Origin of the sequence: Streptomyces caatingaensis, from assembly GCF_001187435.1 — a bacterium.
Classification (GTDB): Bacteria; Actinomycetota; Actinomycetes; order Streptomycetales; family Streptomycetaceae; genus Streptomyces; species Streptomyces caatingaensis.
Map to the genome: position 1 here is coordinate 1 of NZ_LFXA01000017.1, position 57,671 is coordinate 57,671.

The following is a 57,671-nucleotide window of genomic DNA, read 5'->3' on the forward strand; positions in this document are numbered from 1 at the left end:
AGAGTTCGGTAGGGGAGATCGGAATTCCTGGTGTAGCGGTGAAATGCGCAGATATCAGGAGGAACACCGGTGGCGAAGGCGGATCTCTGGGCCGATACTGACGCTGAGGAGCGAAAGCGTGGGGAGCGAACAGGATTAGATACCCTGGTAGTCCACGCCGTAAACGTTGGGCACTAGGTGTGGGCGACATTCCACGTCGTCCGTGCCGCAGCTAACGCATTAAGTGCCCCGCCTGGGGAGTACGGCCGCAAGGCTAAAACTCAAAGGAATTGACGGGGGCCCGCACAAGCAGCGGAGCATGTGGCTTAATTCGACGCAACGCGAAGAACCTTACCAAGGCTTGACATACATCGGAAACGGCCAGAGATGGTCGCCCCCTTGTGGTCCGGTGTACAGGTGGTGCATGGCTGTCGTCAGCTCGTGTCGTGAGATGTTGGGTTAAGTCCCGCAACGAGCGCAACCCTTGTTCTGTGTTGCCAGCATGCCTTTCGGGGTGATGGGGACTCACAGGAGACTGCCGGGGTCAACTCGGAGGAAGGTGGGGACGACGTCAAGTCATCATGCCCCTTATGTCTTGGGCTGCACACGTGCTACAATGGCCGGTACAATGAGCTGCGATGCCGTGAGGTGGAGCGAATCTCAAAAAGCCGGTCTCAGTTCGGATTGGGGTCTGCAACTCGACCCCATGAAGTTGGAGTTGCTAGTAATCGCAGATCAGCATTGCTGCGGTGAATACGTTCCCGGGCCTTGTACACACCGCCCGTCACGTCACGAAAGTCGGTAACACCCGAAGCCGGTGGCCCAACCCTTGTGGAGGGAGCCGTCGAAGGTGGGACTGGCGATTGGGACGAAGTCGTAACAAGGTAGCCGTACCGGAAGGTGCGGCTGGATCACCTCCTTTCTAAGAGCACATAGCCGACTACGGACGAACGATCCGTACGGTTGCTCATGGGTGGAACGTTGACTACTCGGCACTTTCCTGAAGGGATCACTAGTACTGCTTCGGCGTGGAACGTGGGTCTGGAGGGTGGGTGTCGGGCACGCTGTTGGGTGTCTGAGGGTACGGCTGTATGGCTGTCCTTCGGTGCCGGCCCCAGTGAACTCGATGCTTTGGTGTCGGGGTGGTGGGTGGCTGGTCGTTGTTTGAGAACTGCACAGTGGACGCGAGCATCTGTGGCCAAGTTTTTAAGGGCGCACGGTGGATGCCTTGGCACCAGGAACCGATGAAGGACGTGGGAGGCCGCGATAGGCCCCGGGGAGCTGTCAACCGAGCTGTGATCCGGGGGTGTCCGAATGGGGAAACCCGGCAGTCGTCATGGGCTGTCACCCGCTGCTGAACACATAGGCAGTGTGGAGGGAACGCGGGGAAGTGAAACATCTCCAGTACCCGCAGGAAGAGAAAACAACCGTGATTCCGGGAGTAGTGGCGAGCGAAACTGGATGAGGCCAAACCGTATGCGTGTGATACCCGGCAGGGGTTGCGTATGCGGGGTTGTGGGATCTCTCTTCTGTCGTCTGCCGGCGGCAGGACGAGTCAGAAACCGTTGATGTAGGCGAAGGACATGCGAAAGGTCCGGCGTAGAGGGTAAGACCCCCGTAGTCGAAACGTCAGCGGCTCGTTTGAGAGACACCCAAGTAGCACGGGGCCCGAGAAATCCCGTGTGAATCTGGCGGGACCACCCGTTAAGCCTAAATATTCCCTGGTGACCGATAGCGGATAGTACCGTGAGGGAATGGTGAAAAGTACCGCGGGAGCGGAGTGAAATAGTACCTGAAACCGTGTGCCTACAAGCCGTGGGAGCGTCGCATCGAGTGCTTGCACTTGGTGTCGTGACTGCGTGCCTTTTGAAGAATGAGCCTGCGAGTTTGCGGTGTGTTGCGAGGTTAACCCGTGTGGGGAAGCCGTAGCGAAAGCGAGTCCGAAGAGGGCGACCTAGTAGCGCGCCCAAGACCCGAAGCGGGGTGATCTAGCCATGGGCAGGTTGAAGCGGAGGTAAGACTTCGTGGAGGACCGAACCCACCAGGGTTGAAAACCTGGGGGATGACCTGTGGTTAGGGGTGAAAGGCCAATCAAACTCCGTGATAGCTGGTTCTCCCCGAAATGCATTTAGGTGCAGCGTCGTGTGTTTCTTGCCGGAGGTAGAGCACTGGATAGGCGATGGGCCCTACCGGGTTACTGACCTTAGCCAAACTCCGAATGCCGGTAAGTGAGAGCGCGGCAGTGAGACTGTGGGGGATAAGCTCCATGGTCGAGAGGGAAACAGCCCAGAGCATCGACTAAGGCCCCTAAGCGTACGCTAAGTGGGAAAGGATGTGGAGTCGCAGAGACAACCAGGAGGTTGGCTTAGAAGCAGCCACCCTTGAAAGAGTGCGTAATAGCTCACTGGTCAAGTGATTCCGCGCCGACAATGTAGCGGGGCTCAAGCGTACCGCCGAAGTCGTGTCACTGCAGCATGAGACCTAACGGTTGTTGTGGTGGGTAGGGGAGCGTCGTGTGCCGGGTGAAGCAGCGCCGGAAGGTAGTTGTGGACGGTTCACGAGTGAGAATGCAGGCATGAGTAGCGATACACACGTGGGAAACGTGTGCGCCGATTGACTAAGGGTTCCTGGGTCAAGCTGATCTGCCCAGGGTAAGTCGGGACCTAAGGCGAGGCCGACAGGCGTAGTCGATGGACAACCGGTTGATATTCCGGTACCCGCTTTGAAGCGCCAAACATCGAATCCTCTGATGCTAAGCCCGTGAAGCCGCCCTGAGCTCTTCGGAGTGTAGGGGAGTGGTGGAGCCGGTGACCCGAGGTGGTAGTAGGTGAGTGATGGGGTGACGCAGGAAGGTAGTCCAGCCCGGGCGGTGGTTGTCCCGGGGTAAGGGTGTAGGGCGTCACGTAGGCAAATCCGCGTGACATATAGTCTGAGACCTGATGCCGAGCCGATTGTGGCGAAGTGGATGATCCTATGCTGTCGAGAAAAGCCTCTAGCGAGTTTCATGGCGGCCCGTACCCTAAACCGACTCAGGTGGTCAGGTAGAGAATACCGAGGCGTTCGGGTGAACTATGGTTAAGGAACTCGGCAAAATGCCCCCGTAACTTCGGGAGAAGGGGGGCCATTCCTGGTGATGAGTTTTGCACTTGGAGCTGGGGGTGGCCGCAGAGACCAGCGAGAAGCGACTGTTTACTAAAAACACAGGTCCGTGCGAAGCCGTAAGGCGATGTATACGGACTGACGCCTGCCCGGTGCTGGAACGTTAAGGGGACCGGTTAGCTCCATTTCGGTGGGGCGAAGCTGAGAACTTAAGCGCCAGTAAACGGCGGTGGTAACTATAACCATCCTAAGGTAGCGAAATTCCTTGTCGGGTAAGTTCCGACCTGCACGAATGGCGTAACGACTTCTCGACTGTCTCAACCATAGGCCCGGTGAAATTGCACTACGAGTAAAGATGCTCGTTTCGCGCAGCAGGACGGAAAGACCCCGGGACCTTTACTACAGCTTGATATTGGTGTTCGGTTCGGCTTGTGTAGGATAGGTGGGAGACTGTGAAGCATGCACGCCAGTGTGTGTGGAGTCGTCGTTGAAATACCACTCTGGTCGTGCTGGATGTCTAACCTGGGTCCGTGATCCGGATCAGGGACAGTGTCTGGTGGGTAGTTTAACTGGGGCGGTTGCCTCCTAAAGGGTAACGGAGGCGCCCAAAGGTTCCCTCAGCCTGGTTGGCAATCAGGTGTTGAGTGTAAGTGCACAAGGGAGCTTGACTGTGAGACCGACGGGTCGAGCAGGGACGAAAGTCGGGACTAGTGATCCGGCGGTGGCTTGTGGAAGCGCCGTCGCTCAACGGATAAAAGGTACCCCGGGGATAACAGGCTGATCTTCCCCAAGAGTCCATATCGACGGGATGGTTTGGCACCTCGATGTCGGCTCGTCGCATCCTGGGGCTGGAGTCGGTCCCAAGGGTTGGGCTGTTCGCCCATTAAAGCGGTACGCGAGCTGGGTTTAGAACGTCGTGAGACAGTTCGGTCCCTATCCGCTGTGCGCGTAGGAGTCTTGAGAAGGGCTGTCCCTAGTACGAGAGGACCGGGACGGACGAACCTCTGGTGTGCCAGTTGTTCTGCCAAGGGCATGGCTGGTTGGCTACGTTCGGGAGGGATAACCGCTGAAAGCATCTAAGCGGGAAGCCTGCTTCGAGATGAGGACTCCCACCCACTTGATGGGGTAAGGCTCCCAGTAGACGACTGGGTTGATAGGCCAGATATGGAAGCCGGGTGACCGGTGGAGTTGACTGGTACTAATAGGCCGAGGGCTTGTCCTCAGTTGCTCGCGTCCACTGTGTAAGTTCTGAGGCAACGAACAGTTGCCGGCTTTGAGCAGAACCACTTAATTGAAGAGTGTGCTTGTTCGCTCGAAACCGATAGGGTTTCGGTGGTCATAGCGTTAGGGAAACGCCCGGTTACATTCCGAACCCGGAAGCTAAGCCTTTCAGCGCCGATGGTACTGCATGGGGGACCGTGTGGGAGAGTAGGACGCCGCCGAACAATATTTCATGGACCCTTGGTCCCAGCGTTCACGCTGGGACCAAGGGTCCATTTGTTTTTTGTAGAAACGCAGCATTTTTGTCGAAGCGCAGATGCCGGGCACCTGCGCGAGAATGGCTGCGGTACCTCAAGACAGGAGTCACGTCGATGTCCACCAACTCTCCCGACGGCCGATCGGGCGGCGACCGTCACGGCGGTTCGCGGGGCGGCTTCCGCCGTGACCAAGACCGTGGCGGCTTCCGTGGCGGCCGTGACGACCGTGGTGGCCGCAGCGGCGGTGGCTACGGCCGGCGCGACGACGATCGTGGTGGCTTCCGCCGGGACGACCGCCGTGACGACCGTCCGTCCTTCCGGCGTGATGAGCGGCGCGATGACCGGCGTGATGAGCGTGGGCCGCGTCGGGACGACGACCGTGGCGGCTTCCGTCGCGACGACCGGCGGGACGACCGCGGTGGGTTCCGTCGTGACGACCGTGGCGGGCGGCCCGGTGGTGGTGGCTACGGCCGGCGTGACGACGATCGTGGTGGTTTCCGCCGCGATGAGCGTCGGGATGACCGTCCGTCGTTCCGGCGTGACGAGCGACGGGACGACCGGCGCGACGACCGGCGCGACGACCGGGGCGACGACCGGGGCGGGTTCCGTCGGGACGACCGGCCCTCGTTCCGTCGTGACGACCGTGGCGGGTTCCGTCGCGATGACCGTCCGTCCTTCCGTCGTGACGACCGGCGTGATGAGCGGCGCGATGACCGGCGTGATGAGCGTGGGCCGCGTCGGGACGACGACCGTGGTGGCTTCCGTCGCGACGACCGGCGGGACGACCGTCCGTCCTTCCGGCGCGACGACCGCCGTGACGAGCGCGGTGGTTTCCGTCGGGACGAGCGTCGGGATGACCGTCCGTCGTTCCGTCGGGATGACCGGCGTGACGATCGGCGCGACGACCGGGGTGGGTTCCGGCGTGAGGACCGGCCCTCGTTCCGTCGTGACGACCGTCGTGATGAGCGGCGTGATGAGCGTGGGCCGCGTCGGGACGACGACCGTGGCGGCTTCCGTCGCGACGACCGGCGGGACGACCGCGGTGGGTTCCGGCGCGACGACCGTGGCGGGCGGGCCGGCGGTGGTGGGTACGGCCGGCGTGACGACCGGGAGCGTCAGGGCGGTGGCTACCGGGGGCGGGACGACCGTTCCCGTGGGTACGGGCGCCGTGACGACCGGGACCGTGACCGGGACCGGGACCGCGGTGACCGCGAGCCCGTGAAGCGTCTGCCGATTCCGGACGACGTGACCGGTGACGAGATCGACAAGGACGTCAAGCAGGAGCTGATGAGCCTGCCGAGAACCCTTGCCGAGGACGTCGCCCGCAACCTCGTCATGGTCGCCAAGCTGCTCGACGAGGAGCCGGAGCAGGCGTACGCGTACTCCCGCATCGCCCTCCGCCTGGCCTCGCGCGTGGCCGCCGTCCGTGAGGCGGCCGGCTTCGCGTCGTACGCGACCGGCAAGTACGCCGAGGCGCTGGCCGAGTTCCGGGCGGCCCGGCGGATGACCGGTTCGGTCGAGCTGTGGCCCGTCATGGCGGACTGCGAGCGCGGCATGGGCCGTCCCGAGCGGGCGCTGGCCATGGCCGGTGAGCCGGAGGTGCAGAAGCTGGACAAGGCCGGCCAGGTGGAGATGCGCCTGGTGGCGGCCGGGGCCCGCAAGGACATGGGCCAGGCCGAGGCCGCCGTCGTCACGCTGCAGAGCCCGGAGCTGGCCTCCCACTCCGTCCAGCCGTGGACCGCGCGGCTGCGCTACGCGTACGCCGACGCGCTGCTCGACGTCGGCCGGGAGGCCGAGGCGCGCGAGTGGTTCGCCAAGGCTCTGGAGGCCGACCAGGGCGGCACGACGAACGCCTCCGACCGGCTCGCCGAGCTGGACGGCGTGGAGTTCACCGACGTCCTGTCCGAGATCGAGGAGGTCGAGGACGCCAAGGACACGGAGGACGCCGTGACCGAGGAGAAGGCCGAGGAGGACGCCGAGGCGGGGGCCGGGGCCGGGGCCGGAGAGGTCCAGGACGAGGGCGCCGACGCCGAGGGCGGCGAGCGGAAGTGAGCGGAGAGGGCGGAACCCCACGGGGTTCCGCCCTCTTGCTTCGCTCAGTTCAGGGCCAGGCTCCGGAGGACGAGGCCGGTCGCCGGCTTCGGGCCGAAGGAGGTGGACTTGCGGGGCATGGTCACGCCCTGTTCCGCGAGCTCCCGCACCACGTCCTCGTGGACCGGGTGCATGAGGACGGCGGTGCCGCCGTGCCGTTCCGCCTGGTGGACGGCGGCGGCCGTCTCGTGGATGTAGCCGATGTGCTCGGGGTCGTCCTGGACCCGCCACACGTGCTCCAGCAGCGTGGAGTGGAGGACGGTCGCGTCCAGCTCGCGCCAGGCGCGCGGGCGGTCGGCCGGGACGGTGCGGGCCAGCAGCTCCGGGTCCGGGCGGTCCACGAGGTGGAAGCGGCCGTCGCCGGCGAGCAGATAGGCGTTGCCGTGCTCGTCCGCCTTCGACGCCTCGGCGAGGGCGTCGAGCGCGGCGGGCAGCTCCGCGCCGAGGGTGCGGACGCGGAACGAGCCGGCGAGCGCGGCCAGGGCGTCGGCGACCGGCAGCCTGTGCAGGAGCCGGTGGATGGCGCGGACGCGCAGCGGGTAGCGGGCGGTGTCCACGAGCAGGACGAGGCCGAAGTCCCAGGGGCCGGGCGCCGGTTGCTCGGCGCGCAGCCGCTGGTAGGTCGCCCAGCGGTGGTGGCCGTCGGCGATCAGGGCGTGCTGTCCGGAGAGGTCGCCGGCGATGCGGGCCAGGTCGTCCGGGTCGGTCACGGACCACAGGCGGTGGGCGAAGCCGTCCTCGGTGGTCGTGGAGAGCAGCGGCGTCGTGCGGATGACGCGTTCGATGACGGCGGCGGCGCCGGTCGCGGAGCCGTCGCCCCGGTAGGAGAAGAGCAGGGGCTCCAGGTTGGCGCCGGTGTCGCGCATCAGGGCGGCGCGGTCCTCGACGATGTGCGGCATCACGTCCTCGTGGGGGAGGACGACGCCCTCCTCGGGGGGCGTCACCCGCAGCGCGCCGATCAGGCCGCGCTGGAGGATGCCGTCGCCGCGCTGCTCGTAGACGTAGAGCGCCGGTACCGGGTCCGCGGCGAGGATGCCCTCCTCCTGCCAGCGGCGCAGGGTGTCGGCGGCCTGGCGGTGCCGGTCGGCGGCGGTGGCTGCCTGCGGGAGGATGAGCCGGACGATGTTGTGCGGGTCCGCGGTCTCGAGGTGGCGCAGGCCGTCGGGCCGGACGACGACGTCGTACGGTGGCGAGGTCACGGCGGCGAGGCTGCCCACCCGTTCGGGGACGTAGCGCAGCCCTCGGAAGGGGGCGAGCCGGAGACCCTGCCCTGTGCGGAGACCTTGCCCTGCGTGGTCCGGAGTGCTCATTCCGAAATTGTTATGGCCTGCGGCCGGATGAGCAATGATCGAAAACAGAGACGAACAGCACAGATGAACGGCACGAGGAGCGAATCCTTTATGAACGAGAGCGTGCGGACCCGGCCGGAGGGCTGCGAGCGGCCGCTGAGCGCGGCGTACGACACGGCGCTGCTCGATCTCGACGGCGTCGTGTACGCGGGCGGGGCGGCGATTCCGCACGCGGTGCGTTCGCTGGAGCTGGCCCGTGAGGGCGGGATGCACCTCGCCTACGTGACGAACAACGCGGCCCGGACGCCGGAGACCGTCGCCGGTCATCTGACCGAGCTGGGGATTCCGGCGGCGCCGGAGGACGTGATCAACTCGGCGCAGGCGGTGGCCCGGCTGATAGCCGACGAGCTGCCGGGCGGTTCGCGGGTGCTGGTGATCGGGGCGGAAGGGCTGCGGGTCGCGCTGCGGGAGCGCGGGCTGGTGCCGGTGGAGTCGCTGGACGACGGGCCGGTGGCGGTGGCGCAGGGGTACGGCGGGCCGGAGATGCCGTGGTCGCGGCTGATGGAGGCGTCGTACGCGGTGGCGCGGGGGTTGCCGTGGTTCGCCTCCAACACGGATCTGACCATTCCGACCGGGCGGGGGATCGCGCCGGGGAACGGGTCGGCGGTGGAGGTGGTGAAGATCGCGACGGGGCGGTCGCCGCGGGTGGCGGGGAAGCCGCAGCCCCCCATGCACCGGGAGACGGTGCTGCGGACGGGGGCCCGTCGGCCCCTGGTCGTCGGGGACCGGCTCGACACGGATATCGAGGGGGCGTGGGTCGGGGGCGTCGACTCGTTGCTGGTGCTGACGGGGGTGACGACGGCGGCGGAGCTGCTGGCCGCCCGGCCGGAGCACCGGGCCACGTATGTGGCGGAGGATCTGCGGGGGTTGCTGGAGGCGCAGCCGGCTGTGGTGGAGGCGGCGGAGGGCTTCCGGTGCGGGGGGTGGACGGCGTCCGTCCGGGACGGGGAGTTCGTCCTCGACGGTGAGGGGGCTGCTGCCGACGGGCTCCGGGCGTTGTGCGGGGCGGCGTGGAGCGCGGCGGGGGACGGGGCGTGTGACGCCGACCCGGGGAAGGTACTGGGGCGGTTGGGCTGGTAGGCGGGGGCCTGCCGTGGGGCGGGCGGGGCGGGGGGTTTCGCCCCCGGCCCGGCCCCTGCTCCCCGGCCCCTGCTCCCCCGGCCCCTTGTCGGGGCTCCGCCCCGGGGCCGTGCCGTACGGGGACGGAGGCTGAGCGGTCAGCTCAGTTCCGCCAGAAGCTCTTCCTCCGTCTTTCCCTTGCGCCAGTAGCCGGTGAAGGTGATGCGGGTGCGGTCGACGGCGCGGTCGTTCACCAGGTGGCGGCGGAGGGTGCGGATGGTGCCGGCCTCGCCGGCTATCCAGGCGTAGGGGGTGCCGTCGGGGAGGGACGCGGTGCGGACGGCGTCCACGACCGTAGGGTCCTTGCCGCGGATCAGCCAGGTGATGTCGGCGTCGGCGGCGGTGGGCAGGGGGGTGACGTCGTCCTCGTGCGGGACCTCGATCCAGACCTTGGCCGGCATCCCCGGGGGGAGCCAGGAGAGGATGCCCGCCACGGCGGGGAGGGCCGATTCGTCGGCGGTCAGGAGGGTCCAGCCGGTGTCCGCGGGGGGCTGGTAGTCGACGCCGCCGTTGTCCTCGACGACGGGGGCGAGGAGGGCGGCGCGGTCGCCGGGGCGGGCGGTGCGGGACCAGTGGGAGGCGGGCCCGGCCTCGGGGCCCGCGCCGTGCTGGACGAAGTCGACGTCCAACTCGTCGGGATCGCGGCGCAGTTCGCGCACGGTGTAGGTGCGCATGACGGACCGTACGGCCGGGTCCTGGGCGCGCCACTCCGCGTACCAGCGCTCGTCCCGTACGTCCGGCAGCACCGGCGCGTCCTGGCCGGGGCGCGGCAGGAAGAGCTTGAAGCGCTGGTCGCGGCCGCCTGTGACCAGTTCGCGCAGGCGGTCGCCGGTGAGGGTGACGCGGATGAGGGAGGGGCTGACGTGCCGCGTGCGGACGACGTGGACGTCGAAGAAGCGGTAGGTGGGCGTCGTCATCGGAGCTTCTTCGCCTTCTCCAGGGCGGCGGTGAGGTTGTCCAGGAGGGGGGCGCTGCCGGCCCAGGAGAAGCGGGGCTCGCTGAGCCAGGGGCTGACCTGGCCGGCCTCGACGGCGGGGAGCTTGGCCCACGTGGGCTTGGCGGCCAGGTCCTTGGGCTGGAGGGTGGAGGTCCGGCTGTCCAGGATGATCAGGTCGGCCTCGTACTTGTTGGCGTTCTCCCAGCTGAGGCTCTCGAAGTAGCCGCCCTTGTCGAGCTTCTGCGGGACGACGAAGTCGACGCCGAGCTCGCGGAAGTACATGAGGTCGGCGTTGACGGCCGGGTTGGAGACGTAGAAGAGGTCGGCGCTGCCGGAGGCGGCCATGACCTTGAGGCGGCGGGACTTGGCGGTCTTCCGCAGGGTCTCGGCGGCCTTCTCGAACCGGGCCTTGGCGTCGGTGACCTTCTTCGCCCGGAGGTCGGCGCCGAGGGAGGCGGCCAGGTCGGCGTGGCGCTCGATGATCCGGGGGAGGGGGACGCGGGCGGAGGTGAGGGCGACGCTGGGGGCGAGGCCGAGGATCTTGTCCTTGCTCTCGTCCGGGACGTACCAGAGCGCGCCGGGGTCGAACATGGTGGTGACGAGGAGTTCGGGGTCGAGGGCCGCGTACTTCTCGACGGCGAACTCGCCCCAGGTGTTGCCGATGATCTTCACCTTGTCGACGTCGATGTCGCCGGCCTGCGGGTCGGGCTTGCCGTTCTTGAGCTTCGTCGGGCCGAAGACGCCGACGCACTCGACACCGAGGTCGTGGAGGGCGGCGGCGGTGCCGGTGAAGGCGACGATGCGGCGGGGGGTGCTGCCGGCCTTCACCGTCGTGCCGCGGTCGTCCTTGAAGGTCCACGGGCCGCCGCCGGAACCGCCCGTGTTTCCCGAGGACTTGGAGGAACCGCCCCCGCAGGCGGTGAGGAGGGCGCCGGCGCCGAGGGCGCCACCCGCCGCGAGGAGGCCGCGGCGGGACAGTACTGTGGTGCGGGGGGTGCTCATGGGGTGGTGCTTCTCTCCGTGGGGGACGGTGCGATGAGGGTAGGCTAACCTAACTCAAGTGTTGGCTGTCGCTTCCCCCCAAGCCCCGCCGGGCGCCGCCCCCGAGGCCGTGCCCCGCCGGAACGTCCGGCGCGTCGTGGGACTGTTCGTCTCCGCCGGGCTCCTGCTGCTCGTCGTGGCCGCCTCGTTCGCGGTCGGCGCCAAGCAGGTTCCCCTGGACCAGGTCTGGCACGGCCTCTTCCACTACTCCGGCAAGGAGACCGACGTCGTCGTCCGGGACGTCCGCGTCCCCCGCACCCTGCTGGGGCTGCTGGCCGGTGCGGCGCTGGGGCTCGCGGGGACCGTGATGCAGGCCCTCACCCGCAACCCCCTCGCCGATCCCGGTCTGTTCGGCATCAGCGCCGGTGCCGCGGCCGCCGTCGTCTCCGGCATCAGCTTCCTCGGCGTCACCTCGCTGGACGGGTACGTCTGGTTCGCCTTCGCCGGCGCGGCCGTCGTCTCGGCGGTCGTCTACGTGCTCGGCGGCGGCCGGGGCGCCTCGCCCGTGCGCCTCGCCCTGGCGGGCACCGCCGTCACCGCCGCCCTCAACGGCTACGTCTTCGCCGTCGAACTCACCGACTCCGCCGCGCTGGACCGCATGCGCTTCTGGACGGTCGGCTCGCTGGCCTCCGCGAACGCGACGGTCGTCGGGCAGGTGGCGCCCTTCGTCGGTGCCGGCGTCGTCCTCGCCCTGGCGCTCGCCCGGCCGCTCAACGCGATGGCCCTCGGCGACGACCAGGCGCGGGCGCTGGGCACGCGGCCGACGCCCACCCGGGTCCTGGGCCTGGCCGCCGTCACCCTGCTGTGCGGCGCGGCGACCGCCGCCTGCGGGCCCGTCGTCTTCGTCGGCCTGATGGTGCCGCACGCCGTCCGTTCCTTCACCGGCCCGGACCTGCGCTGGGTCCTGCCGTACGCGGCGGTCCTCGCGCCGGTCCTGCTGCTCGGCACGGACATCCTCGGCCGGGCCGTCGCCCGGCCCTCCGAGCTCCAGGTCGGCGTCGTCACGGCGCTGGTCGGCGGGCCGGTCTTCATCCACCTCGTCCGGCGCCGAAGGATGGCCAGGCTGTGAGTGTCCTCCGGAGCCGCGTCCTGCGGACGCAGGGGCTGTCCGTACGGGTCGAGGTGCGGGCCGTGCTCGTCGTCCTCCTGCTGGTGGCCGTCGCGCTGGCCGTCTCCGTCGTGCTCGTCGGCACCGGCGACTATCCGCTCTCGCCGGCGGAGGTGGTGCGGACGCTGACCGGCGGCGGCACGGCCGCCCAGGAGTTCGTCGTCAACGAGCTGCGGCTGCCGCGGGTGCTGGTCGCCCTCCTGGTGGGTGCCGCGCTCGCGCTCTCCGGCGCCGTCTTCCAGTCCGTCTCCCGCAATCCGCTGGGCAGTCCGGACGTGCTCGGGCTCGGGCAGGGCTCCACGGTCGGGGCGCTCCTCGTCATCGTCCTCCTCAAGGGCGACCCGGCGGCCGTCGCGGCGGGGGCGCTGGCGGGCGGGCTGCTGACCGGCGCCGCGATCTACCTGCTGGCATGGCAGAAGGGCGTGCACGGGCACCGGTTCGTCCTCGTCGGCATCGCCACGTCCGCGATCCTCGTCTCCGTCATCGGCTACCTGCTGACCAAGGCCGACCTCACGGACGCGGCACGCGCCACGCTGTGGATGGTCGGCTCGCTCAACGGCCGTGACTGGAGCCAGGTGTGGCCGCTGCTGTGCGTCTGCGCCGTGCTCGTCCCCGTCCTCCTCGGGCAGGCGCGCGGCCTGCGCATGCTGGAGATGGGCGAGGACGCGGCCCACGCGCTCGGTGTGCGGGTCGGGCGGACCCGGCTGACCGCGCTGACCTGCGCGGTGCTCCTCGCCGCCGGCGCGACGGCCGCGGCCGGGCCGATCGCCTTCGTCGCCCTCTCCGCGCCGCAGATCGCCCGGCGGCTGACCCGGTCGCCCGGCCCCTGCCTGGTGGCGGCCGCCTGCACCGGCGCGACCCTGCTGGTCACCGCGGACTGGGCCGCGCAGCGGCTCTTCGGGGCGGACCGGCTGCCCGTGGGGGTGCTCACCGGCATGCTGGGCGGTTGCTATCTGCTGTGGCTGCTGTATGCGGAGCGCAAGGGCGGGCGGGTGTGAGGGGGTTGACGGGTGGTGTGGTGAGCGCCGTCGTGAGCGCCGTCATGGGTGCTGTTGTGGTGGTGGACGTTGTGGTGATGGATGTGGTGGTGGATACGACCGTGATGACCGGAATGACTAAGGAGACCCCAGCATGAGCCGCTTGAAGGCCGACTCCGTCACCCTCGCCTACGACCGGCGGGTCATCGCGGAGGACCTCTCGGTGGAGATCCCCGACAACTCCTTCACCGTCATCGTCGGGCCCAACGCCTGCGGCAAGTCCACGCTGCTGCGGGCGCTTTCGCGGATGCTCAAGCCGGAGGCGGGTTCCGTGCTGCTGGACGGGCAGGCGATCGGGTCGTACCCGGCGAAGAAGGTGGCGCGCATGCTGGGGCTGCTGCCGCAGTCGTCCGTGGCGCCGGACGGGATCACCGTCGCCGACCTCGTCGCACGCGGGCGCTACCCGCACCAGGGGCTCCTGCGGCAGTGGTCGCCGGAGGACGAGCAGGTCGTGCGCGAGTCGATGGAGTCGACCGGGGTCGCGGCGCTCGCCGACCGGTACGTCGACGAGCTGTCGGGCGGGCAGCGGCAGCGGGTGTGGATCGCGATGGCCCTCGCCCAGCGGACGCCGCTGCTGCTCCTGGACGAGCCGACGACCTACCTCGACATCCAGCACCAGATCGAGGTCCTCGACCTGTGCGCCGAGCTGCACGAGGAGCAGGGGCGGACGCTGGTCGCCGTCCTCCACGACCTGAACCACGCCGCTCGGTACGCGACGCATCTGATCGCGATGCGGGACGGGAAGGTGGTGGCGGAGGGAGCGCCGGCGGAGGTGGTGACCTCGGAGCTGGTGGAGCGGGTGTTCGGGCTGCGGTGCGAGATCATCGACGATCCGCAGACGGGGACGCCGTTGGTGGTGCCGGCGGCGCGGAAGGTGCGGGCGTCGGCGGGGGCGGCGGCAGGGGCGGCGGCGGTGGCCGCAGCGGGGTGAGGGTGGCAGCGGGGTGAGGATGCCCCCGCCCCGCCCTGATCCGTTTTCGCAGGGGCTCCGCCCCTGCGGCACCCCGACGCGCGCGTGCCGCGCGACGGCGGGGGCTGCGCCCCCTGCGCCCCGGCTCGCGCTGCCGCGCGGTGGCGCGGGCTGCGCCCGCGAGCCGCGGGTGGGCGGGGCTTCGCCCCGGCATCCCACCGGGGGCTTCGCCCCCCGCCCCCCTGACCGGGGCTGCGCCCCGCGCCCCGGGCTCCGAAGTGCCAGGGGGCGCCCCCATCTCTCAGGCACCGGGCGGGGGGCTGATTCAGCCCCCCCGCCCGGCCGTCCGGCCCGCCCGCCCGGCCCGCCCAGCCCTCCGGCCCTTGCGGACCACACGGCGGAGCCGCACCGCAGGAGGGGCGGCGCGGCCGGCGCAGGCCGGGGGCCGGTGCTCGCCCGGAGGAAACGGCGAAAGGGCGGGGTGGGGGAAGGAACCCCTACCCGGCGCTACAGGATCGCGCGGAGCCGGAGGACGTCGCGCAGGGACGCTTTCAGGCGGATGCGGCCGGTGGCCCAGGCGCGGGGGAAATCGAGGTGGCCGTCGACCAGGGCGATCAGGTCGTCGCCGGTCATCTCCAGCGCGATCTCCGCCTGCCGCTCGGGCACACCGGGGACCGAGCGGAGTTCCCGGATGTGCCCCTCCCGCAGGTGGCCCACGAAGGTCACGTCCAGGTCCGTCACGTGGCAGCTGAGCGAGCGGTCCGGCATGGCCGCGCCGCGGAGGCCCGCGTCGGCACCCGCGAGGTTCTCCGCCAGTCTGTCGAGTGCCGCGCGGCACTCCTCGGTCGTCGCCATCGCACTGGACGGTACCCGAGCGGGAGGCGAACACGGGGTAGCGTCGAGGGCATGACCGACATCGACCGGGCCCCCACGGGGCACCCCGAGGTGGACGCCCACCTCGCACGGCTCGCGGACGCCGACCACCTCGACGCGGACGGTCACCTCGCGGTGTACGAGGATGTACACCGAGGACTGAAGGACGTCCTCGCCTCACTCGACAACAGGAGCTGAACCGCACGTGGCCGTGACCCGCCGACGACTCGACGCTGAGCTGGTGCGCCGGAAGCTGGCCCGTTCCCGCGAGCACGCGAGCCAGCTGATCGCCGCGGGCCGGGTGACCGTCGGCGGCACCACGGCGACCAAGGCCGCCACCCAGGTGGAGACCGGCGCCGCGCTCGTCGTCGCCCAGGACGACAGCGACCCCGACTACGTCTCCCGCGGCGGGCACAAGCTCGCCGGCGCGCTCGCCGCGTTCGTCCCGAAGGGGCTGCGGGTCGAGGGCCGGCGGGCGCTCGACGCCGGCGCCTCGACCGGCGGCTTCACCGACGTCCTGCTGCGCGCCGGCGCCGCGCACGTCGTCGCCGTCGACGTCGGCTACGGACAGCTCGCCTGGTCGTTGCAGAGCGACGACCGCGTCACCGTCAAGGACCGCACCAACGTCCGCGAGCTGACGCTGGAGCAGATCGACGGGAAGCCCGTCGACCTCGTCGTCGGCGACCTGTCCTTCATCCCGCTCGGCCTCGTCCTGCCCGCGCTCGTGGCCTGCACCGCCCCCGGCGCCGACCTCGTGATGATGGTCAAGCCGCAGTTCGAGGTCGGCAAGGAACGGCTCGGCAGCGGCGGCGTCGTCCGCAGCCCCGAGCTGCGCGCCGAGGCCGTCAAGGGCGTCGCCCGCCGCGCCGCCGGGCTCGGCCTCGGCGTCCTCGGGGTCACCGCCAGCCCGCTGCCGGGCCCCTCCGGCAACGTCGAGTACTTTCTGTGGCTGCGCGCCGGTGCGCCCGAACTGGACCCGGCGGACGTTGACCGTGCTGTGGCGGAGGGGCCTCGTTGACCACGACAGAAGTGACAGCGACACAGAGACGCACCGTCTTCCTGCTCGCGCACACCGGCCGCCCGGCGGCCGTGCGCAGCGCCGAACTCGTCGTGCAGGGCCTGCTGCGCTGCGGCATCGGCGTCCGCGTGCTGGCCGAGGAGGCCGCCGACCTGCCGCTGCCGTCCACCGTCGAACGCGTGGAGACCGGCCCGGACCACCCGGACGTGCTGGAGGGCTGCGAGCTGCTCGTCGTCCTGGGGGGTGACGGGACGCTGCTGCGCGGCGCGGAGTTCGCCCGGGTCTCCGGGGTGCCGATGCTCGGGGTCAACCTCGGCCGCGTCGGCTTCCTCGCGGAGGCGGAGCGCGACGACCTCGACAAGGTCGTGGACCGGGTGGTCACCCGTGCGTACGAGGTCGAGGAGCGCATGACCCTCGACGTCCTCGTCCGTACCGACGGGCACGTCGTCCACACGGACTGGGCGCTCAACGAGGCGTCGGTGGAGAAGGCGGCGCGGGAGCGGGTGCTGGAGGTCGTCACCGAGGTCGACGGGCGGCCCGTCTCGCGCTTCGGCGGCGACGGCGTGGTGTGCGCGACGCCGACCGGCTCGACGGCGTACGCCTTCTCCGCCGGCGGGCCGGTGGTGTGGCCGGAGGTGGAGGCGTTGCTGATGGTGCCCATCAGCGCCCACGCGCTCTTCGCCAAGCCGCTGGTGACGGCGCCGGATTCGGTGCTCGCGGTGGAGGTGCAGCCGCAGACGCCCAACGGCGTGCTGTGGTGCGACGGACGGCGGAGTGTGGAGCTGCCGGCGGGGGCGCGGGTGGAGGTGCGGCGGGGGGCGGTGCCGGTGCGCCTGGCGCGGCTGCATCACGCCTCGTTCACCGACCGGCTGGTCGCGAAGTTCGCCCTGCCGGTGGCGGGGTGGCGGGGGGCGCCGCACTAGGCGGCCCGGCACCGCCCGCCGTGGGGGCGCGCCCGGCCGCGAGGAGGCCGGCGGCGTGCGGACGTGTGGGTTCCGGGCCTGGCGGGCGGGGGTGCCCGCGTGTCCGGCGGTGGCCGGCCGGGCCGGCGGCGGGGGTCTCGCCGGGGCGCTCCCGGGGCGGCCGGGGCGGGGGAGGCCGTCGCGAGGGGGGCCCGGAACCTCGTATGGTCGTATCCGTGTTGGAGGAGATGCGGATCCGGTCCTTGGGCGTCATCGATGACGCGGTGGTCGAGCTGTCACCCGGTTTCACCGCGGTGACCGGCGAGACCGGTGCCGGCAAGACCATGGTTGTCACCAGCCTCGGGCTGCTGCTCGGCGGCCGGGCCGACCCCGCCCTGGTGCGCGCCGGCGCCAAGGCGGCGGTGGTCGAGGGGCGGATCGCCGTCGACCGCCGGTCGCCCGCGGCCGTGCGGGCCGAGGAGGCGGGCGCCGAGCTCGACGACGGCACGCTGCTCGTCAGCCGCACGCTCTCCGCGGAGGGGCGCTCCCGCGCCCACCTCGGCGGCCGGAGCGTGCCCGTCGGGCTGCTGGGCGAGCTCGCCGACGACCTCGTCGCGGTGCACGGCCAGACCGACCAGCAGGGGCTGCTGCGGCCGGCCCGGCAGCGCGAGGCCCTCGACCGGTACGCGGGGGACGCGGTGGCCGTGCCGCTCGCCAAGTACGCCGACGCCTACCGCCGGCTGCGGTCCGTCGCCGCCGCGCTGGACGAGCTGACCACCCGCGCCCGTGAGCGCGCCCAGGAGGCGGACCTGCTGCGGTTCGGCCTGGACGAGGTCGCCGCCACCGAGCCGCTGCCCGGCGAGGACGCCGAACTGGCCGCCGAGGCCGAGCGGCTGGGCCACGCCGAGGCCCTGGCCTCCGCCGCCACGGCCGCCCACGCGGCGCTGGCCGGCGACCCCGAGGACCCGGCCGGCGTCGAGGCGTCCTCCCTGGTCGCCGGGGCGCACCGGGCGCTGGAGGCGGTGCGCTCGCACGACCCGGCGCTCGCCGCGCTCGCGGACCGGATCGGCGAGATCGGCATCCTGCTGGCCGACGTGGCCGGCGAACTCGCCGGGTACGCCGCCGGCCTGGACGCCGACCCGCGCCGGCTGGCCGCCGTGGAGGAGCGGCGCGCGGCGCTGGCCCACCTGACGCGCAAGTACGGCGAGGACATCACCGCCGTCCTCGCCTGGGCCGAGCGGAGCGCCGAGCGCCTCGGCGAGCTGGAGGGCGACGACGAGCGGATCGCGGAGCTCACCGCCGAGCGGGACGCGCTGCGGGCCGAACTCGGCGCGCTGGCACAGGAGCTGAGCGACGCCCGCGCCGAGGCGGCCGGGCGGTTCGCCGAGGCGGTCACGGCGGAGCTGGCGGAGCTGGCGATGCCGCACGCGCGCGTCTCGTTCGCGATCGGGCAGAACCCGGTGGACGACGAGGAGTCGGGCATCGAGGTCGGCGGGCGGGCCGTCGCCTTCGGGCCGCACGGCGCCGACGACGTCGAGCTGCTGCTCGCCCCGCACCCCGGCGCCCGGCCGCGGCCCATCGCCAAGGGGGCCTCCGGCGGTGAGCTCTCGCGCGTCATGCTGGCCGTGGAGGTGGTGTTCGCGGGCTCCGACCCGGTGCCGACGTACCTCTTCGACGAGGTCGACGCGGGCGTCGGCGGGCGGGCCGCCGTCGAGGTGGGCCGCCGGCTGGCGCGGCTGGCGCGGACGGCGCAGGTCGTGGTCGTCACGCACCTGCCGCAGGTGGCCGCGTTCGCCGACCGGCACCTCGTCGTGGAGAAGACCCACGAGGGGTCGGTGACCCGCAGCGGGGTCAAGGTCATGGAGGGCGAGGACCGGGTGCGCGAGCTGTCCCGGATGCTGGCGGGCCAGGAGGACTCCCAACTGGCCCGCGCGCACGCCGAGGAGCTGCTGGCGGCGGCGCGCGCCGGGCGGTGACACGGCGGGACGGAGAGGCGGCCGGGACGGAGAGGCGGTCGGGGTGGTGATGCGGCCGGGTCGTGACGCGGCCGTGCGGTGACGTAACGGACCGCCGGGCCGTAAAGGGTCGTCATCCCCAAACCGGGTGAATCCGCTGAAGTGCGGGCGAGACAGGGCGGGCCGTGCGCGGAGCGGTGGTGCGTGGATGCCGGTGGCGGCTGGCATCCTGGGCTCGGCACCGCCGCCGTTGCGGTCTCCCCCCTCCTCGCAGCCGACCCAGCCGACCCAGGAGCCACTCCCGCGTGAGCAGCACACCCGGCACGTCCCACGGGCGGCCGCCCCTGCACGCCGTCCAGGTCCTGGGCGGCGGGAGCGGGGGCACCGGCGCCCATGTGCGGTCGCTGGCGGCCGGGCTGGCCGCGCGCGGGCTGCGGGTGACGGTCTGCGCGGCCGGGTGCGCGGAGGCGCGGTACGGGTTCACCGAGGCCGGTGCCGCGTTCGAGGCCCTGCCCGCCGGGACGGACGCGCTGCTCGTCGCCGGGATCCGCGCCGCGAGCGCGGACGCGGACGTCGTCCACGCGCACGGGCTGCGCTGGGGCGTCCTCGCCGCCCTCGCGCTGCGCGGGCGCGCCACGCCGCTGGTCGTCACCTGGCACCGGCGGGTGTGCGCCGCGGGCGCCCGTGCCCACGTCGTCCGGCTCATGGAGCGCCGGGCCGCGCGCGGCGCGGCGGTCGTCCTCGCGCCCTCCCCCGACCTCGTCGACCAGGCGCGGCTGCGGGGCGCGCGGGACGCGCGGCTGACGGCCGTCGCCCTGCCCGGGCCCCGGCCGCCGGCCACCGGTCCGGAGGAGGACCTTCCGCGGGACAAGGTGCTGGCCGAACTCGGCGTGCTGGGACGGCCGTTGCTCCTCGCCGTCGGGCGGCTGGAGGAGGGGCAGGGGTACGGGCCGCTGCTGGACGCGGCCCGCTCCTGGCGCGGTCTCGACCCCGAGCCGCTGCTCGTCGTCGCGGGGGAGGGGCCCGAACGGGGCGCTCTGCAGCGGCGGATCGAGGGCGAGGGGCTGCCCGTCCGGCTCGTCGGGCGGCGCGACGACGTCCCCCAGCTGCTGGCCGCCGCCGACGTCGCGATCCTGCCCAGCCGCTGGGAGGCGCGCTCCCTGCTGGCGCAGGAGGCCTTCCAGGCCGGGGTGCCGCTCGTCGCGACGTCGGTGGGCGGGGTGCCCGATCTCGTGGGGGACGCGGCGGAGTTGGTGCCGTACGGGGACGCGGGCGCCCTGGCGGGCGCCGTCTCCGGGCTGCTGGAGGATCCGCTGCGGCGGGAGCGGCTGGTGGCGGCGGGCCGGGAGCGGCTGGGGGAGTGGCCTTCGGAGGACGACGCGGTGGCCCATGTGCTGAGCGTCTACGACGAGTTGAGCGGGTGGGGGTAGCCGGCCGCCGTGCGCGGACCGGGGCTCATCCGTCCGGCAGGCGGCGGTGGCGCGCCCGCAGGGCCAGGGACAGCGACAGGCGCGTGTCCGGGTCGTCCAGGTCGGCGCCGAGGAGGGCGGAGATGCGGGCGAGGCGGTCGTAGAGCGTCTGGCGGTTGACGTGCAGAGCACGGGCCGCCTCCGCCTTGCGCCCCGCGCGCCGCAGGTACGCGTCCAGCGTGGCGAGCAGCGCGTCGTGGGCGAGGAGGGGCCCGAGCGCCCGGTCCACGAAGGCGGAGAGGTCGGAGGGGCGCAGGCGCCACAGCAGGAGGTCGACGTCCAGCGAACGGACGTCGTACCAGGGGCGCTCGGGAAGGCCGGACGCCGCCTCCGCCGCCTCCGAGACGTGCCGCAGCCCCGCCCCGGCCGAGGCCCAGTCGCACGGCGTGCCCACGACCACCACGGCGGGAACCCGCACCCGCCGGGCCCCCGCCCGCAGCGCCGCCGCCAGCCGGTCGGCGACCGCGGTCCGGTCGGCGGCGGAGCGCGGGGCGGCCAGCAGCGGCATGCGCCCCTCCGGCAGCCGCACCCCCAGCAGCACCGGCACCCCGACGCCGGGCAGCTCCGACTGGACGGCGGAGGTCAGTGCCGCCCAATCCGCGTCCGGACAGGGCGACTTCAGGACGGCCGGCAGCAGCGGGCCGGGGCCCGGGCGGAAGCCCAGCACCCGGGCCAGGGCCGGGGCGTCGGCCGCCTCCAGCCGGCCCTCGGCGAGGTCGGTGAGGAAGTCGCCGCGCCCCCGCGCCGCGAGCTCCTCCTCCTGGCGGGCCTGGAGGAGGACGACGGCCAGCAGCGCCGCCGTGCGGTCGGCGGCGATCCGGTGCACGGGCACCGACGGCCCGTTCACCGGCAGGACGACCAGCCGGGCGCGGTCCGGACCCGGACCGCGCCCGGGTATCGGGGACTCGACCCGGTCCGGCGGCGGGGCCGTGCGCAGCCCCTCCCACACCTGGAGCGGCCCGGCCGCGCCCGGCGGCGCGGGATCGGGCCCGGCCGCGTGGAGGAGGCGCCCGTCGGCGGCCACCAGGAAGACGGGGTTGCCGGTGAAGCCGGCGAGCAGCCGCAGCACCTTCGGCACCCCGCCGCCGTCCAGCAGCGCCCGCGTGCACCGGTCGTGGAGCTCGTCCGCCCGCCGCAGCACCGCGTAGTGCTCGTTGACGAGCTCCGTGTGGATCTCCTCGGTCACCGCGACGAACGGCACCTCGCGGTGCAGCTGCACCAGCGGCAGGCCGCACGAGCGCGCGGTCTCCACGACCGCGGCCGGCAGCGTGCGGAAGCACGCCCCCAGCTCCACCACCAGGGCCGCTATGCCCCGTTCTGCCAGCCCGCGGACGAACGCGCGCTGCTCCGCGGGGCGCGAGCCCACGCCCAGGCCGGTGGTGAGGAGCAGTTCGCCGCCCTTGAGGAGGGCGGCGATGTGGGGCGCCTCGCCGGCGTGCACCCAGCGCACGGGGCGGTGCAGCCCGTCGGCGGCGGCGAGCACCTCGGGCAGTCCCCGCCGCAGGGCGGGGAGTTCGAGGGCACGGGCGACGGTGACGGTGCCGTGGGGTTCCATGGGAAGAACCTAGACCGGGCCCCGGCCGCCGCCCCGGGCGGTCAGCCCCCGAAGGCGCTCGACGCCGTCAGCCGCAGCGCCGTGTCGATCAGCGGGACGTGGCTGAACGCCTGCGGGAAGTTGCCCACCTGCCGCTTGAGATGCGGATCCCACTCCTCCGCGAGCAGCCCCAGGTCGTTGCGGAGGGCCAGCAGCTTCTCGAAGAGCTGGCGCGCCTCGTCCACCCGCCCGATCATCGCCAGGTCGTCCGCGAGCCAGAACGAGCAGGCCAGGAAGGCCCCTTCGTCGCCCTCCAGTCCGTCCACGCCCGCCTCGTCGCCGGCCGTCGGGTAGCGCAGGACGAAGCCGTCGGGGGTGGACAGTTCGCGCTGGATCGCCTCGATGGTGCCGATCACGCGCTTGTCGTCCGGCGGCAGGAAGCCCATCTGCGGGATCAGCAGCAGCGAGGCGTCCAGCTCCTTGGAGCCGTAGGACTGGGTGAAGGTGTTGCGCTCCTTGTCGTAGCCCTTCTCGCAGACGTCGCGGTGGATGTCGTCGCGCAGCTCGCGCCAGCGCTCCAACGGGCCGTCCACGTCGCCCGATTCGATGAGCTTGATGGTGCGGTCCACCGCGACCCAGGCCATCACCTTGGAGTGGACGAAGTGGCGGCGCGGGCCGCGCACCTCCCAGATGCCCTCGTCCGGCTCGTTCCAGTGGTCCTCGAGGTAGCTGATCAGGCGGAGTTGGAGGAGCGAGGCGTAGTCGTTGCGGGCCAGGCCCGTCATGTGCGCCAGGTGCAGGGCCTCGATCATCTCGCCGTACACGTCGAGCTGGAGCTGGCCGGCGGCGCCGTTGCCGACGCGGACGGGCTGCGAGTTCTCGTAGCCCGGCAGCCAGGGCAGCTCGGCCTCGCTGAGCTCGCGCTCGCCCGCGATGCCGTACATGATCTGGAGGTTCTCGGGGTCGCCGGCGACGGCCCGCAGCAGCCACTCGCGCCAGGCGCGGGCCTCCTCGCGGTAGCCGGTGCGCAGCAGCGACGAGAGGGTGATCGCGGCGTCCCGCAGCCAGGTGAAGCGGTAGTCCCAGTTCCGGACGCCGCCGATCTCCTCGGGCAGCGAGGTCGTCGGCGCGGCGACGATGCCGCCGGTGGGCGCGTACGTCAGGGCCTTGAGCGTGATCAGCGAGCGGACCACGGCGTCCCGGTAGGGGCCGTGGTACGTACAGTGCTCGACCCACTCGCGCCAGAACTCCTCGGTGGCCTCCAGCGACCCCTCCGGGTCCGGCAGGGCCGGCGGGCCGCCGTGCGAGGGCTGCCAGCTGATGGTGAACGCGACGCGCTCGCCGGGGGAGACGGTGAAGTCGGAGTAGGTGGTGAGGTCCTTGCCGAAGGTCTCGGCGGTGGTGTCCAGCCACACCGAGTCGGGCCCGGCCACGGCCACGGTGCGCTCGCCCACCTTGTGCACCCAGGGCACCACGCGCCCGTAGGAGAAGCGCATCCGCAGCGCGGAGCGCATCGGCACCCGGCCGCTGACGCCCTCGACGATGCGGATCAGCTGGGGGGCGCCGTCGCGCGGCGGCATGAAGTCGATGATGCGGACGGTGCCGCGGGCGGTGTCCCACTCGGACTCCAGGACCAGGGAGTCCCCCCGGTAGCGGCGGCGGTCGGCGCGCGGCGGCGCGGCCCCCGACGGGTGCGCGGGGCCGATCCGCCAGTAGCCGTGCTCCTCCGTGCCCAGCAGCCCGGCGAACGCCGCATGGGAATCGAACCGCGGTAGGCACAGCCAGTCGGCCGTGCCGTCCCGGCAGACCAGCGCGGCGGTCTGCATGTCGCCGATGAGTGCGTAATCCTCGATACGCCCGGCCACGTCATCTCCAGTCGAACGGCATCGTGACCCCGCGAAGGGGGCCTCTGGCGGTCAAGCGAAGCGATCTGTAGACGAGCCTGTGGTTCCGGAAGGGGGGTCCCGCCCCTGGTGGGAAGAAGCCCCCGGTGGTGCCTGGGGGAGGTGGCTGGAGGAGGGCGGGATGGTGCCGTGCCGGCCGGCTCGCTGCGTGTGTCCGAGCAGGATACGACGCCGAGTTGGGGGATGCGCGACGGTTGGCCGGGGAATCCTGTGCCGAATGGGTGGCCTGTGACGCAGGGGTCGTACGGTCGTCGCGCCGCGTCACCGGAGGCGACCGCTCTGGGGCGCTGATACCCTGGTACCCCGTGGACCGGTGGGCGCAAGACCCCTCGACCGCAGCGACGGCACCCCCGCAAAGACGCCGGGTGAGCGCCGGTACGCACCTCACCAAGCGACCACGGGAGACCCCCTTTGGCCATTGCCGCTAAGCCCACGACGACCAAGCACCTCTTCGTCACCGGGGGTGTCGCCTCCTCGCTCGGCAAGGGGCTGACCGCCTCCAGCCTGGGCGCGCTGCTCAAGGCCCGGGGCCTGCGGGTGACGATGCAGAAGCTCGACCCGTACCTCAACGTCGACCCGGGCACGATGAACCCGTTCCAGCACGGTGAGGTGTTCGTCACCAACGACGGCGCCGAGACCGACCTGGACATCGGCCACTACGAGCGCTTCCTCGACGTCGACCTCGACGGCAGTGCCAACGTCACCACCGGCCAGGTCTACTCCTCCGTGATCGCCAAGGAGCGGCGGGGCGAGTACCTGGGCGACACCGTGCAGGTCATCCCGCACATCACCAACGAGATCAAGCACCGCATCCGGCGCATGGCGACCGAGGACGTCGACGTCGTCATCACCGAGGTCGGCGGCACGGTCGGCGACATCGAGTCGCTGCCGTTCCTGGAGACCGTCCGCCAGGTCCGCCACGAGGTCGGCCGCGACAACGTCTTCGTCGTGCACATCTCGCTGCTGCCCTACATCGGCCCCTCCGGCGAGCTGAAGACCAAGCCGACCCAGCACTCCGTCGCCGCCCTGCGCAACATCGGCATCCAGCCCGACGCGATCGTGCTGCGCGCCGACCGCGAGGTCCCGACCGCCATCAAGCGCAAGATCTCGCTGATGTGCGACGTCGACGAGGACGCGGTGGTCGCCGCCATCGACGCCAAGTCGATCTACGACATCCCCAAGGTGCTGCACGCCGAGGGCCTGGACGCCTATGTCGTCCGCAAGCTGGACCTGCCCTTCCGCGACGTCGACTGGGCGCAGTGGGACGACCTGCTGGACCGCGTCCACAAGCCGGACCACGAGGTCACCGTCGCGCTCGTCGGCAAGTACATCGACCTGCCGGACGCCTACCTCTCGGTCACCGAGGCCATCCGTGCGGGTGGCTTCGCCAACCGCGCCCGGGTGAAGATCAAGTGGGTGACGTCGGACGACTGCGTCACCCCTGCCGGTGCCAAGAAGCAGCTGTCCGACGTTGACGCGATCTGCGTCCCCGGCGGTTTCGGCGACCGCGGCGTCAACGGCAAGGTCGGCGCGATCACCTACGCCCGTGAGAACAAGATCCCGCTGCTGGGCCTCTGCCTCGGTCTCCAGTGCGTGGTCATCGAGGCCGCGCGCAACCTGGCCGGCATTGCCGACGCCAACTCCACCGAGTTCGAGCCCGGCACCGCGCACCCGGTGATCTCCACCATGGCCGAGCAGATGGACATCGTCGCCGGCGAGGGCGACATGGGCGGAACGATGCGCCTGGGCATGTACCCGGCCAAGCTCGCCGAGGGCTCCATCGTGCGCGAGGTCTACGGCGACGAGCCGTACATCGAGGAGCGCCACCGCCACCGGTACGAGGTCAACAACGCGTACCGCGCCGAGCTGGAGAAGAAGGCGGGCATCGTCTTCTCCGGCACCTCCCCGGACAACAAGCTCGTCGAGTTCGTCGAGTACCCGCGCGAGGTGCACCCGTACCTGGTGGCCACCCAGGCCCACCCGGAGCTGCGGTCCCGGCCGACCCGTCCGCACCCCCTCTTCGCCGGACTGGTGAAGGCGGCCGTCGAGCGCCAGAAGGGCTGACCTCCGGCGTCTTATACGGTGGGCCGGGGTGAGCGCCTCCTCCTCGTGAGGGGGGCTCGCCCCGGTTCCGCTTTTCTGGAGGACGCAATGCGCACTATCAAGGACACCGCCGAGTCGTGGCGGGTCACCGCCAGTGAGACCCCGTTCACCGGCAACAAGACCGCCGCCCGGACGGATGTGGTGGTCATGCCCGACGGGTCCACGGCCAAGCGCGACTACCAGGTGCACCCCGGGTCGGTGGCCGTCCTCGCGATCGACGGGCAGGACCGGGTGCTGGTGATCAACCAGTACCGGCACCCCGTGCGGCACCGGCTCTGGGAGATCCCGGCCGGGCTGCTGGACGTCCCCGGCGAGAACCCGCTGCACGCCGCGCAGCGCGAGCTCTACGAGGAGGCGCACGTCAAGGCCGAGGACTGGCGGGTCCTGACGGACGTCTTCACCTCCCCCGGCGGCTGCGACGAGGCGCTGCGCATCTTCCTCGCCCGCGATCTGTCGGACGTGGAGGGCGAGCGCTTCGAGGTCTCCGAGGAGGAGGCCGACATGGAGCTGGCGCGGGTGCCGCTGGGGGAGCTGGTGCGCGGGGTGCTGGCGGGTGAGCTGCACAACACCTGCCTGGCGGTGGGGGTGTTGGCGCTCGCCGCGGCGCGGGCGGGCGAGGGCGTCGACGCCCTCCGCCCCGCCACCGCCCCCTGGCCGGCCCGCCCCTTCGAGGCGTAGGCCCCAGCCCCGCCCTAATCCGTTTTCGCAGGGGGTGCCCCTGCGGTACCCCGGCGGGGGGCGGGTGCGCTCCGGGCGGGGTGCGTTCCGCGTGGGGGTGTGTTCTGCGTGGGGGTGCGTTCTGCGTGGGGCGGGGCTTCGCCCCTGCGCCCCACCGGGGGCTGTGCCGCTTGGTCCCCGCTTCGGGGTTCGTCCCGTGCGCGCCGGCGGGCTCCGGGCGGGGTGCGTTCCGTGCAGGGGCGAGGTTTCACGCCTGCGCCCCCCGGGGGCTGTGCCCCCTGGTCCCCGCTTCGGGGTTCGAGCATGCCGGCGGGCTTCGGCGGGGGTGCGTTCCGCGCGGGGCGGGGCTTCGCCCCTGCGCCCTACCGGGGGCTGTGCCCCCTGGTCCCCGCTTCGGGGTTCGTCCCGTGCGCGCCGGCGGGCTCCGCCCCTGGCTCCCTGCCAGGGGCTGCGCTCTGCGTTCCTCCCACCGGGGCTGCCTCCCGCCCCCGCCCATCGGGGCTGCCCCTGTCCTACGCCGAGCGGGGCTTCGCCCCCTGTCCCCTGTGCGGGGCCTCGCCCCGTATCCGCTTCGGGGCTCCGCCCGGGCCCCTTCGGGGCTCCGCCTCGCACCCGCCTCGGGGGGCTCCGCCCCGCACCCCGTTACCGCGCCCTGCGCGGTTCGTCCCCCAGCTCCCAGGGGGCTCCAGCCCGGGCCGAACCCCCGTGGCCGGCGCGGAAACCAGCCCGTCCTGCGGCCCTCTCAGCAGCTTGAGGACGAAGGCGGCGTGGTCGCCGCGCTGCCGGGCGCGGGGGCGAGCCCCGCGCCGGGGGGTCAGGGGGCGCAGCCCCGGAGAAACGGTGAAAGGGCGGGGTGGGGGAGGGAAAGACAAACCGAAGAGGTGATGGTACGAAGAGCCGCGACGCGGCTCACCCGCCCCGCCGCGCCGGTGAACTACGCTCGGCCCGTGGAGACCGACGAACTGGCCGTGGCGACCGGCGCACGCCCGCGCCGGTCGGGAGCGGCCGTCCCCGGCCGAGCGCCCAGCGGCGCGGCCGCCCCGTTCACCGGACGCGACCGGGAGCTCAAGGAGCTGCGGGCCGACATCGCCCGCACCGGACTCGACACCCTTTCCGGGCGCAAACGCCCGCGCTGCCGCGTCCTGCTCGTCGCCGGACGCCCCGGCTCCGGCCGCACCGCGCTCGCCGAGGAGCTGGCCCGCCGGCTGGAGCGGGACTACCCGGACGGGGTACTCCGCGCCCGCCTCACGGACGCCGACGGCACCCCCGTCCCCACCGACCGCACCGCCCGCGCCCTCCTCGCCGACCTCGGCGCCACGGCCACGGCCCCCGCCGGGGCGGACGAGGACGAGCTGACCGCCGCGCTGCGCGGCGCCCTGACGGGCCGTCGGGTGCTGATGCTGCTGGACGACGCCCCGGGCGCGGAGCACGTGGAACCGCTGCTGCCGGACGAACCGGAGTGCCTGGTCGTCGCCGTCGCCCGCGGCCCGCTCACCGGCGTCCCCGACGTCCGCCCGTGCACGCTGGGCGGGCTGGAGACGGCCCCGGCCGTCGATCTCCTGGAGTGGTACGCGGGCCCCACCCGCATCACCGTCGACCCGACGGCCGCGGCCGCCGTCGTCCAGGAGTGCGCGGGCCAGCCCGCGGCACTCGTGCTGGTGGGCGGCTGGCTGGCGGCCCACCCGAAGATGTCGGTGGCCGACGCGGCCCGCCGGCTGCGCGAACTGCCCGTCCCCGACGGGCAGGAGGGCACGGGCCGCCCCCTGGCCCGCGCCCTGCGGCTGGCCTACGAGGCGCTGCCGCCGCTCGACGCCCGGATACTGCGGCTGCTGGCGCTCGCCCCGGCCGGTCCGGCCGACGCGCACACCGCCTCGGCGCTGGCCGGGTGTTCGTTCGCCGCCGCCCAGGCCGCGCTGGAGGGCTTCGTCGCCCGCGGGCTGTTGCGCACCGTCCCGGTCGACGGCGTCCCGGGCGCACCGGGCGCGCTGCCGCCGCAGTACCAGGTGCCGGGCGCGCTCGCCCCGCTGCTGCGGGCCCTGCTGGAGGCCACGGACCGGCCCGCCGAGGTGGAGCTGGCGCGGGCCCGGATGCTGGAGCGGGTCGTCCGGCAGCTGCACTCGTGCCGGGCCGCCGCGGGGCTCACGGACCCGTCCGTCCGCCGCCGCGTCGCCGAACTCCCGCGCCCGCTGCGGTTCCCGTCGGCGCGGGTGGCGGAGGAGTGGCTGCGCTCGCGGCTGCCCGCGCTGCTGGCGGCCGCCCGGCTGGCGGTGGAGGACGGCGGGCTGGACACCCTCGCCCGCCGCCTGGTCTCCGCGCTGACCCGGGCGCTCGGCGCCCACCTGCCGCCGGAGGAGGCCGGCCCCGAGCAGTACGGGCTGCACCGGCTCGTCCTCGACGTCGCGGGCCGCCGCTCGATGCCGCTGGAGAAGTCGGCGGCCCTGCTCAACCTGGGCGACCTGGACGCCCGGGCCGGGCGCACCCGGATGGCGCTCGGCCGCTACCGCGAGGCGCTCCAGTCGGCGCGCGAGGCCGGCGACCCGTACGCGACGAGCCGCTCGGTGGAGTCGGTCGCCGCCGCGTACCGGGAGCTGGAGGACTGGGAGCGCGCGGCCGACTGGTACCGGCGGGGCCTGGAGCTGCGGCTGACCCGCGGCGAACTGGCCGACGAGGCGCGGCTGTACGCGCGGCTGGGCGAGGTGCACGGGCACGCCGGCGAGTGGGGCGAGGCGCTGCGCAGCTGGCGGGCCGCGGCCGCCGCCTGCCGCCGGCTGGGCGATCCGCCGGGCCAGGTCCGGGCGCTGGCCGAGGCGGCCGCCGCCCAGGAGCGGCTGGGGCGCGGGCAGGAGGCGGTGCGCACGGGGGCCGAGGCGGTGGAGTGCGCGCGCCGGTCGGGCGACGGGCGGCTGGAGGCCGTCGCCCGGCTGCGGCTGGCCGGGGCGCTGGAGCGGCTGGGGGACGCGGCCGGGGCGCTGGAGCAGCGGAAGGCGGCCGGGGCCCTGGACGTGACGGTGGGCGCTTAGCGCTGCACACCCCGGGGTACATCCAGGGGCAACCTACGAATTCGGTAGCAGGATCCGCAAAGATTGGTGCTTTGTAAGGCTAGACAGCTCGGCCTCCTTCATTAGACTGGTTGCGCCGCGATCGACGCGGTCTGCTCTGGTGTGTCCCCGCACATCCGGATTAGCCTGAAAACCTCTGATTCAAGGACCGTGATCGACGTGAAGGTCGGCATCCCCCGCGAGGTCAAGAACAACGAGTTCCGCGTGGCCATCACCCCCGCCGGTGTCCACGAGCTGGTGCGCCACGGCCACCAGGTCGTCCTGGAGAAGGGGGCCGGCCTCGGCTCCTCCATCACGGACGCGGAGTACGTCGCGGCCGGCGCGTCCATCCTGGACACGGCCGACGAGGTGTGGGCCACCGCCGACCTGCTGCTGAAGGTCAAGGAGCCGATCGCGGAGGAGTACCACCGCCTCCGCAAGGGCCAGACCCTCTTCACCTACCTGCACCTGGCCGCCTCCCGCGCGTGCACGGACGCCCTGCTGGAGTCCGGCACCACCGCCATCGCCTACGAGACCGTCGAGCTGGCCAACCGCGGCCTGCCGCTGCTCGCCCCGATGTCCGAGGTCGCGGGCCGGCTGGCCCCGCAGGTCGGCGCCTACCACCTGATGCGCTCCGCCGGCGGCCGCGGCGTGCTGCCGGGCGGCGTCCCAGGCACCCACGCGGGCAAGGCCGTCGTCATCGGCGCCGGCGTCTCCGGCTGGAACGCCGCGCAGATCGCCGTGGGCATGGGCTTCCACGTCACCCTGCTCGACAAGGACATCAACAAGCTGCGCGAGGCCGACAAGGTCTTCGGCACCAAGGTGCAGACGATCGTCTCCAACGCCTACGAGCTGGAGAAGGCCGTCGTCGAGGCCGACCTCGTCATCGGCGCCGTCCTCATCCCGGGCGCCAAGGCCCCCAAGCTGGTCACCAACGAGCTCGTCGCCAAGATGAAGCCCGGAAGTGTACTTGTCGACATTGCGATCGACCAGGGCGGCTGCTTCGAGGACTCGAAGCCGACCACCCACGCGGAGCCGACCTTCACCGTCCACGACTCCGTCTTCTACTGCGTCGCCAACATGCCGGGCGCGGTGCCCAACACCTCCACCTACGCGCTGACCAACGCCACGCTGCCCTACATCGTGGAGCTGGCCAACCGCGGCTGGCAGGAGGCGCTGCGCCGGGACGCCGCGCTCGCCAAGGGCCTCAACGTCCATGAGGGACAGGTCGTTTACGGTCCGGTCGCCGAGGCGCACGGCCTTCCGTCCGTCGAACTGAGCACGCTCGTCGGCTGAGGCGTGGGCGCGCCCACAGCGGGAATGCACAACCGGCAGGGTCTTGCGCGCAAGGCCCTGCCGGGGTGTTTTCGGCACGATTTCCCCCGGTGACGCACACCGGGAAAATGTGCGGGTGACGCGCTGAACACCCTTGACAGAAGGGCGTTCGATTGCCGACACATCGTGCCGTCTCCGGCGGATTGTGTTGCTGCGGACCGCCGACACGCCATAGAGTCGCCAACCGTCGGCATGGTGCCACGCTGACCTATCTAGATGTTTCCTGGTCACCAAGGAGGTAGGACGACTTGTGAATGAGTCGACATTTGCTCCCGGGGGTGGTCAACCAGGAATGCCTGCGCAGGGCCAGAGTCCCGCGGGACTCCACGCCGTCGGCTCCGTCGCTGTCCACACCTTCGCAAGCCAGCAGGACATCCAGAGCATGACGACAGCCCACCAGAGCATGGACGGTCAACACGTGAACGCCATGGCCGGCGGCGGTGATCCCGCCCGTCTCGCCGACTACGAGGAAGTGCCCGACGGGCACTTCTACGACCCGGACGCGGAGTACGAGCCCGACCCCGAGTACGCGGCCACCCTGGCCCCGGACGCCGCCCGCCAGCGCCGCGAGCGCATCGGCCCGACCGGCCGTCCGCTGCCGTACTTCCCGATCCCGGGCCCGCTGACCGACCACGGCCCCGCCAAGATCATCGCGATGTGCAACCAGAAGGGCGGGGTCGGCAAGACCACCTCGACCATCAACCTGGGTGCCGCGCTGGCCGAGTACGGCCGCCGGGTGCTGCTCGTCGACTTCGACCCGCAGGGCGCGCTCTCCGTCGGACTGGGCGTCAACCCGATGGAGCTCGACCTGACGGTCTACAACCTGCTGATGGAGCGGGGGATGTCGGCCGACGAGGTGCTGCTGAAGACCGCGGTCCCCAACATGGACCTGCTCCCCAGCAACATCGACCTGTCGGCCGCCGAGGTCCAGCTGGTCAGCGAGGTGGCCCGCGAGTCCACGCTCCAGCGCGCCCTCAAGCCGCTGATGGCCGACTACGACTACATCGTGATCGACTGTCAGCCGTCGCTGGGCCTGCTGACGGTGAACGCCCTGACGGCCGCTCACAAGGTCATCGTCCCGCTGGAGTGCGAGTTCTTCGCGCTGCGCGGCGTCGCGCTGCTCACCGAGACCATCGAGAAGGTCCAGGAGCGGCTCAACCCCGAGCTGGAGCTCGACGGCATCCTCGCCACCATGTACGACTCGCGCACCGTCCACAGCCGCGAGGTGCTCGCGCGTGTGGTCGAGGCGTTCGACGACCACGTGTACCACACGGTCATCGGCCGTACGGTCCGCTTCCCCGAGACCACCGTCGCGGGGGAGCCCATCACCACGTACGCGTCCAACTCCGTCGGCGCCGCCGCCTACCGCCAGCTCGCCAGGGAGGTGCTCGCCCGGTGTCACGCCGAGTGAGTCTGCCCGGCGCCGACGAGCTGTTCCGCACCACCGGCGGGGTGGGGCTCCAGTCCTCGGCCCCCCGCAGACAGGCCAAGGCCGACAAGGGCGCCGCCGCCGCGCGGGTGCCCGGTCCGGCCGCCGCCGAGCCCGACGGCGCCGCCGCACCGGCGTCCGGTGACGGCTCCGGGCGCGGAGCGCCGGCCGAGGCGCCCGCCGGAGCGGACCGGGACGCGGCCGACGCGGAGCGGCCCGAGCGCCGTCCCTCCGTTCCCTCCGTCGTCGAGCGCGAGCGCCCGGCGGGGCGGACGGCCTCCGCCGCCTCCGCCACCACCGGCCGGGCCGGTGACCCCGCCGCCCCCGCGCGCCGCCGCGGCCGCGCCGCCAACCGCCGGCCCAGCGGCCGGGAGCGCCACGACGAGAAGATCACGGTCTACGTCTCCGCCGAGGAGCTGATGGACCTGGAGCACGCGCGCCTCGTGCTGCGCGGCGAGCACGGGCTCGCGGTGGACCGCGGCCGGATCGTGCGGGAGGCCGTGGCCGTCGTCCTCGCCGACCTCGAGGCGCGCGGCGACGCGAGCATCCTCGTGCGGCGCCTGCGGGGCCGCTGAGCGGGTTCGCCGCTACCCTGCCTCGGGCGGGCCCACACCCCGCCGACGCGGCCCGTCCCGGGCCGTCTCAGACGCTCTCGCCCCCTGGACCACCTCCGCATGCCCACGCCCGTGCCGCCCCCGCCGCCTCCGCCGGCCCGTCGTCCGCTGGGGCGGGGGGCCCTGGCCGCCGGGCGAGGTGGTGAGGCGCCCGCGGCCGCCGCCGCGGGGGAGGACGCCGGGGGCCGCGACGCCGCCGTTCCCGGGCCCGCCGCCGAACAGGCGCCGGGCCCGGAGCCCGGGGGGCCGGAGCCCGGGGGGCCGGGGGCCGGGTCCGCCGCCGACGGCCGGTTCACGCTCCACCTGGAGAACTTCGAGGGGCCCTTCGACCTTCTCCTCCAGCTCATCGCCAAGCACAAGCTGGACGTCACCGAGGTCGCCCTCTCCCGGGTGACGGACGAGTTCATGGCCCACCTGCGCGCCATGGGGCCCGACTTCGACCTCGACCAGACGACCGAGTTCCTCGTCGTCGCCTCGACGCTCCTCGATCTCAAGGCGGCCCGGCTGCTGCCCGCCGCCGAGGTGGAGGACGAGGCGGACCTCGCCCTCCTGGAGGCGCGCGACCTGCTCTTCGCGCGCCTGCTCCAGTACCGCGCGTACAAACGCATCGCCGAGATGTTCGGCGAACGGCTCGCCACGGAGGGCCGCCGCTACCCCCGCACCGTCGGCCTGGAGCCGCACCACGCGGAGCTGCTACCCGACGTCGTCCTCGGCATCGGGCCGCAGCGGTTCGCCGAGCTGGCCGTCAAGGCGATGCAGCCCAGGCCCGCGCCGCAGGTGTACGTGGACCACATCCACGCCCCGCTGGTGAGCGTCCGCGAGCAGGCGGAGATCGTCGTGGCCCGGCTGCGCGAGGCGGGCGCCGCGAGCTTCGGCGAGCTGACGGTCGACGCCGCGGACACCCTCACCGTCGTCGCCCGCTTCCTCGCCCTGCTGGAGCTCTACCGCGAGCGGGCGGTGCAGCTGGAGCAGGAGGAGGCGCTCGGCGACCTCAGGGTCCGCTGGACGGGCGAGGAGGACGCGGCGCCGAGGGTGACGGACGAGTTCGATCAGCAGGAGGAGCGGCAGGCATGACCGACACGGAGACGCTCGCGCTGGGGCCCGCCCTGGAGGCCGTCCTCATGGTCGTCGACGAACCCGTCACCGAGGAGCACCTCGCGAAGGTGCTGCAGCGCCCGCGGCGGGAGATCGCCGACGCCCTGGCCGCGCTGGCCGACGAGTACACCGCCCAGGGCCGCGGCTTCGAGCTGCGGCCCGTCGGCGGGGGCTGGCGCTTCTTCACCCGGCCCGAGTACGCGGACGCCGTCGAGGCCTTCGTGCTCGACGGCCAGCAGGCCCGGCTGACGCAGGCCGCGTTGGAGACCCTGGCCGTCGTCGCGTACCGTCAGCCGGTCAGCCGTTCGCGGGTCTCCGCGGTCCGCGGGGTGAACTGCGACGGCGTCATGCGCACCCTCCTCCAGCGGGGCCTCGTGGAGGAGACGGGGACGGAACCCGAAACAGGTGCGATCCTGTACAGGACGACGAACTACTTCCTGGAGCGGATGGGCCTGCGCGGCCTGGACGAGCTCCCCGAGCTCGCACCGTTCCTCCCGGAGGCGGACGTGGTCGAGGGCGACTCCCAGGAAGGGGTGCCGTCGTTCGATCCGGATGCCCCGGACACCGAAGCGGACGACAAGACGGAACTTTGATGCGAAGCAGCGGCAGGAACAGCGGTAGCGGCAACCGGGACGACCGGGGCGGACGCGGCGGGTCCCCCCGGCAGGGGTCCGGCGGCGCGCGCTCGGGCGGCGGACGCGGCACGGGCGGCGGCGGACGCTCCGGGGGCTCGCGCTACGAGGGCGGCCCGCGCGACGGCGGCTCCCGCTACGACGGGGGCGGCCGGCGCGACGGCGGCCGGCAGGAGCAGCGTCCGCGCCGTCCGCGCCCCGAGGAGCGCCGCTACGACGTCGGTCCCGACGCCGAGCGCACCGGCCGCGGCGCCTCGGCCCGCGGTGGCGCCAAGGGCGGCCCGCGCCGCGGCTCCGCCGCGTCGGGCGGCCGCCGGACGGCCCCGGCCCGCCCGCGCGAGCTCGACGCCAAGATCGAGGAGCGCAACCGGGAGCGGCACAGCAAGCCCGCCCTCAAGCTGCCCAAGACCTTCGGCGAGCAGGAGGGCGAGCGCCTCCAGAAGGTGCTGGCCCGGGCCGGCATGGGCTCCCGCCGCGCCTGCGAGGAGCTGATCGAGCAGGCCCGCGTCGAGGTCAACGGCCGCATCGTCACCGAGCAGGGCCTGCGGGTCGACCCGGAGAAGGACGAGATCAAGGTGGACGGCCTCACCGTCGCCACCCAGTCCTACCTGTTCTTCGCCCTCAACAAGCCGGCCGGCGTCGTCTCCACCATGGAGGACCCGGACGGCCGCCAGTGCCTCGGCGACTACGTCACCAACCGCGAGACCCGGCTCTTCCACGTCGGCCGCCTCGACACGGAGACCGAGGGCATCATCCTGCTCACCAACCACGGCGAGCTGGCCCACCGCCTCACGCACCCGCGCTACGGCGTCCAGAAGACCTACCTGGCCGCCATCACGGGCCCGCTGCCGCGCGACATCGGCAAGCAGCTCAAGAACGGCATCCAACTGGAGGACGGCTACGCCCGCGCCGACAACTTCCGCGTGGTGCAGCAGACCGGCAAGAACTACCTGGTCGAGGTCACCCTCCACGAGGGCCGCAAGCACATCGTGCGGCGCATGCTGGCCGAGGCCGGCTTCCCGGTCGAGAAGCTCGTCCGCACCTCCTTCGGCCCGATCGCCCTCGGCGACCAGAAGTCGGGCTGGCTGCGCCGCCTGACGAACACCGAGGTCGGCATGCTGATGCGCGAGGTCGACCTCTAGGCCCGCCCCCGGACCCGGGCGCCCCGCCACGGCGGGCGCCCGGGATCCCCGGCCGATGCCCGGGGCCGACCACGGCCCGGGCGGCCCGGCTGCCGGAGGAGCCGGCGGCACGGCGGGGGCTGCGCCCCCTGCGCCCCGCCCCCTGGCCGGCGCCCGCACACGTGCGCCCGGCCGGCAGCCGCGGCACCCGCCGCCCCACGTGCGGGGTGGCACTCGCCGGCCGCGATCGTGAGAGTGCCGGTGCGCAGCAGGCCGCAGGCGCTGCCGGGGAGGCGGGGGGAGGTGCATCACGTGGGTTCCGGTCGGGGTTACGACCAGACCGTCAGGCCGGTGGCCCGTCCCTCCTCGTCGCGCTGGATCTCCATCATTCCCTCGACCGCGTCACGGTTGATACGGCCGAAGACGTGCGGGAAGAGGGTGCCGGGGGCGACGCCCGGCGGCGGTGCGGGGGAGGCCGCCTCCCAGCGGACGAGGACGCCGAGCTTGTGCTCGTCGATCAGCAGCGCCATCAGCGGCCCCCGGGCGTCCCGGTAGAAGGCGGAGGCCACGGCGAGCGTCGTCTCCTCGTCGGGGGAGCAGTGCACGAAGCCCTCGTCGTTGAGGGACTCGGGGGCGTACGGACGGTCGGGGACGGCCAGCCAGTCGTCGAGGGGCACCACGTGAAAGATCATGCCCTCGGTTGTACCCGACTCCGGGCTGGCTAGGGTGGGACGCGCAGCAACCCGTCCCCCGCCCAGGTCGAGACCGCAAGGACCATCGCCCCCGTGAGAACCGCCCTCGTCATCGGCACCGGCCTGATCGGCACCTCCGCAGCCCTCGCGCTCGCCGCCCGCGGCGTCCGGGTGCACCTCAGCGACCACGACCCCGCGCAGGCCCGGACCGCGGCCGCCCGCGGCGCCGGTACCGACGAGGAGCCCGAGGGCCGCTGCGACCTGGTGATCGTCGCCGTGCCCCCCGCCCACGTGGCGGCCACCCTCGCCGAGGCGATCGGCGCCGGCCGCGGCCGCGCCTACCTCGACGTGGCCAGCGTCAAGGGCGGCCCCCGCCGCGAGCTGGAGGCCCTCGGCTGCGACCTCTCCGGCTACCTGGGCACCCACCCCATGGCCGGCCGCGAGCGCTCCGGCCCCCTGGCCGCCTCCGCCGACCTCTTCGAGGGCCGCCCCTGGGTGCTGACCCCCACCCGGGACACCGACACCGAGGTCCTCAACATCGCCCTCGAACTCGTCGCCCTGTGCCGGGCCGTCCCCGTCGTCATGGACGCCGACGCCCACGACCGGGCCGTCGCCCTCGTCTCCCACACCCCCCAGCTCGTCTCCAGCATGGTCGCGGCCCGGCTGGAGGACGCCGACGAGACCGCCGTGCGCCTGTGCGGCCAGGGCATCCGGGACGTGACCCGCATCGCCGCGTCCGACCCCCGGATGTGGCTCGACATCCTCTCCGCCAACCCCGGCCCCGTCGCCGACGTCCTCGACGGCCTCGCCGCCGACCTGACCGCCACCGTCCGGGCCCTGCGCGCGCTGGACTGCGCGGGCGCCGCCGAGGAGGCGGCGGCCGGGCTGGAGTCGGTGCTGCGCCGCGGCAACGCGGGCCGCGCCCGCGTCCCCGGCAAGCACGGCGCGGCCCCCGCGGCGTACGAGACCGTCACCGTCCTGATCGGCGACCAGCCGGGCGAGCTGGCCCGCATCTTCGCGGACGCCGGCCGGGCGGGCGTCAACATCGAGGACGTCCGCATCGAGCACGCCACCGGCCAGCAGAGCGGTCTGATCCAGCTGATGGTCGAGCCGCAGGCGGCCGCCGCGCTGACCGCGGCCCTGCGCGAGCGGGGCTGGGCGCTGCGCCAGTGAGGATCCCGGCGGCGGGATCCGCTCCGGCGAGCCAGTAACCTTGAGGGGGCCCGAGTAGGTCGTGCGCTCGTCAACCGTGTACAAGGAAGGTGTCTGACACCGTGGAAACCGCCGCCAGGACCGCGCCGGCAGCAGTCATCGTCGGCATCGACGGCCCCTCCGGCACGGGCAAGTCCAGCACCTCCAAGGCCGTCGCCGCCAAGCTCGGCCTGCGCTACCTGGACACGGGTGCGCAGTACCGGGCGATCACCTGGTGGATGCTGAGCAACGGCATCGACGTCGAGGACGCCGCGGCCGTCGCCGCCGCGGCCGGCAAGCCCGAGATCGTCTCCGGCACGGACCCGTCCGCGCCCACGATCACCGTCGACGGCGCCGACGCCGCCGGTCCCATCCGCACCCAGGAGGTCACCTCCGCCGTCAGCGCCGTCAGCGCCGTCCCCGAGGTGCGCACCCGGCTGACCGAGCTCCAGCGCTCGATCGCCGCCGCCGCCCCGCAGGGCATCGTCGTCGAGGGCCGCGACATCGGCACGACCGTCCTGCCGGACGCCGACCTCAAGATCTTCCTGACGGCCTCCCCGGAGGCCCGCGCCGCCCGCCGCAACGGCGAGCTGAAGGGCAAGAACGCCCAGGACCCGGCCGACCTGGCCGCCACCCGGGCCGCGCTCGTCAAGCGGGACGCCGCCGACTCCGGCCGCAAGACCTCCCCGCTCGCCAAGGCCGCCGACGCCGTCGAGGTGGACACCACCGACCTCACCCTGGAGCAGGTCGTCGAGTGCGTGGTGACCCTCGTGGAGTCGAGGCGGAGCGCGGCCGAAGGCACGGAGAAGCGGTCCGCGTGACCGCATCCGCCTCCGGTGCGGCCGTCGGCAGACGGATCGGCATCGGCCTGATGCACGGGCTGTGGCGGCCCCGCGTGCTGGGCGCCTGGCGGGTGCCCGCCGCGGGACCGGCCATCCTGGCCGTCAACCACTCCCACAACATCGACGGTCCGATGCTCATGGGCACCGCGCCCCGGCCCGTGCACTTCCTGATCAAGAAGGAGGCGTTCGTCGGCCCGCTCGGCGCCTTCCTGCGCGGCATCGGCCAGCTCGAGGTGGACCGTCGGGGCACCGACCGGGCCGCGGTCACCGGCGCCCTGGAGGTCCTGGAGCACGGCGGCGTCCTGGGGATCTTCCCCGAGGGCACCCGCGGCGAGGGCGACTTCGCCGCGCTGCGGGCGGGCCTGGCCTACTTCGCCCTCCGCTCGGGTGCGCCCGTCGTCCCCGTCGCGGTGCTGGGCAGCACGGAGCGCAAGGGACGCCTCGTCCCCGCGCTGCCGCCGCTGCGCGGCCGGGTGGACGTGGTCTTCGGCGACCCCTTCGACGCCGGCGACGGCAGCGGGCGGCGCACGCGGGCGGCGCTGGACGAGGCGACCGTGCGCATCCGGCGCCGGCTGGGCGCACACCTGGCGGAAGCCAAGCGCCTCACCGGGCGCTGAACGAGACTGAGTAGCGGACCGCCCGGTCCGCAGACCATACGAACGAGGAACGGACTCCATGAACGACCAGATCCCCACCGGCGACGAGCACGGTGCGCTTGGCGACGCCGAGTACGCGGAGTTCATGGAGCTCGCCGCACAGGAGGGCTTCGACGCCGAGGAGGTCGAGAGCGAGATCGCCGCGGCCGGCCACGGCCCGCTGCCCGTCCTCGCCGTCGTCGGCCGCCCCAACGTCGGCAAGTCCACCCTGGTGAACCGCATCATCGGCCGCCGCGAGGCCGTCGTCGAGGACCGGCCGGGCGTCACCCGCGACCGCGTCACCTACGAGGCCGAGTGGGCCGGCCGCCGCTTCAAGGTCGTCGACACCGGCGGCTGGGAGCAGGACGTCCTCGGCATCGACGCCTCCGTCGCCGCCCAGGCCGAGTTCGCCATCGAGGCCGCCGACGCCGTCGTCTTTGTCGTCGACTCCTCCGTCGGCGCCACCGACACCGACGAGGCCGTCGTCAAGCTGCTGCGCCGGGCCGGCAAGCCGGTGGTCCTCTGCGCCAACAAGGTGGACGGGCCGTCGGGCGAGGCCGACGCCGCCATGCTCTGGTCGCTGGGCCTCGGCGAGCCCCACCCGGTCTCCGCCCTGCACGGCCGCGGCACCGGCGACATGCTGGACGCCGTCCTGGAGGCCCTGCCCGACGCCCCGGCCCAGACCTTCGCCGCCCCCCTCGGCGGCCCCCGCCGCGTCGCCCTCGTCGGCCGCCCCAACGTCGGCAAGTCCTCGCTGCTCAACCGCGTCGCGGGGGAGGAGCGCGTGGTCGTCAACGAGCTGGCCGGCACCACCCGCGACCCGGTCGACGAGCTGATCGAACTGGGCGGCAGGACCTGGAAGTTCGTGGACACCGCCGGCATCCGCCGCCGCGTCCACCTCCAGGAGGGCGCCGACTACTACGCCTCGCTGCGCACCGCCGCCGCCGTCGAGAAGGCCGAGGTGGCCGTCGTCCTCATCGACGCTAGCGAGTCGATCAGCGTCCAGGACCAGCGGATCATCACCATGGCCGTCGAGGCCGGCCGCGCGCTGGTGCTCGCGATCAACAAGTGGGACACGCTGGACGAGGAGCGCCGCTTCTACCTGGAGCGCGAGATCGAGACCGAGCTCGGCCAGATCGGCTGGGCGCCGCGGGTGAATGTGTCCGCGCGCACCGGCCGGCACATGGAGAAGCTCGTCCCGGCGATCGAGACGGCCCTCGCCGGCTGGGAGACCCGGGTGCCCACGGGCCGGCTCAACGCCTTCCTCGGCGAGCTGGTCGCGGCCCACCCGCACCCGATCCGCGGCGGCAAGCAGCCGCGCATCCTCTTCGGCACCCAGGCGGGCACCAAGCCGCCGCGCTTCGTCCTCTTCGCCTCCGGCTTCCTGGAGGCCGGCTACCGCCGCTTCGTGGAGCGCCGTCTGCGCGAGGAGTTCGGCTTCGAGGGCACCCCGATCCACATCTCGGTGCGGGTGCGGGAGAAGCGCAGCCGCAAGAAGTAGGCGGCGGCGGGGCGCCGGGTGGCTAGAAGCCGCGCGGGCGCCCGTCGCGCGAGGCGGGCGGCAGGGCGGGCAACTGCCCGCGCTGCCGCCCGGGCGGCGGGTAGGTGTCCCAGCTCCCCTGCCAGCCCGTGTGCCCCGGATACGGCGCGTGCCCGGTGAGCTGGCCGTAGTAGCCCTGGGCCGCCCCCTGTTGCGGCAGGCCGAAGCCCTTGAAGCCCAGCTCCTCCTCGCCCGCCCGGTCACCGGGCAGCGTGCGGAAGGAGCGGCGGTACTCGGAGCAGAGGGCGTCGTAGATCGGGGTCACCGAGGCCGGGCGGCTCTGTGCGGCGGTGTCGCGGGGTGGGCGCATGCCGGGGATGTAGTTCTGGTACGAGGTCCGGGAAGCGGGTTCGTAAGAGTACACATCCCTGCCAACGACCCCGGGGGCCATCGGATGCGGCCCGGCCCGCGAATCCTTCAGCCGGGGCCGGGGGAAACAGGAGTGCGCCGGTGCACCGCGGGGCGCACGCCGTCGATCATGTGCCCGCGAGCGGCATCGCCGCGCCCACCAGCTTCCCGGCGGCCGCCGCCCGGTCCAGCGCCTCCCGCAGCAGGTCCTCGCGCGGCTGCTGGCCGATCGTGCCGACCGGGGCCGCGAAGACCAGGACCCGGCCCGACTTGTTGACGGCCGACCGCCACTCCTCGGCCACCTGCATCGCCTGGTGCGCCTGCCACCAGGCCACCGGCGCGCCCCCGTTGGCGTTGGGCTGGAGCACCGCGTGCAGCTTGCCCATCACCAGCAGCACCGACCAGCCCGGGAGCTGCTCCGGCGTCTGGTCGAGGGCGGTCACCGTGGAGAAGCCCTGCTCGGTCAGCAGCTCCAGGAAGACGTCCACCGGACCGTTCGTGCCCGGCCGGGCGATCGGCACGAGCGGCTCGACGACCAGCGCGGGCTGCACCTCGCCGCCCACCAGCAGCAGACCGCTGGTGACGCCCAGCTCCGCCTGGAGCGGCAGGTCCGGCTCGGGCTGCGGCCGCTGCCCCTCGCCGCCGGTGATGGACCGCACCGCGCCCTGGAGCTGCTCCTCGGAGACGGGGACGACCTGCGAGGGGATGCAGGAGGCGTGCGCGAAGGCGAGCACCGCCGTCTCCTCGCCGACGAACAGCACCGTGCTGGTGCGCTCCCGCTCGCTGTCGCCGGGGGTGCGGCACGAGGTGCAGTCGTAGGTGCCCGGGGCGTTGTCGCCCCCGAGCAGGCGGTCCGCTTCTTCGTCGCCGATCTCGGCGCGTACTTCGTCGCTGACGTCGAGCATGCGAGGCACGGGGGCTCCTCGTACTTCCGGTGCGGGGGCAGGGCGGCGCCGGGCGGTTCCCGGCTCGTAACGAAGACAACGGAGGACCCACGGCCGGAGTCACGCCCTGGCGCGGCGGCGCTTCACGGCACCGCCAAGGTGGCGGAAACCCGTCGCCCCGCGTCATGGAATGCTCATCGTTCCGAGATCGAGTCGATGACCGGAGCCAACCTCCTGATCGTCAGTACGGTCTAATCTTCAGGAGGCGCGCCACCGGGCACGCACACCGGCTGTGGGGACGAATGCACATCTCATTCCTGATTCACAATGCCTACGGCATCGGCGGCACCATCCGCACCACGTACAACCTGGCGAGCACGCTCGCCGAGCACCACGACGTGGAGGTCGTCTCGGTGTTCCGGCACCGGGACGAGCCCGTCCTCGCCCCGTCCGGCAAGGTACGGCTGCGGCACCTGGTGGACCTGCGCAAGGGCGGCCCGGGGTACGAGGGCGACGACCCGGAGTACGAGCGGCCGGCCGCCGTCTTCCCCGCCGCCGAGGGCCGCTACAAGCAGTACAGCGCCCTCACCGACCGGCGCATCGCCGACCACCTGCGCGGCCTGGAGTGCGACGTGGTCGTGGGCACCCGGCCCGGTCTCAACGTGCACATCGCCCAGCAGGCCCGGCGCGGCGTCGCCCGGGTCGGCCAGGAACACCTCACCCTCAGCACCCACTCCGGTCCCCTGAAGCTCGCGCTGCGCACCCACTACCCCCGCCTCGACGCCGTCACCACCGTGACGGAGGCGGACGCGCGCACCTACCGCAAGCTGATGCGGCTGCCCGGGGTGCGCATCGAGGCCGTGCCCAACAGCGTCCCCGCCCCCGCCGTCGCCCCCGCCGACGCGTCCGGGAAGTGGGTGATCGCCGCCGGCCGGCTCGCCCCCGCCAAGCGCTACGACGTGCTGGTGAAGTCGTTCGCCGAGGTCGTGGCCGTCCGTCCGGACTGGCGGCTGAGGATCTACGGCGCCGGCGCCGAGAAGGCCAAGCTGCGGGCCCTCATCGACAAGCTCGGCCTCTACAACCACGTCTTCCTCATGGGCCCCGCCAATCCACTGGAGGCGGAGTGGGTCAAGGGGTCCGTCGGCGCCGTCACCTCCAGCCTGGAGTCGTTCGGCATGACGATCGTCGAGGCCATGCGCTGCGGCCTGCCCGTGGTCTCCACGGACTGTCCGCACGGCCCCCGCGAGATCATCGCCGACGGCACCGACGGCCTGCTGGTGCCGGTCGGCAAGCCCGGCGCCATCGCCGCCGGGCTGCTGAAGCTGATCGAGGACGACGAGCTGCGCCGGCGCATGGGCCGGGCGGCGCTGGAGAACTCGGCCCGCTTCGACCCCGCCGAGATCGCCGGCCGCTACGAGCGGCTCTTCGCCGACCTCACCGGCCGCGGCGCCCTGCGCGGTTCCCTGCACCGCACCCGCGGGGCCCTGCTCAGCGGGGCCCTGAAGACGAAGGACGCGAGCCGGTCCGCCCTGCGACGGGTGCGTGCCGCATGACGTCTTCCCCGATCCCCGCCGGGCCCGCGGACGCGGGCGCCACCGTCCCCGAGGAGTTCACCATCGTGTCTGCCCCGCCGCGCGCCGACTGCATCGCGGATTCCGCGGGCGGACTCACCTTCGACCTCGACGCCCCCGAGGGGGCCGACGCCTCCGGCCACTGGTCGGCGGCGCTGGTGCTGCTCCGCCGGGGCGGCAACGTTGTCGAGAACCCCGACGATGAGGTCCGCCTGCCGCTCACGCCCAACGGCCAGGGCCGCCTGCGCGCCGTCCTGCCCAGCACCGTCCACCTCCCCGAGGGCCGCTGGGACGTCCACCTCGGCGGCGGCGACGCCGAGCCCGAGCGGCTGCTGCCGGGCCTGGCCGACCTGCGCTCGCTGGTCGACCGGCGGCCCGGCCCCAGCACCTCGCCGCTCGCGGTGCGCATCCCCTACACCACCAAGCACGGCAACCTCTCGCTGCGCAGCTGGCAGCGGGCGCCGCACGCGGAGGCCGGTGACCTGGGGATCGACGCCAAGGGCATCACCGTGGCCGGCACGCTGCACCGCGTGGAGCACCCGGAGGCGTGGCTCGCCGGCGCCGTCGCGGAGGCGCGCAGCCGCCGCGGTGCCGGGCCGGTCCGTACCGCTCCGGTCACCGCGACCGGCCCCGACTTCTCCTTCACCTTCGCCCTGGCGGAGCTGGGCGAGTCCTGGGAGGGCGGGCCGGAGGTCTGGGACCTGTGGCTGCGCCCCGCGGACGGCTCGCCGGACGCGCGCGTCGCCCGGCTCCTGGACGACGTCGCGGAGAAGGGGACGGTCTTCGTCTACCCCGCCCAGCCGTTCGACGCCCCCTACGCCCCCGCCCAGGCCGGCCCCTTCTACACGGCCGACAACGACCTGGCGATCCGCGTGGACGAGCGGCCGCCGATCCGCTAGCGCCGCGCCCCGGGGGCCGGTCGCCCCGGCCGGGGCGACCGGCGTTCGGGCGTGGGCTCCGCGGCGCTTTCCGGAATTGAATATTCCGGAGCGTGCGGGGAACGTTCCCGCGCTCTCCGGGATTCTTTCGCAGGGGCGGGCGGAAAGGACCGACGTCCCCGGAACCCCGGAAAAGGGAAAGGGTTCCGTGATCCGGTCCGCCCGCCGGCCGTATTCTCAAGCGGAGTTTTCCGGGCCGGTTCGCGAGGGCGAAAAACGACCCGTGGGAGTGATGCGCGCACCGTTAAACGCGGCCGCCCTTTCCGTGACAGAAGTGTGACCCGCGAGGGCCCAGGGCCGCGTGATGCGCGCCCGGGGCGGGCTGCCGGGAGCCCCGCGCGGGGGCTACGGTGGCTGCCATGGTGCCCCCCTCGCACACACCGGAACCGCCGGATCCGCCCCGGCCGCCCTGGTCGCCCCCGGACCCCGGCGACGACCCCGAGGAGTACGTGGGCCTCGGCGCCGAGGAGGCGGCCGCCCGGGCGCGGGCCCGGGGCTGGACGACCGTCCGCACGCTGCCGCCGGACACCGTGATCACCCTGGAGTACGTCGTGGGGCGGCTGAATCTGGAAGTGGCCGACGGCGTCGTGCGCCGCAGCTGGAAGGGCTGACGCCGGACCATGCGTGAGGGCCGCCCCCCGGCCGGGGGACGGCCCTCACGCACACCAGGACGGTCAGCCGACGGCGCGTCCACGGCCCGTCGCCGGAACCGGCGGCGCCGTGCGCTGCGGCGGCCGGCGGCTGCCACTGGGCGTGACCGGCGTCCGCTCCGAGCGGGGCGTGTGCGGCCGGTCCGCACGCCGGGCCCGGCCGGAGCGCGACGCGGCGCCCACCGGCTCGCGCACCGGGGCCCTGTCGTCGCCGGGGGCACGCGGGCCCCACAGCCCGACCGGAGCCGTCGCCACCACCGGGGCCAGGGCGGCACGCCGTTCGCGGATCCGCTCCCAGGCGGTCAGCAGCCAGGTCTCGGCCCGCGCCATCAGCGGCTCGAACCAGGGCAGGGCCAGCAGCACCAGCAGGCCGGCGGTCCAGCCGAGGGTGACGTCGCTCATCCAGTGCGTACCGAGGTAGACCGTCGTCATGCCGACGCCCAGGGCCAGCAGCGCCGCGCTCACGGAGGCGATGCGGCGGGCCCGCGGAGTGGTCGCCAGATAGGCGAGCACGCCCCAGGTGACCACCGCGTTGGCGGTGTGGCCGGAGGGGAATATGTCGCCGCCGGCGAACATCTCGTTGGAGCCGATCTCGGTCGCGTAGTGCGGGCCGAGCCGGCCCATCCCTATCTTCGCGGCGCCGACGGTGGCGTTGAGCAGCAGCAGCGCGGTGCCCAGCACCAGCAGCGGCCGCAGCGTCCTCCGCTTGTACGCGCACCAGCCCAGCCAGGCGGCGACCGCGACGGCCGTCGGGCCGCGCTGGCCGAGCACGACGAAGTAGTCGAGGAAGGTGTGGATCGCGGGCCATTGCTTGTACGGCCGGAAGAGCATGACCTGCCAGTCGAAGCGCACGGGCCAGGACGTGGTCAGCACACCGACCACGATCGCCGCGTAGACCACGGAGGTCGCCACGAAGATCCCCAGGCGGGTCCGGGTCATCCGTGGTCGCGGGGGGTCGCTCGGGCGCTCCTCGGCGGGGGCGGGCTCGTCGTTGGTACGCACTCAATCGACGTTACATTGCGTGACGGGAGGGTTCGGTCGATCCCGCCGCTTTGTGATGACGATGTGATGTGGAATGCGTCTCAAACACGACGTTCGGCGCGTTTGATGCGGTGGGCCGGGAAGCCGGGCCGGTGAAATAAGAAAGGGTTAAAGAATCCCCGTTCCGTGGCGGCCGGGCGCCGCAGGCGTTCTTTCCCTCTTTTTTGCGTGCTTTTTTGCGAGGGTGTTTATCGGGGGTTGGACGGGGTGTCCCGGAGTGTTTCCCGCCGCCCGGGGGCGGACGGCCCGCGCCGGCCCCCGTAAATGATCATGGTGGGCCCGAGCCGTTCAGCCAGAACGCCCCGTAACAGGCCGCCGCCAGCGCCGCCGCCCCCGCCACCGGCACCGCCCGGGAGGCGCGCAGCCGCGCCAGCGCCGTCGCGAGCGGCAGCAGCAGCGGGAAGGCCGGCAGCATCAGCCGCGGCTTCGACCCGAAGTAGCCCTTCGCCGTCAGGGCCAGCAGCAGCACCGTCCCCGAGTAGACGAGCAGCGGCAGCGGCTGCCCGCGCCGCACCCCCGTCACATACAGCCACACCACCAGCGCCACGCCCACCAGCAGCGCCAGCCCCGCCGGGAACGCCGGCCCCGCCAGCAGCCTCCCGACGAACGCCCCGAACGCCAGCCCGCCGTCGAAGCCGTTGCCCCAGCCGCCCTGGACGTCCAGGTAGCCGGACGGACTCCCGGTCCGCACGCCCACCCACACCACGTACGCCAGCCAGCCCAGCGGCGCCAGCGCCACCCCGGCCAGCACCCGCCCGCGCTCCGCGCGTCCGGGCCGCCGGCGCACCAGGGTCACGACCGCCGACACCCAGACGGCCGCCACCACCGCCGCGCCCACCGGGCGGGTCAGCCCGGCCAGCGCGGCCAGCGCGCCGGCCGCCGCCCAGCGGCCGCACAGCACCGCGTACAGCGTCCACGCCGCCAGCGCCGTGAACAGCGACTCCGAGTACGCCATCGACTGCACCACGCCCACCGGCAGGGCCGCCCACAGCACCACCAGCGCCACCCCGGCCCGCCGGCCGTGCAGCCGGTCGCCGACCGCGAAGATCCCCGCCGCCGCGCACAGCGACGAGACCGCGCTCACCAGCAGCCCGGCATCGGCCGCCGACAGCGGCAGGACGGACGACAGCAGCCGCTCCAGCCACGGCAGCAACGGGAAGAACGCCAGGTCGGAGTGGACCTTGCCGCCGCCGAGGGCCAGCGTGTACCCGTAGCCGTCCTCCGCTATCCGCGCGTACCAGACCGCGTCCCAGCGCCCCGACAGCAGATGGTGCGCGTCCTTCCCCGTCCCCAGGCCCCACAGCGCGAGCACCGCGAGACCCAGCGCCCGCACCGCCGCGTACGCCAGCAGGGCCGGGGCGGCGCGCCGCAGGCGCCCGGGGCGGGGGCGGCGCGGTCCGCGCGGGGGCCGGTGCGTATGCCGGAGGGCGAGGCGAGATCGGTCACCGGCCGATTGTCCAGCATCCGCCGCCGACAGGGCGAACGCCTGTGTCGGGCTGACGGCCGTGACCTGCCGGGACTCGCGTAATCTGTCGTATCGCCCGTCCGCCGGCACCGCCGGGCAGGGACCCGACTCGGAGGTGGGAATGTCAGGAACGGCGACCGCCCGCCGGGGCCGTTCCGCCGGCCTGCCCCGGCAACGGCGGGGCTCCGCGCCCCCGCGCCCGGCCGGCGCCCACCGCTGGACGGTGCTCGTCGTCCTGTGCGCCAGCCTGCTCCTCGTCGCCGTCGACGCCACCGTCCTGCACGTCGCCGTGCCGGCCGTCACCGAGGACCTGCGGCCCTCGGCGATCCAGCTGCTGTGGATCGTGGACGTCTACCCGCTGGTCTGCGCCTCCCTCCTGATCCTCTTCGGGACGCTGGGCGACCGCGTGGGCCGGCGGCGCGTGCTGCTCCTCGGCTACGGGATCTTCGGGCTCGCCTCGCTGCTCGCCTCGCTCGCCACGGCGCCCGAGGTGCTGATCGCGGCGCGCGCCCTGCTCGGCGCCGGCGGCGCGATGATCATGCCCGCGACGCTCTCGATCCTCCGGCAGGTCTTCCCCGACCGGCGCGAACGGGCCCTCGCCATCGGCGTCTGGAGCGCCGTCGCCGCCGTCGGCGCGGCGGCCGGGCCGCTGGTCGGCGGGCTCCTCCTCGAACACTTCTGGTGGGGCTCCGTCTTCCTCGTCAACCTCCCGCTGATGGCCGTGAGCCTCCCCGTCGGCCGCCGGCTGCTGCCCGAGTCCACCGGTCCCCAGGACGGGCCGTGGGACGTGCTCGGCGCGCTCATGGCCGCGTTCGGGCTGTTCGGCGTGGTGCTCGGGGTGAAGCGGATCGGCGGGGCCGAGCCGCTGTCCCTGCTCACGGTGGTGCCGGCTGCGCTCGGGGCCGTCCTCCTCGTCCTCTTCGTCCGCCGGCAGCGGCGGCGCGCGCACCCGCTCGTCGACCTGGCGCTCTTCGCCCGGCCGGCGTTCGGGGTCTCCGTGGGCTGCATCGTGCTGGCGATGCTCGCCCTGGTCGGGCTGGAGCTGGTCGCCGCCCAGTACCTCCAGCTCGTGCTGGGGCTGAGCCCCCTGGAGACCGGGCTGCGGCTGCTCCCGCTCACCCTCGCCGCGATGGCCGCGGGGCTCGCGGGCTCCCGCGTGCTCGCCCGCTTCGGACCGCGCGCCATGGTCTCCTCCGGCTTCGCGCTCACCGCCCTCGCGGTCCTCTCCCTGACGGTCATGGGCCGCGAGGACCGGCCCGTCACGCTCGTCTGCTGCTTCGTCCTCCTCGGCCTCGGCCTGGAGACCACGCTCTTCGGGGCGTACGAGTCGATGCTCAGCGAGGCGCCTCCCGGCGACGCCGGGGGCGCGGCGGCGATCGGCGAGACGTCCTACCAGCTCGGGGCGGGCGTCGGCATCGCGCTGCTCGGCAGCGTCATGAACGCCGCCTACACCCCCGGGGTCACCGGCACGCCCGGCGTGCCGAGCGCGGCGTCGGCCGCGGCGGGGCACTCCCTGGGCGAGGCGTACGAGGTCGCCGCGCGGCTCGGGGGCGAGGCGGGGGCGGCCCTCCGGGTGGCGGCCCGGGACGCGTTCGTGCACGGGCTGCACGTGACGCTGGCCGTCAGCGCGGGGCTGCTGGCGCTGGGCGCGGTGGCGGCCCTGCGGCTGCCCCGCACGATGGACTGAGCCCCGCCCTTCCACCGTTTCCTCGTTCCCGCCGCGGCGCGCCGGGTGCCCTGGTCCCTCGGGCGCCACCACGGCGGGGCCTCCCCGGGCCCTCCCCGGTACCGCCGTAAGGGATCCGGCACCCGGTGTAGTGCGCGGACGCGGCTCGCCTTCCGCCGGCGGGGGTGGCGAGCGCGGCCGCCATGGACCTCGGGGACATCGGCAGGCCCCTGATCCCGCCGGCCGTCCCCCGGGCCGCCGACACCGTACGGGGAGCGGCGATGAAGGGCGCGCTGGTCTGATGAGCGCCGCGCGGCGCCGGGACGGCCGCGGGGCCGGACGGACCGCCGCCGGTGGCGGGGCACGTCCGCCTCCCGCCCGCACCGGGCCGGCCCCGCGTGATCCCGCCCTGGACGCCACCGGTTACCGGGCCGTAACGTCGGGGTGACCCCGAGCGAGACCCCCGCACCGGAGGAACCCATGGCACCGGCCCCCTTCGATCCCCGAGACCCCCTCTCCCTCGACGAACTGCTCGCCCCCGAGGACCGCGCCATCCGCGACACCGTCCGCCAGTGGGCGGCCGACCGCGTTCTGCCGTACGTGGCCGAGTGGTTCGAGCGCGGCGAGCTGCCGGGGATCCGGGAGCTCGCGCGCGAGCTCGGGGCCCTCGGGGCGCTCGGCATGTCGCTGGACGGCTACGGCTGCGCGGGCGCCACCGCCGTCCAGTACGGCCTGGCCTGCCTGGAGCTGGAGGCCGCCGACTCCGGCATCCGCTCGCTCGTCTCCGTCCAGGGCTCCCTCGCCATGTACGCGATCCACCGCTACGGCTCGGAGGAGCAGAAGCAGCGCTGGCTGCCGCCCATGGCCAAGGGCGAGACCATCGGCTGCTTCGCGCTGACCGAGCCCGACCACGGCTCCGACCCGGCCGGCATGCGCACCTACGCCAAGCGCGACGCCGGCGGCGACTGGTTGCTCACCGGCCGCAAGATGTGGATCACCAACGGCTCCGTCGCCGGGGTCGCCGTCGTCTGGGCGGGCACGGACGAGGGCGTCCGCGGCTTCGTCGTCCCCACGGACAGCCCCGGCTTCTCCGCCCCGGAGATCAAGCACAAGTGGTCGCTGCGCGCCTCGGTCACCAGCGAGCTCGTCCTGGACGAGGTGCGGCTGCCCGCGGACGCCGTCCTCCCGGAGGTCACCGGGCTGCGCGGCCCGCTCAGCTGTCTGAGCCACGCCCGGTACGGGATCGTGTGGGGCGCGATGGGCGCGGCCCGCGCCTGCTTCGAGGCGGCCCTCGACTACGCCCGCACCCGCGAGCAGTTCGGCCGGCCCATCGGCGGCTTCCAGCTCACCCAGGCCAAGCTCGCCGACATGGCCGTGGAGCTGCACAAGGGGATCCTGCTCGCCCACCACCTGGGCCGGCGGATGGACGCGGGCCGGCTGCGCCCGGAGCAGGTGAGCTTCGGCAAGCTCAACAACGTGCGGGAGGCGATCGGGATCTGCCGCACCGCCAGGACGGTCCTCGGCGCCAACGGGATCTCCCTGGAGTACCCGGTGATGCGGCACGCGTCGAACCTGGAGTCGGTGCTCACCTACGAAGGCACCGTCGAAATGCACCAGTTGGTGCTGGGGAAGGCACTCACCGGCATCGACGCGTTCCGGTGAACACCCCCTGAGGAGCTGTCGTGGCTCCGTCCGCCGTGCTTCCCGGGGGCACCCCCGGACCGGCTCAGCTCTGGTTGAAGAAGCCCCCGTTCGCGCGCCCCGCCTCCCCGCTGACGACCTTGTAGTCGGCGGGGGTCAGGAGGAAGACGCGGTTGGCCACGCGCTCGATCGAGCCGCGCAGGCCGAAGGTGAGGCCGGCCGCGAAGTCCACGACCCGCTTGGCGTCGCTGGGCTCCATCGCGGTGAGGTTGACGATGACCGGGACGCCCTCGCGGAACAGCTCGCCGATCCCGCGGGCGTCCCGGAAGCCGTCCGGGGTGACCGTGGCGATCCGGGTGCCCTGCTCCTGCGCGACCTCGTCGGCGACGCGCACCCTCGGGTTGGTCACCCAGGAGTCACCGGGCTCGGGCCCCTCGGCGTACTCGTCGTCGTAGTAGCGCTCGTCGTCGCTGTCGTCGACGAGACCAAGCCAGGCACTCGCCTTACGCACCGAACCCATGGACGCCTCCTCTCACACGCGGTGTGTTCCGCCCGCCCCTCTATGGTCGTCCATGATGCGGATGGTGTGCCAAATGGATAGGGGCCGAGCGAGGATTTCGTGACGCATCTGGTGCAAAGCAGGTGGCGGTGCGTCAGTTGCCCGAAGCGAGCCCCCCGCGCGCGGCCGCGGACGGCCGGGACCGAGCCTAGAGCTAGGATGCGCCGGTTGCTCGGCACCACACGGGGGCGGAATTGTTCGGAATCATCAGGCCATGTCGGCACCGCCTGTCCGCGAGCATGCGTGCGGAATGGATGGCTCATCTGTGCGGTCTCTGCCTGGCGTTGAGGTCCGATCACGGCCAATTCGCCCGAATTGCAACGAACTATGACGGATTGGTGATATCCGTCCTCGTCGAGGCGCAGACGGCCGAGGCGCGAACACCGGGGCGGCACCCGGCGGACGGCCGGCGGACGGCCGGGCCGTGTCCCCTGCGCGGGATGCGCACGGCGCCCGTCGCGACGGGGGAGGGCGCCCGGCTGGCCGCCTCCGTCTCGCTCGTCCTCGCCTCCGCCAAGCTGCGCGACCACGCGGCCGACGGCGACGGCGTGCTGGCCCGGCGTCCGGCGGCGGCCGCCGCCCGCAGGGTGGCCGCGGCCTGGGACCGGGCCGGGGCCCGGTCCGGCGCGGAGCTGGGCTTCGACACCGCGCCACTGGTGGACGCGGTCGAGCGGCAGCCGGGGCTGGAGGCCCTGGCCGGCCCCGGCACCCCGCTGACCGTCCTCACCGAACCCACCGGGACGGCGACCGCCGCGGCCTTCGGCCACACCGCCGTCCTGGCCGGCCGGCCGGAGAACAGGGCGCCCCTGGAGGAGGCCGGGCGGCTCTTCGGGCGGCTCGCCCATCTGCTGGACGCCGTCGAGGACCTGGCGGACGACGCCGCGTCCGGCGCGTGGAACCCCGTCGCCGCGACGGGCGCGGACCTCGCGGAGGTCCGGCGGCTGTGCGACGACGCCGTCCACGGGATACGGCTCGCGCTCGACGACGTCGCGTTCGCGCGCGGGGCCCAGGGGCGGCTGGCGCACCTGCTGCTCGTCCACGAACTGCCGCACGCCGTCGACCGCGCCTTCGGGCCGCCGCCGGTCATGCCGCCGCCGGCCCCGCCGGAGCCGCCCCGGCGGGACCGGCGGCGCGGGCCGTTGCGGGGATGCGCGGTGTGGACGGGACTGCTGTGCACCGGGCAGCTGTGCTGCCGCGACCCCTTCCACGACCCGTGGACCGGGGAGCCCAGGCAGGGCTGGTGCCACCGGTGCGACTGCGGCGACTGTGATTGCAGCGGCTGTGACGGCTGCTGCGACTGCTGCAATTGCTGCGGCAACTGCTGTGACGGGGACTGCGGTTGCGGATGCGACTGCTGAGGGGAGAGGTGTCGCGCGGGGGGTGAGGGCGTACGGGCGAACGGGCGGGATCAGCCCGGACAGGACGCCGACCAGACCCGGCAGAAGTCGATATGGCCCCGTGTGACCAGCCGTTGCCCCAGATGCATGGGCCAAGTGGAACAGCCCTCCGGTCCGGCGTCAACTCCCGTCCGGCAGCGGTGAGATGGCCCGCCCACAGTGCGGACAGGCTTGACAGCGGGCCGCGACCCCGGCTTAGCCTCGACGCTCCGGCGTGCTGAGGGGCACGGTCCGGGCGGGTTTCCGGGGCCCGGGGGGCGGCGGCGCGCGGCGCGGTTCCGCCGACCGTCCCACACCCCACTCGACCCCCCGGGGGAACCCATGCCCGCACCCATCCGGCCGCTCCACCTCGCCGTCGCGCTCGGCCGGCGCGACGCCCGCGTCCAGGAGGCGGAGTCCTGCGTCCGCGCCGCGCGCCTCGCCGAGCACGGACGGTTCGACTTCGTCACGCTCGGGGACGCCTCCGGGCCGCCCGCCGAGGGCCGGGGGCGTCCCGACGCGCTCGCCGTCCTCGCCCGGATCGCCCCGGCCACCCGACGCGTCGGTCTCGTGCCCGCCCTCACCGCCACCACCCGCACCGGGCCCTTCCCCCTCGCCCGCGCCGTGGCCGGGCTGGACCGGGCGAGCCGCGGCCGGGCGGGCTGGGTGGTGGAGCCACCGCTCCCCACCGCCGGGGCGCGTGCCTCCGGCCGCCGGGCGGCGCCCGCGGAGGAGGAGGCGTGGCGCGAGGCGGACGCCGTCGCCGACGCCGTCGCCCGGCTCTGGGACGGCCACGACCGCGACCGCCCGCACCGTGCCGGCCCCTCCGCCGGCCCCCGGTCCCCGCAGGGCCGCCCGGTGACCGTCGTGGACGCCACCGCGCCCGCCGCCCGCGCCACCGCCGCCCGCCACGCCGACGTGGTCCTGCTGCGGGCCGAACGCGCCCACGACCCGGCCGTCTTCCGGGCCCGCTCGGACGACCTGCGCGAGGCGGCCCGCGCGCACGGCCCCGGGGCGGGCGGCCGCCGGCCCCTCGTCCTGGCCTCCGTCCCCGTCGACCTGCACACCGCCGCCGACGCCGTCGGCCTCGCCGACCAGGTCCACCACTGGTACGCCACCGGCGCGGCCGACGGCTTCCACTTCCGGCCCGGGAACCCCGACCGGGACCTGCCCCTCCTGGCCGACGGCACCGCCGCCGTCCTCCAGCACCGCGGCCTGCTGCGCCGCTTCTACCCGGGCGCCACCCTCCGGGAGCACCTGGAGCTGCCCCGCCCGGCGACGGGCCGCGCGCCGGCGAGGGGGACCGCGTGAGCGGTGCCGCTGCTCCAGGAGCGCGGCGCCTTCCGTACGGAGTACACCGGCGGACGCTCCGCGGGCACCTCGGGGATCTAGGGTGACCGCCATGAGCACCACCGGCATGACCTCCGAGGACGCGCGGGACGCGCACCGGCTGTGGACCGAGTGGCGCGAGCGGCGCCACGAGAAGGTTTCCGCCCCCTACGGGCCGCTCGCCCTGACCGGCACCCACTGGCTGGCCGACCATCCCGACGGCCGGCTGCCCGGGATCCCCGGCCACTGGGCCGAGGCGCCCGGCGGGGCGGGCGTCCTCCTCACCGCCACCGCCGAGGACGGCCTCCGTCTGGACGGCGAGCCCCGGCCGCTGACCGGCCGGGCCCTCCTCGGCGTGGACGGCACCCCCGCGACGGCCCGCGTCGCGCTCGGCGACCGGCGCCTGCTCGTCATGCGGCGCGAAGGGCTCTGGGCGGTCCGCGACTTCGACCCGCGTTCGCCCGGCCGGCGGGCGTTCGCCGGGATCGACGCCTTCGACTACGACGAGCGGTGGGTGCGGGAGGGGCGCTTCCGCCCGTACGCCCAGGGGACGCGGACGGTGACCGTCGAGAACGCGGACGGGAAGGAGCGGGGGCTGAGCGTCGCCGGTGAACTCTCCTTCACGCTGGGCGGTGAGACGCACGTGCTGCGGGCGGGGGCCGAGGGGGACGGGTCGTTGTGGGTCGTCTTCGCGGACGCGACGAGCGGCGTGTCGAGCTACCGCTTCCGCTTCCTCTACCCGGCGGTGCCGGACGGGAAGGGGCGGGTGCGGGTCGACTTCAACCGGGCGCTGCTGCCGCCGTGCGCGTTCGCCGACCACTTCATCTGCCCGTTTCCGCCGGCGGGGAACGCGCTGCCGGTGGCGGTGGAGGCGGGGGAGCGCTTCGCGCTCACGCGCTGACCTCCGCTCCCCCCTCCCCGGGGGGCGGCGCGGGCGGCCCCGCGGCCGAAAAGGGGGCTTGCGGCGGCGGCCCGCACCCCCGAATACTCCCGGGAACCGGCAAGTGATTGTCAGGGGCACGCCCAAAAGTGGAACGCGTACCGCCCCTTCCCCCACCGCCAACCCCCCCCCGAGAGGACCCCGCCGTGAGGATCAAGCGACGCACCCGTACGGCCGCCCTCGTCTCCTCCCTCCTCGCCGCCACGGCGGCCCTCGCCCCCGGGCAGGGCGCCCACGCCGCACCCGCGAAGCCCACCGCCGCACAGCTCTCCGCCGCGAGCGCCGCCGTGCAGGAGGCCGACGTGGCCGGCACGTCCTGGCTCGTGGACGAGCGGACGAACACCCTCGTCGTCACCGTCGACCGGACCGTCGGCGCGGCCGGCGTCGAGAAGATCAGAGCGGCCGCCGGTGACGCCGCCGACGCGATACGCATCGAGCGCACGAACGGCACCCTCCGCCCCCTGATCTCCGGCGGCGACGCCGTCTACGCGCCCAAGTGGCGCTGCTCCGCCGGGTTCAACGTCCGCAAGGGCGCGACGTACTACTTCGTGACGGCCGGCCACTGCACCCAGGGCAAGCCGCCCTACTACGCCGACTCCGGCCACGCCACCTCCATCGGCCCCACCACGGGCACCAACTTCCCCGGCTCCGACTACGGCATCGTCCAGTACACCAACGGCTCGCTGCCCCACCCCAGCGCCGTCGACCTCCACAACGGCGGCTCCCAGCGCATCACCGCCGCGGGCACGCCCACCGTCGGGCAGAGCGTCCAGCGCAGCGGTTCGACGACCGGGCTGCACGGCGGCAAGGTCACCGGCCTCAACGCCACGGTCAACTACGGCGGCGGCCAGATCGTCCGCGGGCTGATCCAGACCAACGTCTGCGCCGAGCCCGGCGACAGCGGCGGCGCGCTCTTCTCCGGCTCCACGGCGCTCGGCCTCACCTCCGGCGGCAGCGGCAACTGCAGCGGCGGCGGGACGACCTTCTTCCAGCCCGTCGTCCCGGCGCTCAAGGCCTACGGGGTCAACGTCTTCTGAGCCCCGGCACGGCCCGGCGGGGAGCCCCGGCCAGGGGGTCGACCCCGTGCCCCCCGGGGCATACCGTGGACATATCACCTGTCGTGGGACACAGGGGGCCGTGATGGTCGAAGACCTCGTGGTGGCGGCCGTGGCCGCGGCGTCCGCCGGTGCCATGTACCTGATGGCGGCGGCCCGGGTGGTCAAGCAGTACGAGCGCGGTGTGGTGCTGCGCCTGGGGCGGCTGCGCCCCGAGGTGCGGCCGCCGGGCTTCACCATGATCATTCCGGGCGTCGACCGGCTCCGCAAGGTGAACATGCAGATCGTCACCATGCCGGTGCCGGCCCAGGAGGGCATAACCCGCGACAACGTCACCGTGCGGGTGGACGCGGTCGTCTACTTCAAGGTCGTCAACGCCGCCGAGGCGGTGATCGCGGTCGAGGACTACCGCTTCGCGGTCTCGCAGATGGCCCAGACCTCCCTGCGTTCGATCATCGGGAAGAGCGATCTGGACGACCTGCTGTCCAACCGCGAGAAGCTCAACCAGGGCCTGGAGCTGATGCTCGACAGCCCGGCCATCGGGTGGGGCGTCCAGATCGACCGCGTCGAGATCAAGGACGTCTCGCTGCCGGAGACGATGAAGCGGTCCATGTCCCGGCAGGCGGAGGCGGAACGCGAGCGCCGGGCCCGCGTGATCAACGCGGACGCGGAGCTGATGGCGTCGAAGAAGCTGGCGGAGGCGGCGGCGACGATGTCGGAGCAGCCGTCCGCCCTCCAACTGCGGCTGCTCCAGACGATCGTGGCCGTCGCGGCCGAGAAGAACTCGACGCTGGTGCTGCCCTTCCCGGTGGAGCTGCTGCGCTTCCTGGAGCGGGCGGAACAGGGGGCGGCGCCGCCGCGGGAGGGGTGAGTCCCCACCTGACGGAGCGTCAACTCCGCGCCCACGCGCCCGCATGGCCATACGCGCGACCGGAAGTCGCCCTTGTGCACTCCCTCCCCGGGCAGGAACACTCGGAACCCACGGCTTGGCATGGACGCGCCCCTCCCACCGGGGGAGCGCGTGCCGGTGCCGGGTCCGTCCTCCGGACCCGGCCGGCCTTCCGCGGTCGGGGTCGACCCCCCACCTGGAGGTGCCGAGCGTGAAGACCTTCCGGTTGTCCCTCCGCGCGCTGCCGGCCACCGCCGTCGCGCTCGCGGCCGTGACGTTCCCCCCGCAGCAGGCGGGGGCGTCCCCCACGGCGCCCGCGGCCGTCACCGCGGCGGGCGGCGCCGCCACCGCGGCCCGCCTGGCCGCCGCCCGGCGGACGCTCGACACCATGGCCGCGATCCCGGGCACCGCCTGGGTGACGGACCCCAGATCCCACCGGGTCGTCGTCACCGCGGACCCGACCGTCACGGGGACCCGGCTGGCGCGGCTCACGGAGGTCACCACCGGGCTGGGGGACGCGGTGGAGGTGCGCAGAACGGCGACGCCCCTCGTCCGGTACGCCGCCGGGGGC

46 protein-coding genes, 3 rRNA genes and 1 pseudogene (1 of these 50 running past the window's edge) are annotated in these 57,671 nt (G+C 73.4%); 38 read left to right on the forward strand and 12 right to left on the reverse strand.

The window, feature by feature from the left end; genetic code table 11:
- From AC230_RS22410 to AC230_RS22430, 5 genes are all read left to right on the forward strand, one after another.
- Nucleotides 1–901, forward strand: a 16S ribosomal RNA gene (locus tag AC230_RS22410); the annotation flags it as partial.
- Nucleotides 902–1,175: 274 nt separating this feature from the next.
- Nucleotides 1,176–4,300 (forward strand): 23S ribosomal RNA (locus tag AC230_RS22415).
- Nucleotides 4,301–4,406: 106 nt separating this feature from the next.
- Nucleotides 4,407–4,523 (forward strand): 5S ribosomal RNA (rrf, locus tag AC230_RS22420).
- A 217-nt stretch (nt 4,524–4,740) separates the two neighbouring features.
- Nucleotides 4,741–5,778: a hypothetical protein gene (locus AC230_RS22425; RefSeq protein ID WP_078871496.1), complete on the forward strand. Its 1,038-nt coding sequence runs from the start codon at nt 4,741–4,743 to the stop codon at nt 5,776–5,778.
- A 65-nt stretch (nt 5,779–5,843) separates the two neighbouring features.
- Complete coding sequence (locus AC230_RS22430) at nt 5,844–6,608, forward strand: tetratricopeptide repeat protein (protein ID WP_198535615.1); 765 nt, start codon at nt 5,844–5,846, stop codon at nt 6,606–6,608.
- A gap of 44 nt (nt 6,609–6,652) precedes the next feature.
- Here AC230_RS22430 and AC230_RS22435 read toward each other — a convergent pair whose 3' ends face one another.
- A complete protein-coding gene (locus AC230_RS22435; RefSeq protein WP_049718153.1) occupies nt 6,653–7,957 on the reverse strand; it encodes a DUF1015 family protein in 1,305 nt (434 codons plus the stop codon).
- Nucleotides 7,958–8,047: 90 nt separating this feature from the next.
- On the opposite strand from AC230_RS22435, the gene AC230_RS22440 reads away from it, so the two are divergent.
- Nucleotides 8,048–9,076, forward strand: a complete 1,029-nt coding sequence (locus AC230_RS22440) for an HAD hydrolase-like protein (RefSeq protein ID WP_049718154.1) — start codon at nt 8,048–8,050, stop codon at nt 9,074–9,076.
- A gap of 137 nt (nt 9,077–9,213) precedes the next feature.
- Here the strand turns inward: AC230_RS22440 and AC230_RS22445 are convergent, their stop codons facing one another.
- On the reverse strand, nt 9,214–10,032 hold the full coding sequence (locus AC230_RS22445; RefSeq protein WP_049718155.1) for a siderophore-interacting protein: 819 nt from the start codon (nt 10,030–10,032) through the stop codon (nt 9,214–9,216).
- On the reverse strand, nt 10,029–11,054 hold the full coding sequence (locus tag AC230_RS22450) for an ABC transporter substrate-binding protein (RefSeq protein WP_049718156.1): 1,026 nt from the start codon (nt 11,052–11,054) through the stop codon (nt 10,029–10,031). The genes AC230_RS22445 and AC230_RS22450 overlap by 4 nt, the downstream gene beginning before the upstream one ends.
- Nucleotides 11,055–11,163: 109 nt before the next feature.
- Here AC230_RS22450 and AC230_RS22455 point away from each other — a divergent pair, with 109 nt between their 5' ends.
- The 3 genes from AC230_RS22455 (at nt 11,164) to AC230_RS22465 (ending at nt 14,169) form a co-directional block, all read left to right on the forward strand.
- Nucleotides 11,164–12,162: a FecCD family ABC transporter permease gene (locus tag AC230_RS22455; protein ID WP_198535616.1), complete on the forward strand. Its 999-nt coding sequence runs from the start codon at nt 11,164–11,166 to the stop codon at nt 12,160–12,162.
- Nucleotides 12,159–13,199, forward strand: a complete 1,041-nt coding sequence (locus AC230_RS22460; protein WP_049718157.1) for a FecCD family ABC transporter permease — start codon at nt 12,159–12,161, stop codon at nt 13,197–13,199. The genes AC230_RS22455 and AC230_RS22460 overlap by 4 nt, the downstream gene beginning before the upstream one ends.
- A gap of 133 nt (nt 13,200–13,332) precedes the next feature.
- Nucleotides 13,333–14,169, forward strand: a complete 837-nt coding sequence (locus AC230_RS22465) for an ABC transporter ATP-binding protein (protein ID WP_049718158.1) — start codon at nt 13,333–13,335, stop codon at nt 14,167–14,169.
- Nucleotides 14,170–14,655: 486 nt separating this feature from the next.
- Here AC230_RS22465 and AC230_RS22470 read toward each other — a convergent pair whose 3' ends face one another.
- A complete protein-coding gene (locus AC230_RS22470) occupies nt 14,656–15,003 on the reverse strand; it encodes a sterol-binding protein (RefSeq protein WP_049718159.1) in 348 nt (115 codons plus the stop codon).
- A 51-nt stretch (nt 15,004–15,054) separates the two neighbouring features.
- Here AC230_RS22470 and AC230_RS32715 point away from each other — a divergent pair, with 51 nt between their 5' ends.
- The 5 genes from AC230_RS32715 (at nt 15,055) to AC230_RS22490 (ending at nt 20,326) form a co-directional block, all read left to right on the forward strand.
- Nucleotides 15,055–15,219 (forward strand): hypothetical protein, encoded by a 165-nt coding sequence (locus tag AC230_RS32715; RefSeq protein WP_157868642.1) that lies wholly within the window; start codon nt 15,055–15,057, stop codon nt 15,217–15,219.
- A 13-nt stretch (nt 15,220–15,232) separates the two neighbouring features.
- Entirely contained in the window at nt 15,233–16,039 is an 807-nt protein-coding gene (locus AC230_RS22475; RefSeq protein WP_049718820.1) for a TlyA family RNA methyltransferase, read from the forward strand.
- 11 nt (nt 16,040–16,050) lie between these two features.
- Nucleotides 16,051–16,962, forward strand: coding sequence for an NAD kinase (locus AC230_RS22480; RefSeq protein ID WP_049718160.1), 912 nt, complete (start codon nt 16,051–16,053; stop codon nt 16,960–16,962).
- Between the two features lie 203 nt (nt 16,963–17,165).
- Complete coding sequence (recN, locus tag AC230_RS22485; protein WP_049718161.1) at nt 17,166–18,917, forward strand: DNA repair protein RecN; 1,752 nt, start codon at nt 17,166–17,168, stop codon at nt 18,915–18,917.
- 284 nt (nt 18,918–19,201) lie between these two features.
- Entirely contained in the window at nt 19,202–20,326 is a 1,125-nt protein-coding gene (locus tag AC230_RS22490; protein WP_049718162.1) for a glycosyltransferase family 4 protein, read from the forward strand.
- 25 nt (nt 20,327–20,351) lie between these two features.
- On the opposite strand, the gene AC230_RS22495 is transcribed toward AC230_RS22490, so the two are convergent.
- Together AC230_RS22495 and AC230_RS22500 are read right to left on the reverse strand one after the other, a co-directional pair.
- Nucleotides 20,352–21,920, reverse strand: coding sequence for a PucR family transcriptional regulator (locus tag AC230_RS22495; protein WP_049718163.1), 1,569 nt, complete (start codon nt 21,918–21,920; stop codon nt 20,352–20,354).
- Between the two features lie 41 nt (nt 21,921–21,961).
- Nucleotides 21,962–23,764, reverse strand: coding sequence for a glycoside hydrolase family 15 protein (locus AC230_RS22500; protein WP_049718164.1), 1,803 nt, complete (start codon nt 23,762–23,764; stop codon nt 21,962–21,964).
- A 450-nt stretch (nt 23,765–24,214) separates the two neighbouring features.
- Here AC230_RS22500 and AC230_RS22505 point away from each other — a divergent pair, with 450 nt between their 5' ends.
- The 9 genes from AC230_RS22505 (at nt 24,215) to AC230_RS22545 (ending at nt 35,869) form a co-directional block, all read left to right on the forward strand.
- On the forward strand, nt 24,215–25,867 hold the full coding sequence (locus tag AC230_RS22505) for a CTP synthase (RefSeq protein WP_049718165.1): 1,653 nt from the start codon (nt 24,215–24,217) through the stop codon (nt 25,865–25,867).
- Nucleotides 25,868–25,954: 87 nt separating this feature from the next.
- Nucleotides 25,955–26,584 carry an NUDIX domain-containing protein gene (locus AC230_RS22510; protein WP_049718166.1) on the forward strand — a complete coding sequence of 210 codons (630 nt, stop codon included), beginning with the start codon at nt 25,955–25,957 and terminating at the stop codon, nt 26,582–26,584.
- A gap of 947 nt (nt 26,585–27,531) precedes the next feature.
- Nucleotides 27,532–29,604 carry a tetratricopeptide repeat protein gene (locus AC230_RS22515; RefSeq protein ID WP_422125623.1) on the forward strand — a complete coding sequence of 691 codons (2,073 nt, stop codon included), beginning with the start codon at nt 27,532–27,534 and terminating at the stop codon, nt 29,602–29,604.
- A 198-nt stretch (nt 29,605–29,802) separates the two neighbouring features.
- Nucleotides 29,803–30,918: an alanine dehydrogenase gene (ald, locus tag AC230_RS22520; RefSeq protein ID WP_049718822.1), complete on the forward strand. Its 1,116-nt coding sequence runs from the start codon at nt 29,803–29,805 to the stop codon at nt 30,916–30,918.
- Between the two features lie 331 nt (nt 30,919–31,249).
- Complete coding sequence (locus AC230_RS22525) at nt 31,250–32,368, forward strand: ParA family protein (protein ID WP_049718167.1); 1,119 nt, start codon at nt 31,250–31,252, stop codon at nt 32,366–32,368.
- Nucleotides 32,353–32,961, forward strand: coding sequence for a hypothetical protein (locus AC230_RS22530; RefSeq protein WP_078871501.1), 609 nt, complete (start codon nt 32,353–32,355; stop codon nt 32,959–32,961). The genes AC230_RS22525 and AC230_RS22530 overlap by 16 nt, the downstream gene beginning before the upstream one ends.
- 99 nt (nt 32,962–33,060) lie before the next feature.
- Entirely contained in the window at nt 33,061–34,074 is a 1,014-nt protein-coding gene (locus AC230_RS22535; protein ID WP_049718169.1) for a segregation and condensation protein A, read from the forward strand.
- The gene (scpB, locus tag AC230_RS22540) at nt 34,071–34,688 is read left to right on the forward strand and encodes an SMC-Scp complex subunit ScpB (protein ID WP_049718170.1); all 618 of its coding nucleotides are present in this window, start codon (nt 34,071–34,073) and stop codon (nt 34,686–34,688) included. Before AC230_RS22535 ends, scpB begins: the two co-directional genes overlap by 4 nt.
- Complete coding sequence (locus AC230_RS22545) at nt 34,688–35,869, forward strand: pseudouridine synthase (protein WP_049718171.1); 1,182 nt, start codon at nt 34,688–34,690, stop codon at nt 35,867–35,869. Before scpB ends, AC230_RS22545 begins: the two co-directional genes overlap by 1 nt.
- Nucleotides 35,870–36,177: 308 nt before the next feature.
- Here AC230_RS22545 and AC230_RS22550 read toward each other — a convergent pair whose 3' ends face one another.
- Nucleotides 36,178–36,540 carry a DUF952 domain-containing protein gene (locus AC230_RS22550; RefSeq protein WP_049718172.1) on the reverse strand — a complete coding sequence of 121 codons (363 nt, stop codon included), beginning with the start codon at nt 36,538–36,540 and terminating at the stop codon, nt 36,178–36,180.
- Between the two features lie 93 nt (nt 36,541–36,633).
- Here AC230_RS22550 and AC230_RS22555 point away from each other — a divergent pair, with 93 nt between their 5' ends.
- From AC230_RS22555 to der, 4 genes are all read left to right on the forward strand, one after another.
- Nucleotides 36,634–37,713, forward strand: a complete 1,080-nt coding sequence (locus AC230_RS22555; protein WP_049718173.1) for a prephenate dehydrogenase — start codon at nt 36,634–36,636, stop codon at nt 37,711–37,713.
- Between the two features lie 89 nt (nt 37,714–37,802).
- Nucleotides 37,803–38,552: a (d)CMP kinase gene (cmk, locus tag AC230_RS22560; protein ID WP_049718174.1), complete on the forward strand. Its 750-nt coding sequence runs from the start codon at nt 37,803–37,805 to the stop codon at nt 38,550–38,552.
- Nucleotides 38,486–39,190 carry a lysophospholipid acyltransferase family protein gene (locus tag AC230_RS22565; protein ID WP_422125624.1) on the forward strand — a complete coding sequence of 235 codons (705 nt, stop codon included), beginning with the start codon at nt 38,486–38,488 and terminating at the stop codon, nt 39,188–39,190. The genes cmk and AC230_RS22565 overlap by 67 nt, the downstream gene beginning before the upstream one ends.
- Before the next feature lie 58 nt (nt 39,191–39,248).
- Nucleotides 39,249–40,709: a ribosome biogenesis GTPase Der gene (der, locus tag AC230_RS22570; protein WP_049718176.1), complete on the forward strand. Its 1,461-nt coding sequence runs from the start codon at nt 39,249–39,251 to the stop codon at nt 40,707–40,709.
- A 22-nt stretch (nt 40,710–40,731) separates the two neighbouring features.
- Here the strand turns inward: der and AC230_RS30455 are convergent, their stop codons facing one another.
- Nucleotides 40,732–41,058 (reverse strand): hypothetical protein, encoded by a 327-nt coding sequence (locus AC230_RS30455; RefSeq protein ID WP_241833345.1) that lies wholly within the window; start codon nt 41,056–41,058, stop codon nt 40,732–40,734.
- A 166-nt stretch (nt 41,059–41,224) separates the two neighbouring features.
- Nucleotides 41,225–42,010, reverse strand: coding sequence for a hypothetical protein (locus tag AC230_RS22580; protein ID WP_049718177.1), 786 nt, complete (start codon nt 42,008–42,010; stop codon nt 41,225–41,227).
- Nucleotides 42,011–42,282: 272 nt separating this feature from the next.
- Between AC230_RS22580 and AC230_RS22585 the strand changes: the two genes are divergently transcribed.
- The 3 genes from AC230_RS22585 (at nt 42,283) to AC230_RS22595 (ending at nt 45,100) form a co-directional block, all read left to right on the forward strand.
- Nucleotides 42,283–43,533 (forward strand): glycosyltransferase family 4 protein, encoded by a 1,251-nt coding sequence (locus tag AC230_RS22585; RefSeq protein WP_049718178.1) that lies wholly within the window; start codon nt 42,283–42,285, stop codon nt 43,531–43,533.
- On the forward strand, nt 43,530–44,450 hold the full coding sequence (locus tag AC230_RS22590; RefSeq protein ID WP_078871502.1) for a hypothetical protein: 921 nt from the start codon (nt 43,530–43,532) through the stop codon (nt 44,448–44,450). Before AC230_RS22585 ends, AC230_RS22590 begins: the two co-directional genes overlap by 4 nt.
- A 398-nt stretch (nt 44,451–44,848) precedes the next feature.
- Complete coding sequence (locus AC230_RS22595; RefSeq protein WP_049718179.1) at nt 44,849–45,100, forward strand: proteinase inhibitor I78; 252 nt, start codon at nt 44,849–44,851, stop codon at nt 45,098–45,100.
- 63 nt (nt 45,101–45,163) lie between these two features.
- Here AC230_RS22595 and AC230_RS22600 read toward each other — a convergent pair whose 3' ends face one another.
- On the reverse strand, nt 45,164–46,141 hold the full coding sequence (locus AC230_RS22600; protein WP_078871503.1) for a phosphatase PAP2 family protein: 978 nt from the start codon (nt 46,139–46,141) through the stop codon (nt 45,164–45,166).
- 307 nt (nt 46,142–46,448) lie between these two features.
- The gene (locus AC230_RS22605; RefSeq protein WP_422125625.1) at nt 46,449–47,513 is read right to left on the reverse strand and encodes a hypothetical protein; all 1,065 of its coding nucleotides are present in this window, start codon (nt 47,511–47,513) and stop codon (nt 46,449–46,451) included.
- 253 nt (nt 47,514–47,766) lie between these two features.
- On the opposite strand from AC230_RS22605, the gene AC230_RS22610 reads away from it, so the two are divergent.
- Nucleotides 47,767–49,332, forward strand: coding sequence for an MFS transporter (locus AC230_RS22610; RefSeq protein WP_049718181.1), 1,566 nt, complete (start codon nt 47,767–47,769; stop codon nt 49,330–49,332).
- 459 nt (nt 49,333–49,791) lie between these two features.
- Entirely contained in the window at nt 49,792–50,973 is a 1,182-nt protein-coding gene (locus tag AC230_RS22615; RefSeq protein WP_049718182.1) for an acyl-CoA dehydrogenase family protein, read from the forward strand.
- Nucleotides 50,974–51,037: 64 nt separating this feature from the next.
- On the opposite strand, the gene AC230_RS22620 is transcribed toward AC230_RS22615, so the two are convergent.
- Nucleotides 51,038–51,472: a cell division protein SepF gene (locus tag AC230_RS22620; protein ID WP_049718183.1), complete on the reverse strand. Its 435-nt coding sequence runs from the start codon at nt 51,470–51,472 to the stop codon at nt 51,038–51,040.
- A gap of 233 nt (nt 51,473–51,705) precedes the next feature.
- On the opposite strand from AC230_RS22620, the gene AC230_RS22625 reads away from it, so the two are divergent.
- The 6 genes and pseudogenes from AC230_RS22625 to AC230_RS22650 all read left to right on the forward strand — a co-directional run.
- Nucleotides 51,706–52,869 (forward strand): DUF5685 family protein, encoded by a 1,164-nt coding sequence (locus AC230_RS22625; protein WP_078871504.1) that lies wholly within the window; start codon nt 51,706–51,708, stop codon nt 52,867–52,869.
- A 360-nt stretch (nt 52,870–53,229) separates the two neighbouring features.
- Nucleotides 53,230–54,198, forward strand: a complete 969-nt coding sequence (locus tag AC230_RS22630; protein ID WP_049718185.1) for an LLM class flavin-dependent oxidoreductase — start codon at nt 53,230–53,232, stop codon at nt 54,196–54,198.
- Between the two features lie 91 nt (nt 54,199–54,289).
- Complete coding sequence (locus tag AC230_RS22635) at nt 54,290–55,117, forward strand: DUF1684 domain-containing protein (protein WP_049718186.1); 828 nt, start codon at nt 54,290–54,292, stop codon at nt 55,115–55,117.
- Nucleotides 55,118–55,302: 185 nt separating this feature from the next.
- Complete coding sequence (locus AC230_RS22640; RefSeq protein WP_049718187.1) at nt 55,303–56,193, forward strand: S1 family peptidase; 891 nt, start codon at nt 55,303–55,305, stop codon at nt 56,191–56,193.
- A 103-nt stretch (nt 56,194–56,296) separates the two neighbouring features.
- A pseudogene (locus AC230_RS22645) lies at nt 56,297–57,067 on the forward strand (slipin family protein); the annotation flags it as partial.
- A 244-nt stretch (nt 57,068–57,311) separates the two neighbouring features.
- Nucleotides 57,312–57,671: the 5' portion of a S1 family peptidase gene (locus AC230_RS22650; RefSeq protein WP_053161351.1), read on the forward strand. The gene runs 552 nt beyond the window's last position; 360 of the gene's 912 nt are visible here — the first part of the coding sequence; its start codon is at nt 57,312–57,314; the stop codon falls past the right edge of the window.

Bases quoted from the DNA above. Each gene is read 5' to 3' on its own strand.
- AC230_RS22545 (WP_049718171.1), top strand. From the start codon at position 34,688: ATGCGAAGCAGCGGCAGGAACAGCGGTAGCGGCAACCGGGACGACCGG.
- AC230_RS22590 (WP_078871502.1), top strand. From the start codon at position 43,530: ATGACGTCTTCCCCGATCCCCGCCGGGCCCGCGGACGCGGGCGCCACC.
- AC230_RS30455 (WP_241833345.1), bottom strand. From the start codon at position 41,058: ATGCGCCCACCCCGCGACACCGCCGCACAGAGCCGCCCGGCCTCGGTG.
- AC230_RS22550 (WP_049718172.1), bottom strand. From the start codon at position 36,540: ATGATCTTTCACGTGGTGCCCCTCGACGACTGGCTGGCCGTCCCCGAC.
- AC230_RS22435 (WP_049718153.1), bottom strand. From the start codon at position 7,957: ATGAGCACTCCGGACCACGCAGGGCAAGGTCTCCGCACAGGGCAGGGT.
- AC230_RS22465 (WP_049718158.1), top strand. From the start codon at position 13,333: ATGAGCCGCTTGAAGGCCGACTCCGTCACCCTCGCCTACGACCGGCGG.
- scpB (WP_049718170.1), top strand. From the start codon at position 34,071: ATGACCGACACGGAGACGCTCGCGCTGGGGCCCGCCCTGGAGGCCGTC.
- AC230_RS22630 (WP_049718185.1), top strand. From the start codon at position 53,230: ATGCCCGCACCCATCCGGCCGCTCCACCTCGCCGTCGCGCTCGGCCGG.
- AC230_RS22635 (WP_049718186.1), top strand. From the start codon at position 54,290: ATGAGCACCACCGGCATGACCTCCGAGGACGCGCGGGACGCGCACCGG.
- AC230_RS22470 (WP_049718159.1), bottom strand. From the start codon at position 15,003: ATGGCGACGACCGAGGAGTGCCGCGCGGCACTCGACAGACTGGCGGAG.
- AC230_RS22585 (WP_049718178.1), top strand. From the start codon at position 42,283: ATGCACATCTCATTCCTGATTCACAATGCCTACGGCATCGGCGGCACC.
- AC230_RS22525 (WP_049718167.1), top strand. From the start codon at position 31,250: ATGCCTGCGCAGGGCCAGAGTCCCGCGGGACTCCACGCCGTCGGCTCC.
- AC230_RS22430 (WP_198535615.1), top strand. From the start codon at position 5,844: ATGAGCCTGCCGAGAACCCTTGCCGAGGACGTCGCCCGCAACCTCGTC.
- AC230_RS32715 (WP_157868642.1), top strand. From the start codon at position 15,055: ATGACCGACATCGACCGGGCCCCCACGGGGCACCCCGAGGTGGACGCC.
- recN (WP_049718161.1), top strand. From the start codon at position 17,166: ATGGTCGTATCCGTGTTGGAGGAGATGCGGATCCGGTCCTTGGGCGTC.
- AC230_RS22535 (WP_049718169.1), top strand. From the start codon at position 33,061: ATGCCCACGCCCGTGCCGCCCCCGCCGCCTCCGCCGGCCCGTCGTCCG.
- AC230_RS22445 (WP_049718155.1), bottom strand. From the start codon at position 10,032: ATGACGACGCCCACCTACCGCTTCTTCGACGTCCACGTCGTCCGCACG.
- AC230_RS22620 (WP_049718183.1), bottom strand. From the start codon at position 51,472: ATGGGTTCGGTGCGTAAGGCGAGTGCCTGGCTTGGTCTCGTCGACGAC.
- AC230_RS22615 (WP_049718182.1), top strand. From the start codon at position 49,792: ATGGCACCGGCCCCCTTCGATCCCCGAGACCCCCTCTCCCTCGACGAA.
- AC230_RS22495 (WP_049718163.1), bottom strand. From the start codon at position 21,920: ATGGAACCCCACGGCACCGTCACCGTCGCCCGTGCCCTCGAACTCCCC.
- AC230_RS22595 (WP_049718179.1), top strand. From the start codon at position 44,849: ATGGTGCCCCCCTCGCACACACCGGAACCGCCGGATCCGCCCCGGCCG.
- AC230_RS22610 (WP_049718181.1), top strand. From the start codon at position 47,767: ATGTCAGGAACGGCGACCGCCCGCCGGGGCCGTTCCGCCGGCCTGCCC.
- der (WP_049718176.1), top strand. From the start codon at position 39,249: ATGAACGACCAGATCCCCACCGGCGACGAGCACGGTGCGCTTGGCGAC.
- AC230_RS22440 (WP_049718154.1), top strand. From the start codon at position 8,048: ATGAACGAGAGCGTGCGGACCCGGCCGGAGGGCTGCGAGCGGCCGCTG.
- AC230_RS22510 (WP_049718166.1), top strand. From the start codon at position 25,955: ATGCGCACTATCAAGGACACCGCCGAGTCGTGGCGGGTCACCGCCAGT.
- AC230_RS22450 (WP_049718156.1), bottom strand. From the start codon at position 11,054: ATGAGCACCCCCCGCACCACAGTACTGTCCCGCCGCGGCCTCCTCGCG.